This is a genomic window from Paracoccus endophyticus, assembly GCF_003286075.1.
Classification (GTDB): domain Bacteria; phylum Pseudomonadota; class Alphaproteobacteria; order Rhodobacterales; family Rhodobacteraceae; genus Paracoccus; species Paracoccus endophyticus.
Genome location: NZ_QLUV01000002.1, coordinates 222,466 through 277,782, shown reverse-complemented (window position 1 = coordinate 277,782; position 55,317 = coordinate 222,466). Strand labels below are relative to the sequence as shown.

The window sequence follows — 55,317 nt, the reverse complement described above, 5'->3', positions numbered from 1 at the left end:
CATCCAGCCGCATCGTGACCCCCGTCTCGTCCACCCGCATGAGGCGATAGCCCGACACCTGCGGAAATTCGGCGGCGATGAATGCCTCCAGCGCCCCTGCATCCATGACGATCATGCTTTCCACTCCTTGCCGCCGCGGCCTAGACTTGGGCCGGCAGAACGGAGAGATGCAAGATGGACGGTCTTTTGCGGCGCGAAAACGAAGGCGCGGTGGCGCGGCTGGTGATGACCAGCCCCGGCAACTTCAACGCCCTGTCGCGCGAGATGATTGCGGCCCTGCGCGCAACCCTCGACGACATCGCGGGCGACGCCTCGGTCCGCGCCGTCGTCATCGCGGGCGAGGGGCGCGCGTTCTGCGCGGGGCACGACCTGCGCCAGATGCAGGCCGCGCGGTCCGACCCGGACGGGGGGCGGGCCGCCTATCAGGCGCTGTTTGACGATTGCGCCGCGCTGATGCAGGCGCTTCCCGCCCTGCCCCAGCCTGTGATCGCCCAAGTCCACGGCATCGCCACGGCCGCCGGCTGCCAGATGGTCGCGGCCTGCGACATGGCGGTCGCGGCCCATGGGACGCGCTTTGGCGTCAACGGCGTGAACATCGGCCTGTTCTGCACGACGCCGATGGTCGCGCTGACCCGCGCGGTCCCGCCCAAGGCGGCCTTCGAAATGCTGACCACGGGCGAGTTCATCGACGCCGACCGCGCCCGCGAGCTGGGGCTGGTGAACCGGGTCGTCCCGCCGGACGAGCTGGCGGACGCGGCGATGGCGCTGGCGCAGACGGTCGCGTCCAAGCTGCCGGCAGCCGTGCGGCTGGGCAAGCGGGCGTTCCATGCCCAGCGCGGCCTGGCGCTGGCCGACGCCTATGCGGCGGCGGGGCCGGTGATGTGCGACAACATGATGCTGCCCGACACGGACGAGGGGATCGCCGCATTCCTCGACAAGCGCCCGCCCGCCTGGCCGGGCTGACCGGCGCTCAGCCGATCGCACCCAGCGCCGGAAAGGCCTCGAGCAGCCAATAGCTGATCGCCGACAGCCAGCCCGTCAGCAGCATGACGCCCACGGCGATCAGCAGGATGCCCGACACCCGCTCGATCAGGCCCATGTGCCGCTTGATGCGGTTCATCAGGCCCATGGCCCGCTCGATGAAGATCGCGGCCAGCAGGAACGGGATTCCCAAGCCCAGCGCATACACCCCCAGCAGTCCGGTCCCCCGGCCGGGGTCGGTGGCGGCCAGCGTCAGGATCATGCTCAGCTGCGGGCCGATGCAGGGCGTCCAGCCGAACGCGAAGGCCAGCCCGAGCAGATAGGCGCCCAACGCGGACCCGCCCTTGTCGCCGGTGTCCAGCCGCGCCTCGCGCTCCAGCAGCGGGATGCGGAAGACATGCAGGAAATGCAGGCCCAGCAGGATGACAAAGACGCCCGAAACCTTGACCAGCAGCGGCTGGTACTGCAGGAACGCCCGCCCGAACGCCGATGCGGCATACCCCATCAGCAGGAACACCGTGGACAGCCCCAGCACAAAGAACAGCGCCGGCAGCACCGCGCTGCGTTCCCGCGTGGTCAGCCCGCTGACCTTCACCCCCGTCATATAGGCCAGGTACGGCGGCACGATCGGCAGCACGCAGGGCGACAGGAAGGAGAGGATGCCTGCCAGCAGCGCGACCAGCGCGGCAGGCAGGAAGGCGGCAGAGGCGATTTCGATCCCAAGCATGGCGGCACCCTGTCAAAAAGCGACGGGCCGGGAAACCCCGGCCCGCGCGTCATGCTGTCACGGCTGCGTCAGTCAGCCGCCAAAGGACCACCATCCGCGCCGCTTGGGTGCCTCTGCCTGATCGGCCGCGGCCTCGGCCTCGGCAGCCTCGGGCTGCGTTGCGGGCGCGGACGGCTCGGCCCCTGCGTCCGCAGGCGGCGTCATGTCGCCCGCCGGGGCCTCGGGCTGCGAGACGGGGGCCGACGGCTCCGCCTCTGCGTCGTTCTGGGCGGGCGGCTCCATGTCAGCCGCCGGGGCCTCGGGCTGCGACACGGGCGCCGGCTGCCCTGCCCCTGCGCCTTCAGGCGGCGTCATGTCGGCCGGCGGCGCTTCGGGTTGCGACACGGGCGGGACGTCCTCGTGGCCTGCGCGATCGGACGCGGGCGGCTCCATGTCGGTCGCCGGGGCCTCGGCCTGCGACACCGGGGCCGTCTCGGTTGTCCCGCTGGCATCCGTCGTCGCGGGCGCGTCGCTGGGCCATGGCGCGTCGCCGTCCGGGCTGTCATCGGCCGGGGCGACATCCGGCGACGAACCGTCGTCGCCCGCGCTCTTGCCCGCCAGGTCCTGCCCGGCCTCGTCGGCACGGTCCGCCCCGGCATCCGCGTGCGCGGCCCCTGCGGCGGTGTCATCGCCTGCATCAGCCGCCGCGACGGTCTCGGCCCGCGGCTTGCGCGTGCGGGTGCGGCTGCGGGTCCGGCGCGGCCTGTCCCCGGTGGCGGGCTGGCCCTCGGTGGCGGGCTGGACCTCGGCGGCCTCATCGGTCGCAGCCGCAGCGTCGGATGCAGCAACGCCGGCCGCATCGGACACGGCGTCCTCGCCCGGCTGGTCGCGGTCCGCGCTCAGGACCTCGTCGCCGCTGTCACTGCCCTCGTCGCCGCGGCCACCCCGCTTGCGGCGGCGGCGCCGGCGGCGCGAGCGGCCGTCGCCGTTTTCGTCCGCATCCGCGTCGGCCGCCTCGGACCGGGCGCCTTCCGCCCGTGCGGGCCGCTCGTCGCGCGCGGCCGCCTCGGCCTCGGGCTCCTCCTCCTCGGGCTCGTCCACAAGATCCTCGTCGTCGTCGATCTGCGCCATCAGGCCCGGATCGACCGACAGGACCGCCGACGTTCCCGCCTCGGGGACGTTGCGGGTCGCGGTGCGGAACTTCTCCAGCGCATAATCGGGCGAGATCAGCGCCGGATCGGCCTCGACCCGCACCGCCATGCCATAGCGCGCCTCGATCATGCCGATGTGCTCGCGCTTGGCGTTCATGATGAAGTTCGCGACCGCGATCGGGGCCTTGACCAGCACCTCGCGCGACCGCTTGCGCGTGCCCTCTTCCTCGATGGCGCGCAGGATGGTCAGCGCCATGCTGTCGTCGGACCGGATCAGCCCCGTGCCGTGGCAATGCGCGCAGGGCTGCGTGGTCGATTCCAGCATCCCCGGCCGCAGCCGCTGGCGGCTCATCTCCATCAGGCCAAAGCCGGAGATGCGGCCGACCTGGATGCGGGCGCGGTCGGTCTTCAGCCGCTCCTTGAAGCGTTTTTCGACAGCGGCGTTGTTCTTGCGCTCGTCCATGTCGATGAAGTCGATGACGATCAGCCCGGCCAGGTCGCGCAGGCGCAGCTGGCGCGCGATCTCGTCGGCGGCCTCGCAGTTGGTCTTGAACGCCGTGTCCTCGATCGAGCCTTCCTTGGTCGCCCGGCCCGAGTTCACGTCGATGGCGACCAGCGCCTCGGTCACGCCAATGACGATGTAGCCGCCCGATTTCAGCTGCACGGTCGGGTTGAACATCCCGGCCAGATAGCCCTCGACCTGATGGCGCGCGAACAGCGGCATCGGGTCGGTATAGCGTTTCACGTTGCGGGCATGGGACGGCATGATCATCGTCATGAAGTCCTTGGCGGTGCGATAGCCGCGCTCGCCCTCGACCAGGACCTCGTCGATGTCCTTGCTGTAGAGGTCGCGGATCGTCCGCTTGATCAGGTCGCCTTCCTCGTAGATGGGGGCAGGCGCGATGGACCTGAACGTCACCTCGCGGATCTGCTCCCACAGGCGCATCAGGTACTCATAGTCGCGCTTGATCTCGGTCCGGGTGCGCTGGCTGCCGGCGGTGCGGATGATCAGCCCCGCGCCCTGCGGCACCTCCAGCTCGGACGCGATGTCCTTCAGCTTCTTGCGGTCGACGGCGTTGGTGATCTTGCGGCTGATGCCGCCGCCGCGCGCGGTGTTGGGCATCAGCACGCAATAGCGGCCGGCCAGCGACAGATAGGTCGTCAGCGCCGCGCCCTTGTTGCCGCGTTCCTCCTTGACCACCTGGACCAGCATGATCTGGCGGACCTTGATGACCTCCTGGATCTTGTAGCGGCGGGCGCGCGGCTTCTTGGACGGGCGGATCTCCTCGGCCACGTCCTCCTCGGCGACCGATTCGATCTCGTCGTCGCGGTCGGCGGGGCTGGAGGGCTCTGCCTCGCCGTCCGCCTCGGGCGCGTCCTGCGGCGCGGGTTCGGGGCGATCAGCATCGCCCCCCTGCCCCGCGACGGTCGGGTCCACCATGTCGCCGCCCGCTGCGGCAAAGCCCGACTCGAGGGCCGCGTCCTCCTCGGACGCGTCCTCGCCGGACAGGTCGGCGATCTGCATGCCCGGAACGTCGTCCGACCGGGTGACCGCGTCACCGCCAGAGGCGCGTTCCGCGCGTTCGCCGCGCGGCCCGCGGCTGCGGGGGCCGCGCTTGTCGCGGGCGGTCTCCTCGGCCTCGGCGGCCTCGGCGGCGGCGCGCTCCTCCTCGATCAGGGCGCGGCGGTCGGCTGCGGGGATCTGATAATAATCCGGGTGGATTTCCGCGAAGGCCAGGAATCCGTGCCGGTTCCCGCCATAGTCGATGAACGCCGCCTGCAGCGACGGTTCGACCCGCGTGACCTTGGCCAGGTAGATGTTGCCTGCAAGCTGGCGCTTGTTCAGGGTCTCAAAGTCGAACTCCTCGACCTTGGTTCCGTCCACCACGACGATGCGCGTTTCCTCGGCATGGGTGGCGTCGATCAGCATTTTCTTCATGAGCATGTCTTTCACGCAGCCCGACCGGCCCGTCCGTGGACGGGGAAAGGGTCGGGGCGGCGCATGATGCGGACGCGGGCCGCGCAGCGGGGCGAGCGGCGGGCGAAACGACCGCAGGGACGGACCGGGCCATCGCCCGCCGTCCCCCTGCGTCACTGTCCGCCGCGCGATCCATCGCGTCTGTTACCTCTTGCCCCGACCCACCCGAACGGGCCATCGGGGCGGCGAATGTTCCGGCCCGCGCGCGCCAGGCGGCACGGGCCATTCTTTCCCGCGCGACACCCCGGCCCGAACGGACCCGGCACTGCGCCGCGCTGCGAAAAACTGCAGGTGCGGACAACCACGCGTTGTGGCAACCGACCGTGCCCCGACCATAGGGCCGGAAACCTCGGCAATACAATGGCAAACTGTCGGGGCCGGCCACCCGCTCCGGGCCCTGGCCCCTACAGGTAATCGCCCCGCGACAGCCCGTACTTGGCCATCTTCTCGTTCAGCGTGCGGCGCGGCAGGCACAGTTCGTCCATCACCGCGCTGATCGAGCCCTTGTGGCGCCGCATGGTGTTGTCGAGCAGCATCTTCTCGAAGCTTTCGACATATTCCTTCAGCGGCTTGCCCTCGGTCGTCGTGGCCTGCGGCGTCTCGTCCCCGTCCGCCATCAGCAGCGAGGCGATGGACCCGGTGCCGCGGCGGTTCTGCAGGACCGCGCGCTCGGCCACGTTGATCAACTGGCGCACGTTGCCCGGCCAGGGGGCCTGCAGCAGCTGCGCGGCCTCCTGCGCGGTGACCTGCGGCGGCTCGCAGCCGTATTCCTCGGCGAACTGCTCGGTCATGCGGGTGAACAGCGACAGGATGTCCTCGCCGCGCTGGCGCAGCGCGGGCACGGTGATCTTCAGCGCCGACAGGCGATAGAACAGGTCGGGACGCAGACTGTCCTCGGCCCGCCGCCCCTCGCCGCGGGCGTTCGAGATGGCGATGATCCGCGTCTCGGCCGGCGCGCCCTGGTCGGCGATGAAGGCCAGCAGCCGCGCCTGAAGGGGATCGCTCAGCGCCTCGACGTCCTCGAGGCACAGCGTGCCGCCGCGCGCCTCCTCGACCGCGGGCAGGCCGTCCTCGACCGGGCCGAACAGCCGCGCCGACAGGACCTCGTCGGTATAGGCGGCGCAGGAAATCTGCACGAAGCGCCGCGACGCCCGTGGGCCGACAGCGTGCAGCGCGTGGGCCACCAGCGTCTTGCCGGTGCCCGTCTCGCCGTCGATCAGGACATGGCCGTCGGCCTGCCCCAGGTCCAGGATGTCCTCGCGCAGGCGGTCCATCGCCGGGCTGGCGCCAACCAGCTTGGACATGACCTGCTGGCCCTCGGACAGGTCGCGGCGCAGCGCGCGGTTGTCCAGCGTGATCCGGCGGGCCTGCGTGGCCTTTTTTGCCAGCTCGGTCATGCGGTCGGGGTTGAAGGGCTTTTCCATGAAGTCCATGGCCCCCAGCCGCATCGCCTCGACCGCCATCGGCACGTCGCCGTGCCCGGTGATCATGATGACGGGCAGGCCGCTGTCCTGCCCCATCAGCCGCTTGAGGAACGCCATCCCGTCCATGCCGGGCATGCGGATGTCGGTGATGACAACGCCCGGCCAGTCCGGGCCGATGATCTTCAGCGCCTCCTCGGCGCTGGCAAAGCTCTCGGTGCGGAATCCCGACAGAGCCAGCCACTGGCTGATCGATTCGCGCATGTCCGGCTCATCGTCCACGATGGCCACAGTCATGGTCTGCGTCATCCGCCTTGTCCTTTCATCACTCGGCCGCCTGCGGATACATCCGCGCGGCCTGCGGTTCCCACAACGGCAGCTCGACGTCGAACACCGCACCCCCGGCCTCGCCGTTGTGCGCCGTCAGCCTGCCGCCGAAATCGGCCACGATGCCTGAAGAGATCGCGAGGCCCAGCCCAGTCCCCTCGCCGGGCTTCTTGGTGGTCCAGAAGGGTTCAAACAGCTTTTCCAAGTCGGTGACACCCGGCCCGTTGTCGCGCACCGACAAATGCGCGTGAGACAACTGGTCCACGACCAGTTCGATGGACGGGTCGCGCACCGACTTGGTGGCGTCCATGGCGTTGCGGATCAGGTTCACGATCACCTGCTCCAGCCGGATCCGATCGCAGAACACCAGCACGGGATCGCGCGGCAGGCTGCGCTGCAGCCGGACCCGGCGGTTGCGAAGCTGCGGCTCCATCATGGTCAGCGCGCCCGACAGGGCGACGCGCAGGTCCACCGGCTCGAACGCCTCGCCGCCCTTGCGGGCATAGGATTTCAACTGCCGGGTGATCGCCCCCATCCGGTCCAGCAGGTCGTCGATGCGGTGGAACGAGGACAGCGCCTCCTCGCCCCGGCCCCGCTCCAGCAGCAGGCGCGCCCCGGCCATATAGGTTTTCATGGCGGCCAGCGGCTGGTTCAGCTCGTGGCTGACGCCCGCCGACATCTCGCCCAGCGCCGCCAGCTTGGACGCCTGCTGCACGGTCTGCTCGGCCACGCGCAGTTCGCGCTGCATGCGCTCGCGCTCGGCGATCTCGCGCGTCAGGCGGGCGTTCAGCGCCCGCAGGTCCGCGGATTCGCGCATGTATTGCGCCGATTGCACGCGGGCGCGGCGGGACAGCACGTAAAAGCCCGCCGCCAGCAGGATGGCAAAGGCCATGATCTCCAGCGCCAGAAAGGCGTTCACCCGCTCGCGGATGGACTCGTAGGTGGTGAACAGCGTCATGCGCCAGCCGCGGAAGGGCACGCGCACCTCGGACTGCATCACCGCCTTGCCCTTGACATAGGCGTCCGCCGACCGGCTGGACCAGTCCGCCGTGACCTGGAACGCCCGCTCGATGGCCGTGGGGGCGGACCGCAGCTTCAGCGCCTCGTCAAAGGGCAGGCCGCGCCAGCGCGGCTCGGTCGTCAGGATGATCCGCCCCTCGCTGTCGCTGACCGCCACGGCATCCGAGATGCCCGCCCATGACCGCTCCAGCCGCACCAGGTCGGCCCCCACGACGATCACGCCCAGCGACCGCCCGTCCGAGACGACCGCGCGGGAATAGGTGAAGTCGAATCCCCCGGTGCTGGACGGAGAGACCGTGAATACCGTGTCGTTGGTCCGCAGCGCCTCGACATAGAACGGCGCCAGCACATGGTTCGTGCCCAGCAGCTTGCGGTCCGTGGCCCCCACGACCCGCCCCGAACTGTCCAGCAACAGGATCGAGGCCGCGCCGATGTCCTTTTGCGCCGTGATCAGGCGCGCCGAGATGGTGGCGTAATCCTTGCCCGACAGCGACCCGATCAGCGCGGGATCACGCGCCAGCAGCAGCGGCACGACCGCCGTGCGTTGCAGTTCGGACAGCAGGTTGCCCGTGTACAGCGCCAGCCGCAGCTCGGCCCGCACGCGCGTATTTTCCGAGAACCGGGCCGTCAGCCAGGCGTTGGTGTACCAGATCGCCCCCACGGCCCCGACCAGCAGCAGCACCACCGACAACCGCTGCCACAGCCGGGCGCGGCCCGCGGCAGGGGCTGCGCGGCGCGGCCGCGGGGTCGCATGGTCGTCAGGCTCGGTCATGCCGGCTCGCTGTGGAAGGGCGGAAACTGCATCGAAAAACAGGATTGGCGGCCCGACTGGGCTGCGCGCCAATCTAGGCCTGGTTGCCCCGCCGCTCAAGCGTCCAGCGCGGCAGCCGCCCGGCGGGCCGCGGCCGGGGCCGCGGGACAGGGCCGCGATGACGGGCTGGCGGGGGGCCGACCGCGGCGGAACGGGTCAGGCCGCGACGGCCGCGTCGATCAGCCCGCGGAACAGGCGCGCCCCGTCGGACCCGCCGTGAGCGGGCTCGGCGGCCCGCTCGGGGTGGGGCATCAGCCCCAGCACGCGCCGGTTCTCGGACAGCACCCCGGCGATGTCGGCCACCGATCCGTTGCAGCCGCCGCGATAGGTCAGCGCGATGCGCCCCTGCCCCTGCAGGCGGGCCAGCCCCTCGGCGTCGATCTGATAGTTGCCGTCATGGTGCGCGACCGGCAGGCTCAGCTCCTCGCCCGGTGCAAACGCGGCAAGGAAGGGGTTGTCGGCCGCCTCGATCCGCAGGTCCACGTCGCGGCACAGGAACGTCAGCCCGGCGTTGCGCATCAGCGCGCCGGGCAGCAGGCCCAGTTCGGTCAGCACCTGAAAGCCGTTGCAGATCCCCAGCACCAGCCCGCCCCGCGCCGCGTGCGCCCGGATCGCGCCCGCGACGGGCGAGCGCGCGGCAATCGCGCCGCAGCGCAGATAGTCGCCATAGGAAAACCCCCCCGGCAGCGCGACCAGGTCCGTGCCCTGCGGCAGCGCATCGTCCTTGTGCCAGACGCGGGTGACCTGCGCGCCGGCCTGGGCCAGGGCGACCGCCAGATCACGGTCGCAGTTCGATCCGGGAAAGGTGACGACGGCGGCTTTCATGGCAATGCTCCGGTCAGGGGATGGTTGGCAGATAATCCCTTGTGCCCGTCAGGAAAAGGGCCGGCGCGCGGGGTCCCGCGTCTCAGTCGTCCACCACCGACAGCAGCGCGGGCACCGCCGGGCAGGGCAGCAGCGCGTCGCGGGCGACATCCGCCAGCGTCGTGTTGTGCAGGAACACATAGACATGCGCCGACAGCGATTCCCACAGCCGGTTCGACATCGCCTGCGCCGGCGTGCCCGACTGCCCGCCCGAGGCGCCGGCGCCGACGTGCAGCGCGCTGACCGTCTCGTCCACGGCGCCCAGGATCTCGGCCGCGCGGATCTGCTCGGGCAGCCGCGCCAGCCGATAGCCGCCGCCCGGGCCGCGCACGCTGTCCACCAGCCCCGCCCGGCGCAGCCGCACGAACAGCTGCTCCAGATAGGGCAGCGAGATGTCCTGGCGCTTCGAGATGTCCGCCAGCGTGGTCAGATTGCCGGGGCTGGTCGCCAGATCGACCAGCGCGACCATGGCATAGCGTCCCTTGGTGGACAGTTTCATGGCGATTCCTCCGGGGTCGTCCCCCCTTGCCGCAGACGGGCGCGATTGACGGGGTCTTGCGCGCTGCGCTAAGCCCCGACTGCCCGTTTCTTGCGAAAATCGATCGCCCGTCCCAGATAGCCGTCTAAGGTCGCCCGCGGCCAGCGTCAAGAAACCGATCCGCCCCGTCGATCCGCCCGCCGCGGCCTGCCCGTCAAGGAGAGCCATGCCCGAACTGATTTTTCCAGGCCCCGAAGGCCGACTGGAGGGCCGTTATCACCCCCAGGCCAAGCCCGACGCCCCCATCGCCATCGTGCTGCACCCCCATCCCCAGTACGGCGGCACGATGAACAACCGCGTCGTCTATAACCTGCACTATGCGTTCCACCGCATGGGCTTTACCGTGCTGCGGTTCAACTTTCGCGGCGTCGGCCGCAGCCAGGGCGAATTCGACCAGGGGATCGGCGAGCTGTCGGACGCCGCATCCGCGCTGGACTATCTGCAGGCGATGAACCCCAACAGCAAGCACTGCTGGGTCGCGGGCTTCAGCTTCGGCGCGTGGATCGGGATGCAGCTGCTGATGCGCCGCCCCGAGATCACCGGCTTTGTCAGCGTGTCGCCCCCCGCGAACATGTATGATTTCAGCTTCCTCGCGCCCTGCCCGTCCAGCGGCCTGATCATCAACGGCACCGCCGACCGCGTGGCCCCGCCCAAGGACACCAACGCCCTGGTCGCCAAGCTGCGCGAGCAGAAGGGGATCACCGTCACCCACGAGGAGATCGAGGGCGCGGACCATTTCTTCCGCGACGATGAGCTTCACATGAAGCCGATGATCGACACCGTGCAGGCCTATGTCCGCCGCAGGCTGACCGAGACCACGCGGTGAACGGCCCCGCGGGCGGCGGTGCGGTGCCGCCGCAGGCGGACCAGTCGCCGCCGGCGGACCAGTCGCAGGCGGACGACCGGCTGGACCGCCAGATAGCGTTTCTGGTCGAGGCAGACCGCCTCAAGCATGTCCTGCGCGCCACCCCGGTCGTGGACGGCTCGCGTCCCGAAAACAGCGGCGAGCACAGCTGGCATCTTGCGCTTTATGCGATGGTGCTGGCCGACCAGGCCCCGCCCGGGGTCAGCATCGACCGCGTCATCCGCATGCTGCTGATCCACGACCTGGTCGAGATCGACGCGGGTGATGCGCCGATCCACGGGGATTACGATCCTGTCGCGCTGGCTCTGGCCGAGGAAGCCGCCGCCGACCGCATCTTCGGCCTGCTGCCCGCCGATCAGGCCACGGCGTTCCGCGCGCTGTGGGCCGAGTTCGAGGCGGTGCAGACCCCCGACGCGATCTTCGCCAAGGCCCTCGACCGCAGCCAGCCGGTCGTCCACATCCTGGAAAACGGCGGCTCGGGCTGGCGCGACTATGGGGTGCAGCGCGACGGCTTCCTGCGGCTGGTCGGCGCACGCGTCGAACGCGGGGCGCCGGCGCTGTGGCGCTGGCTGTGGGCGCGGGCGGAACAGTATTTCATGTGACGCTGCGGTCCGGCCGCGCGCCGGGCAACCCGCCGCCCCGCAGCGATTCGCAGCGCGGTCTGGATGAGGCGCCCGTTCGCCGCCGTGCTGCCGGCCGCCTTGCCCATCCGACACAAGACCCCTGTCCCGCGCCCGACGGAACCGTGACGGCACCGCTCGCCCATCATCGGCACGGCGACACCTGGTCGGTATGCCATTGCATACCGGCCTTCCCTTCGGTCGCGTTTGCCGCTATGACGCCCGCGACCGAATCCTGAACCCGAGGGGCGCCCCATGACCAAGATCAAGGTAGACAACCCCGTCGTCGAGCTTGACGGCGACGAGATGACCCGGATCATCTGGGACTTCATCAAGAAAAAGCTGATCCTGCCCTATCTGGACGTCGACCTTAAATATTACGACCTGGGCATCGAGCACCGCGATGCGACCGAGGATCAGGTCACCATCGATGCGGCAAACGCCATCAAGCAGTACGGCGTCGGCGTCAAATGCGCGACCATCACGCCGGACGAGGCGCGGGTCGAGGAATTCGGCCTCAAGAAGATGTGGAAGTCGCCCAACGGCACCATCCGCAACATCCTGGGCGGCGTGATCTTCCGCGAGCCGATCATCGCGCGCAACGTGCCGCGCCTTGTGCCCCACTGGACCCAGCCTGTGATCGTCGGCCGCCATGCCTTTGGCGACCAGTACAAGGCCACCGACTTCCGCTTTCCCGGCAAGGGCAGGCTGACGATCCGCTTCGTGGGCGACGATGGCGAGACGATCGAGCACGAGGTCTTCCAGGCTCCGTCCTCGGGCGTGGCGATGGCCATGTACAACCTGGACGATTCGATCCGCGACTTTGCCCGCGCGTCGATGAACTATGGCCTGAACCGCGGCTATCCGGTCTATCTGTCCACCAAAAACACGATCCTGAAAGCCTATGACGGGCGCTTCAAGGACCTGTTCCAGGAGGTCTATGACGCCGAGTTCGCCGACAAGTTCAAGGCCGCCGGCATCACCTATGAACACCGCCTGATCGACGACATGGTGGCGTCCAACCTGAAATGGTCGGGCGGCTATGTGTGGGCGTGCAAGAACTACGACGGCGACGTGCAGTCCGACACGGTGGCGCAGGGCTTCGGCAGCCTCGGGCTGATGACCTCGGTCCTGATGACGCCCGACGGGCAGACCGTCGAGGCCGAGGCGGCGCATGGCACCGTCACCCGCCACTATCGCGAGCATCAGAAGGGCAAGGAGACCTCGACCAACTCGATCGCGTCGATCTTTGCCTGGACGGGCGGGCTGAAGCATCGCGCCAAGCTGGACGGCAACGAGCCGCTTCAGCGCTTTGCCGAGACGCTGGAGCGGGTCACCGTGCAGGCGGTCGAGGACGGCCACATGACCAAGGACCTGGCGCTGCTGGTCGGGCCGGACCAGAAATGGCTGTCCACGATGGGCTATCTGGAAAAGGTGGACGAGTATCTGAACAGGGCGCTGGCGGTCTGACCGCTGCCGCGACCGGATCGGGGCCCCCGCTTGGGGGCCCCGTTTCGTTTCGGCCGGCACGCGGCGCCGGCCTGTCGCGGCACCGGGGCCACAGTGCCCCCTCCTCACGGAAACTTCGGTTTGCCCGCGCACTCGCCCTTGGGTAATCCGCAGAAAAATACGGATCAGGGACAACCGACGATGACCAGGACTACATTCGTTGCCATGGCGGCGCTGCTGGCGCTGGCGGCCTGTGCCGCCCCGCCGCCGCAGCTTGGGCCCGACGGGCAGCCGCTGCCCGTGGCCTATCAGATCACCGCGCGCGAGCAGGCCGAGATCCCGAACCGCCTCCTGGCGCAGGTCAACAGCCTGCGGGCCGGCTCGGCGCTGGGTCCGCTCGTCCTCAGCCCGCAGCTGATGGCGGCGGCGACGGCGCATTCCCGCGACATGGCGGCGCAGAACCGGGCGTGGCACTTCGGATCGGACGGCTCCTCGCCGCTGGATCGCGTGGGGCGGCAGGGCTATTACGGGCGCCTGATCGGAGAGAACATCTCGGAGACTTACGAGAACGAGATCTCGACGCTGGCGGCCTGGATGCAGGTCCGCGACACCCGCGACGTGATCATGGACCCGAACGCCCGCGAACTGGGCATCGGCTGGTATCAGGAACCGACCAGCAAGATCTGGTGGACGCTGCTGGTGGGCGGCTGAGGCAAGGCGCGCGGCCGAAGCGCCCCGCGCACCCTTCCGCTTGGGCGCCAGTCACAAGCGCCGCACAGGGAAAGCCCCGCCAAGGCGGGGCTTCTCGTCCGGCCTTGTCAGGCCCCTGTCAAGGATAGATCACGATCGGCACGCCCGGCCGGACCATGGCGAAGATCTCCTCGATCTCCTCGTCGGACACCGCGATGCAGCCCGCGGTCCAGTCGCGGTTGCGCTGCTTGGCCCCGTACGCGCCGCGGCCGTGGATCATGATGTCGCCGCCGGGCTGCTGGCCCAGCATCATGGCGCGGGCGTAATCCTCGGTATCGGGATAAGAGATGCCCAGCGACAGGTGATAGCGGCTGTTCGGGTTCTGGTGGCTGATGAAATACATCCCCTCGGGCGTGCGTCCGTCGCCCTCGAACAGCTTGTGGCCCTGCGGCTGATAGCCAAGCCCGATGCCATAGGATTTCAGCACCGTTCGGCCGCTGAGAAGATGCATCGTCCGCTCACCCTTGTTCACCACGATCTGGGTGACGGGTGGGCCGTCATAGCTCTTGAACTTGCTCTTGGGCGCCCCGCATGAGGCCAGCGCCACAAGCAAGGTCAGCGCCAGGATCGTGCGCACTAGTCGAATCATGTCTGCCCCATCAGTGTCCGCGATTCCGCGTTGTTTGATCTGGTGCTAACACAACCGGCGGATTCCTGCCAACGCGGGACGCGGAGCATCCTAACAATCGGAGCGGCCCTGTCGCCGGAATACCGCAGCCGTCTCGACGTGCGGGGACCAGCGGAACTGGTCGATGACGCGCAGCCGGTCCAGCAGATAGCCGCCGTCTGCCATGATGCGGGCGTCGCGCGCAAACGTCACCGGATCGCAGCTGATCCAGGCCACCACAGGCCCGCCCGCACCGGCCAGCGCCTGCGCCTGTGCCGCGGCCCCGGCGCGCGGCGGGTCGATGACAACGGCGTCGAACCGCGCCAGCTCGTCGGCCAGCAGGGGGCGGCGGGCAAGGTCGCGAACCTCGGTCGTGACCCGGCGAAGGCCGCCCGCCTCGCGCCAGGCCGCGTCCAGCGCCGCCAGCGGTGCGGCCAGCCCCTCGACCGCGTGGACCTCGGCCGCCTCGGCCAGCGGCAGGGTGAAGGTGCCGACCCCGGCGAACAGATCGGCGATGCGCGCCGCGTCCCCCACCGCCCCGCGCACGGCGGCCAACAGGGCGGCCTCGCCCTCGGCCGTTGCCTGCAGGAACGCGCCGGGCGGCGGCACCACCCGCGCGCGCGCCATCCCCAGCGCCGGTCGGCGGCGGGTCAGCGTCTCGCCGGCCCAGTCAAGCCGCGCCCAGTCCGCCGCCTCGGCCAGTTCGGCCAGCGCGGCGAACAGCGCGGGCGTCAGGGGCTTGCCGCCGGTCGCCGCCACGTCCAGCCCGGCAGGCGTGTCGGTCACCGCCAGCGACAGCTCGGCCGAGCGCGAGCCGCCCAGCGCCACCAGCCGGCGCAGATCGGGCAGCGCCGACAGGATCGCCGGCGTCACCACAAGACATTCCGTGACATCCACGACCACGTCCGACCCGCGGGCGTGAAACCCGACCAGCGCGCCCTTTTTCGTCCGCCGTCCCGACAGAACCGCCCGCCTGCGTGACCGCGCGGGCGAGGTCGCAACACCCTCGGCCGTCGCCTCGATGCCCTGCGCCCCCAGCGCGCGGACGACGACCGCGGCCTTCCACCCGGCCACGAACCCGTCGCTGGCGTGCATCAGCGAACAGCCCCCGCAGGCGCGGTAATGCGGGCACGGCGCGCGCACCCGGTCGGCCGAGGGCGTGACGATGCGCGGCGCGGCGATGCGGCCGTCCTGCACCTCGCCCTCAATGGCCTCGCCGGGCAGCACCAGCGGCGCCAGAGCACGCACGCCATTCCCCGACACCGCCACGCCGTCGCCGCGCCGGCCCAGCCGTTCCACCGTCCACAGGGTCATTCCGCGGCCTCGGCCCCCTTCTCGGCCCCCTCCTCGGCATTGTCGTCGGTGCCCAGGAACCCGCCCGACTGCCGGTTCCAATAGCGGGCGTACAGCCCGCCGCGCGCCAGCAGCTCGGCGTGCCGGCCCTGCTCGACGATGCGGCCGTCGTCCATCACGACGATGCGGTCCATCTCGGCGATGGTCGACAGCCGGTGGGCGATGGCCAGCACCGTCTTGCCCTGCATGACGCGCAGCAGCGCGTCCTGGACCAGCGCCTCGACCTCGCTGTCCAGCGCGCTCGTCGCCTCGTCCATGACAAGGATCGGGGCATCCTTCAGGAAGGCGCGGGCCAGGGCGATGCGCTGGCGCTGCCCGCCCGACAGCTTAACCCCGCGCTCGCCCAGATGCGCGTCATAGCCGGTGCGCCCGGCAAAGTCGCGCAGGTTCAGGATGAACTCATGCGCCTCGGCGGCCTGTGCCGCGGCGATCATCTCGGCCTCGGTCGCGTCGGGGCGGCCGTACAGGATATTGTCGCGCGCGCTGCGGTTGAACATCGCGGTTTCCTGCGTGACCGTGCCGATGTTGCGCCGCAGGCTTTCCTGGGTCACGGCGCGCACGTCATGGCCATCGACCCGCACGGCGCCCTTTTCCACGTCGTAAAGCCGCAGCAGCAGCGCCACCAGCGTCGACTTGCCGGCCCCCGAGGCCCCGACGATGCCGATCCGCTCGCCGGGCGCGACCGTCAGGGACAGGCCCTCGATCCCGCCCGCGCCACGGCCATAGGCAAAGCCCACGCGGTCAAAGGCGATCTCTCCGCGGACGCGGCCCAGCGACAGGGCACCCGGCGCGTCGGTCAGGGCATGGGGGGGCGACAGCGTGGCCATGCCGTCCTCGACCTCGCCGATCGACCCCCAGATCGACATCAGCGCCATGCTGACCCAGCCGGTCATCTGCGCCAGCCGCAGCGCGATGGCGCCCGACGCGGCGACGTCGCCGGTGGTCGCCGCGCCGCGGCTCCACATCAGGATCGCGCCGCCGACCAGGATGACCGGCAGGATGCCGGCGACCAGCGTCAGCGACAGGCGGAACCAGGTGTTCAGCCGCCCGAAATCCAGCGCGCGGTCGCGGAACGTCTCCATCGCGCCCAGGGCGGCGCTGTCCTCGTGCGCGGCGCTGGCGAACAGCTTGACGGTCTTGATGTTGGTGATCGTGTCCACGACCTGCCCCGACACCATGGCGCGGGCGGACGCGCGCCCCGCCGACAGCAGCCGCACCCGCGGCAGGAAGAACCGGATCAGCGCGACATAGGCGGCGAGCCACACCAGCAGCGCCAGCGCCCCCCAGCCATCGACCGAGGCGAGATAGACCGCCGACCCCAGCACGGCGGACAGGGCGAAGGCGGCGGTGTTGACCATCTCGGACGCGACATCGGTGACGGCGCGCGCGGTCTGCATCTGCTTTTGCGCGATGCGGCCGGCGAAGTCGTTGTCAAAGAACGTGACGGCCTGCCCCAGCGTCCAGCGGTGCAGCCGCGACAGCACCAGGGGCAGGACGTTCGGCCCGATGATGACGTTGGCCGTGGCGGTGGACAGGCCCATGATCGCGGGCCGCACGATCAGGAAGAACGCGACGAAGGCCGCGATCAGCGCGCCATGCCCCGCCAGGTCGCCCCCCTGCGCCACTGCGTCCACCACCGCCCCCAGCAGCATGGCCGAGGCGACCTCGGCCGCGCCCGACAGGGCCGAGGTCAGCGCCGCGATCGACAGCCCGCCCCACGCGCCCGACAGGCACCAGCGAAAGAACGCCAGCAGCGTGCGGGGCGGCGGCCCCTCGGCGGGGCGGAACGCGTCGATCATGCGGGCAAACAGCGCGTGCATCAGTCGTCCGCCGCCAGCAGGGCGATGTCGATCAGGGCGGGCGCAGGCATCGCAAAGCCGCTGTCGATCCACGCCGCCTCGGCGGCGCGCAGGCCGCGGCCCACGGCGGGACCGTGCAGCGCGGGCATCAGGTCGGCCGCCGTGATCGGCAGGCGCTGGCCCGCGGCATGGTCGATCCGGTCGCGCCAGTCCGCGCGCAGGGCCTCGCCCCGCGCGGCGCGCAGCAGCGCAAGCTGGGCCGCCCGCCCGGCGCCCAGCCGATACGCCGCCTCGGCCAGCGGGCCGCCAAAGCGCAGCTCGTCCTGGACCCGCGCCTCGGTCCGCGACAGCCGCAGGGCCGAGGCATCGCCCCCCAGCGCGGCCAGCCGCAACGGCCAGCGCAGCCCCCTGGCCGTGCCACCTGGGGGCTCGGGAAGCCTCCCCGGCTCGGCCGCGACCAGCGCCGCCAGCCGCGCGGGATCGGCACCGGGCAGCACCTGCTCCAGCACGGCGGCCTCGGCCATCAGGGCCACGGCCGGGGCGGGATCGGGCGCGTCCAGCAGCTTGCAAAGCTCGGCCGTCACCCGCTCGCGCGAGATGCGGGCCAGCCCGCCGGCGTGCCGGGCGCAGGCGTCCAGCGCGGACGGGTCGGCGGCGCCGGGCTGTCCGTACCAGGCGTGAAAGCGGAAGAAGCGCAGGATGCGCAGATAATCCTCGGTGATGCGGGCGTCGGCGTCGCCGACAAAGCGCAGCCGGCGCGCGGCCAGGTCGTCCAGCCCGCCGACCGGATCGATCACCCGTCCCTGCGCGTCGGCGTAAAGCGCGTTGATGGTGAAATCGCGGCGCGCGGCGTCGTCCTCGATCCGGTCCGAGAACGCCACCACGGCGCGGCGGCCGTCGGTCGCCACGTCCCGGCGAAACGTCGTGACCTCGAACCCCCGCCCGCCCGCGACGACGGTGATGGTCCCATGATCGATCCCGGTCGGAACCGGGCGCAGCCCGGCGGCACGGGCCAGCGCGACCACGCGGTCGGGGCGCGCGTCGGTGGCGATGTCGATGTCGTCCACGGGCGCGCCGATCAGCCCGTTGCGCACCGCGCCGCCGACGATCAGCGCCCGGTGCGGGGCCAGCGCCGCCAACACCCGGCGCAGCGCCGGATCGGCGGTGATCGCGGCAGGCAGGCGGTCGGGCAGCGGGCTTGCGGGCGGACCGGGGCGAGAATCGGCCCCGTGTGGGGCCACCGCATCGGCCACGGGATCAGGCGCGGCCGTCATGCCGTCAGCCTGCGGGCCAGCGCGAACAGCACCCGCGCCGTGGCCCCCCAGATGTAATAGGGCCCATAGGGCGCGACGTGATAGGACCGCCAGTCGCCGCGCCAGCGCCGGCGTTCCAGCCGGTACCGGGCGGGATCGACGACATGGGCAAAGGGCACGGTGAACACCTCGTCCACCTCGCCCGCCTCGGGGACGGCGGCGAAGGGGCCGCGCACAAGGGCCACGACGGGCGTCATCGCGAATCCCGTCACCGTGCGGTGCGGGGGCAGCGTGCCCAGCACCTCGACGCGGGCGGGGTCCAGCCCCACCTCCTCCTGCGCCTCGCGCAGGGCGGCGGCGGTCTCGTCGGCGTCGCCCGGATCGACCTTGCCGCCGGGCAGCGCGATCTGGCCGGGGTGGTGGCGCAGCCCGCTGGCGCGCTTGGTCAGGATCAGGTCGCCCCCCGGCAGGAAGGCGACCAGCACCCCGGCCGGGCGCGCGTCCAGGTCCGCGGGCGCACGGCCGTTCAGGTCGAAATCCGACGTGGGCAACGTGGGCACATCCAGCGCCGCCACCAGCCGCGCCCGCAGCCCGTGATCACCGTCCCGCAGGGCGGTCTGCGGGACGGCAGGACGGGGGGCGGCGGCCCCAGTCACTCTGCGGCCTTTTCCAGCGGCCGGCCGTCCGCGTCCAGCGTGGCCTCGAACCCCAGGCTTGCGGGGTCGAAGTCATAGTGCGCGCCGCAGAACTGGCAATCCGCCGTCACCCGCCCCTCGGGGGTGGTCATGTGGGCGATGTCCTTGGCCGAATAGATCGACAGCGTGCCCCGCACGCGGTCGGCCGAGCAGGAACAGCCGAACTCGACCCGCTGGGGATCGAAGACGCGCGGCGTCTCCTCGTGAAACAGCCGCAGCAGCAGGTCGGTCGGTGCGACCGAGGGGCCGACCAGCTCCAGCGTCTCGACCGTGTCGAGCAGGTGGTTGGCGCGGTTCCAGTTCTCGGACTCGGCGCCCTGCAGGATGTCGGCGGCCGCGATCAGCCCGCCCTCGCCGCTGCCGCCCTCGGACCCCGCCGCCATGGGCTGGGCGGGAAGGGTCTGCAGCATGATCCCGCCCGCGCGCCACTGTTCCGCCCGCCCCGACAGGATCGACCGGCCCTGCGCCAGGGCAAAGCGCGTGGGCAGCTGTTCGGACTGGGCGAAATAGGTCTGCGCGCAATCCGACAGCGACATGCCTGCCAGCGGCGTGATCCCCTGATAGGGCAGGCTGCCCGCCCCCTGGTCGATCAGGATGGCGAAGTATCCCTCGCCGATCTGCTGGAACGGCGGGCGGCGGTCCAGCCGCTCGGGATCAAAGCTGGCCCAGGCGCGCACGCGCGCAGGACCGCCCTCGTTCGCAGGCGCGAAGAAGTCCGCCGCCAGCGTGCGGATCGCGCCGTTGCCGCGCACCTGCAACGACAGCTTCCACCGCAGCTTGACGGTGGGCCCGATCAGCGCCGTCAGCAGCGCCAGTTCCGCCACGGCCGCCGCGACCGGCTCGGGATAGTCGTGGCGCGACAGGATGTGATCCAGCACGCCGTCCAGACGGACGACGCGCCCGCGCACCCCCGAACGGTCGAGCTGGAACGGCAGGACGGTATCGTCCCACGCGATCTGGTTGATATCGGTCATCTTGGCCTTTCGGAAATCAGGGTGCGCGCCCGCAGGCGCCGCGTCGGCGTTCAATATAGAGCGTGGGGCGCAAAACCCAAACCGTGCCGGGCGGACGGCCTCAGATCCAGCCGCCCAGGTTGTCGGCCACCAGATCGGTCAGCACCGCGATATGCGCGTCGTCGTCGTTCAGGCAGGGCACATAGGTGAACGACTGCCCGCCCGCATGTTCGAACGCCTCGCGGATCTCGCCGTTGATCTCCTCCAGCGTCTCGATGCAGTCGGTGGCGAACGCGGGCGAGATCACCGCGATGTCGGTGATGCCGCGCCGCGCGAGGTCCGCCACATGCTCGACCGTATAGGGCTTCAGCCATTCCTCGGACCCGAACACCGACTGGAACGACGTGTCGATGGCGTCCGCGTCCCAGCCCAGCCGCTCGCGCAGCAGGCGCGAGGTCTTCTGGCACTGGCAGTGATAGGGGTCGCCCTGCATCAGATAGCGCCTGGGCATCCCGTGATAGCTGGCGACCAGCTTCTGCGGCCGCCGGCCGGCCAGCGTGCGCTCGACCGACTGCGCCAGCGCGTCGATATAGTCGGGCCGGTCGAAATAGGCCGCGACCGTGCGGACCGCGGGCTGCCACTTCTGCTTCATCAGGGCGCGGAACAACTCGTCGTTGGCCGTGGCCGTCGTCGCACCCGCGTATTGCGGATAAAGCGGCAGGAACACGATCCGGTCGCACCCGGCGCGCACCATCCGGTCCAGCACCGACCGGGTCGAGGGGTTGCCGTAGCGCATGCAGAACTCGACCATGACCCCTTCGCCCCAGCGGGCCCGGCAGGCGTCGCGCAGCTTGGCGACCTGCTGCTTGGTCAGGGTCATCAGCGGGCTTTCGTTCGCCTCGTGGTTCCAGATCGACTTGTAGTTCGCGCCCGAGGTGAAGGGCCGCTTGGTCAGGATGATCCCCTGCAGCAGCGGCTGCCACTTCCAGTCGGGGATGTCGATCACCCGCTTGTCGGACAGGAACTCGTTCAGATAGCGCCGCATCGAGCGGTAATCATAGCCGTCCGGCGTGCCGAGGTTGGCGACCAGCACGCCGACCCTGGGGCGGGGCAGCGCGGGGTGGCCCTGGGGCGCATGGGCGGGAACGGCGGCGGGGTCGGCGGGGCGGTGTGCGGTCATGGCGTCCTCGGGCTGAGCGCCGCGGCCAGCGACATCGTGGCCGAACCGGGGCGCAATGGCTTGGGCTGGCTGTCCGCCGGCGCCCAGCCGGTCAGGAACACCAGGTCGAAACCGACGCGGATGCGCCCCGGTTCCTGCGGGTCGGGGGCGATCTCGTCCAGGATCGCGGCCGCGCGCAGCAGCACCGCGCGGCGGGTGGGATGGCGCAGGCGGCGGGCCAGGGCATTGCCCTCGCCCATCGCCCGCAGGTCGCGCGCCAGCGGCAGCAGCCCGGCATAGCTGACGTTCTGGGTGAACTGGTCGGCCACCGGCAGCGCCAGCCCGGCCCGCGCCAACAGCGCGCCCAGATCGCGGATTTCGCCGAATGGCACGACGCGGGGCGACAGCCCGCCCGTGACCTCGATTTCCGCCTGCGCCAGCGCGTCGCGCAGGGGCGCCAGCGTGCGCCCGCCGGGCAGCACGGCGATGAACAGCCCGTCGGGCACCAGCGCACGCGCCGCCTGCGCGATCTGGCCCACGGGATCGTCGGCCCAGTGCAGCGCCAGCGCGTGGATCACAAGATCATGCGCGCCCGCCGCCAGGTCCAGCACCGGATCGTCGGCCACGATCCGCGCGTCCGGGAACGCCGCAGCCCACGGGCCGGGCAGGCCGGTGACCACGGCGGGCGCCGTAAACCGTCTGTTAACCTCTGCGAGCCTATCCTGGACCTCGGCCAGCACCAGCTGGTGCAGCCAGTCCTGCGCCCCGGCGCGGGCCGCGCGGGCGCGATTGCGCGCAAGCGCCGTCCGGTCGGCCAGCCGCGGGGCGCCGGCGCCGGGTGCGACGGGATGGGGGCCGGGAGGGGGCGGGGCGGACTGGGGCGGGACATGATCGGACATGGGCTTGATACTTAGGGGGTTGGCCGCCGCGATGAAAGGCGCGCTGGGGGCAGTATTTCCGCCCCAGTGCCTGTCCTGCGGCGAGGGCGTGGCCGCCGACGGCGCGCTGTGCCCGGCCTGCTGGCGCGAGGCCGAGTTCATCGGCGCCAGCGCCTGCGCCCGCTGCGGCGTGCCCGTCCCGGGCGACGCGCCGCAGTCCGAGGACGAGGCCGCGGCGCTGGTCTGCGACGACTGTCTGATGCGCGACCGGCCGTGGCGGCACGGGCGAGCGGCGCTGGTCTATGGCGGCACCGGGCGCGCGCTGGTGCTGGCGCTCAAGCACGGGGACCGGCCGGACCTTGCGCCACCGCTGGGGCGCTGGCTGGCGGCGGCGGCCGCGCCGTTGGTGCGGCCGGGGATGCTGGTCGTGCCCGTGCCGCTGCACCCCCGCCGGATGCTGCGGCGCAAGTACAACCAAGCCGCCCTGCTGGCCGCGCAGGTCGCGCGTACCCACGGTCTGACGCATCGCCCTGCCCTGCTGCAGCGCACCCGCCACACCGAGATGCAGGATCACCGCGGGGTCGCCGACAGGTTCGCCAACGTGGCCGGCGCGCTGCGCGTGGCCCCGCGCCACACGGCGGCCGTCCTGGGCCGCGCGGTCCTGCTGGTCGATGACGTGATGGCCTCGGGCGCCACCGCCGCCGCCGCGGCCGAGGCGCTGATCGCGGCGGGCAGCGGGCCGGTCAGCGTGGCGGTGCTGGCCCGCGCGCAGCGCAAGGACAGGCCGTCAGCCGGGGACGACCCGGAATGACCCCCGACCCCACGAGGGCGCGGGATGGCGCGAGCGGCAGGCAGGCGGGGGCCGGGCCGCCCGTCGATGAGGCCCCCGCGCACCTGTTCACAAACATTCATCGTCCGTGTCTTTCAATACGGCCTTTCAGGCTGCATCTAGTGGGGATGCTGCAGATCACCGATGACCTCTCGATTGCCGACTGGGAACTGTCCGAGACGTTCACCCGGGCGCAGGGGCCGGGCGGACAGAACGTGAACAAGGTCTCGACCGCCGTCGAACTGCGGTTCGAGGCGGCGCGCTCTCCGCACCTGCCCGATCCGGTCAAGGCCCGTCTTCGCCGGCTGGCGGGGCGGCGCTGGACCACCGAGGGCGCGGTGCTGATCGCCGTTCAGGACACCCGCAGCCAGGCCCGCAACCGCGAGATCGCGCGCGAGCGGCTGGCCGAACTGATCCGCCAGGCGCTGGTCGCGCCGCGCAAGCGCATCGCCACGCGCCCCACGCTGGGCAGCCAGCGCCGCCGTCTGGTCGCCAAGGCCGTCCGCGGCACGGTCAAGTCGCTGCGCGGCCGCGTGGCGGGGGACCCGGAATGACCCTGTCGGTCCGCGACCGGCTGGGCCGGCTGCTGGGCGGGCGGGTGCCCGCGCTGCAGGTGGGCGCGCTCTGCCGCGATCCGGGCACCGGCCGGGTGCTGCTGATCACCAGCCGCGGCACCGGCCGCTGGATCATCCCCAAGGGCTGGCCCATGCCGGGCCGCAGCCTGGCCGGCGCCGCCCTGTGCGAGGCATGGGAGGAAGCCGGCGTCCGCGCCGACACCGCGACCGAGGTGGGCCGCTATCACTATGGCAAGATGCAGCCGCGCGGCTTTGCCATCCCGGTCGAGGTCCGCGTCTTCGGCATCACGGTCCTGGACCTGGGCGACGACTACCCCGAGGCCGCGCAGCGCACGCGGCGCTGGTTCGACCCGGCCGAGGCGGCGCGCCTGGTGGACGAACCCGGTCTGTCGCGGCTGATCCTGGGCCGGGCGTCCGGCGCACCGGCCGCCGACACGGCAGGGTGACGACCCGGATTGAACTTCGCCCCTGCGGCGGGGTTGTAGGACATGCAGCGCCCCGGCGCCTGGCTTGGGCAGGGTGATGCCGGACTTCAGGATACTCGACAAGGATCTGGACCGGCTGTCCAACGCGCAAAGCGCCTGGGTGCAGGCGGCGGGACCGCTGGTGCGGCTTGGCATCGCGGTGATCTTCGTGGCGCTGGCGGCGCTGGCGCTGTCGGGGGGCGGGCCGCCCGGCCCCACCGCCCCCGGCGTGCTGATCGCGGCGGCGGCCGCCGCGGGCGCGTTCCTGGCGCTGTCCATCGGGGCCAACGACGTGGCGAACGCGCTGGGACCGGCGGTCGGCGCCGGGGCCATGCCGATCGGCGCGGGCCTTGCCGCCGTCGCCCTGATGGAGGTCGCGGGCGCGGTCCTGGCCGGATCGCCGGTCAGCCACACCCTGACGGAGGGCATCCTGCCGGCCGAGCGGATGATGACCGGGACGCAGCCGGGCATCGTGATGCTGGCCGCGATGCTGGCGGCGGCCTGCTGGATCACGCTGGCCACCTGGGCGGGGGCCCCGGTCAGCACCACCCATGCCATCGTGGGCGGGATCGCCGGGGCGGGGCTTGCGCTCTTCGGACCCGGCGCGCTCAACTGGCCGGGAATCGCGCGCATCGCGCTGGGGTGGGTCGGCACGCCCATCGTCTCGGCGGTGCTGGCGGCGTCCGTGCTGGCGCTGCTGCGCGCCAAGGTCTATCGCGCCGCAGACCCCAGGGCAGCGGCGCTTCGCTGGATGCCCGGGGTCGTCGCGGCGACGACGGGGCTGTTGCTGCTCTATGCCCTCAGCGTCCTGCCGCTGCCGGACTGGGCGGTGCTGGCCTTGGGGGCCGGGGGGATGGGCATCGCGCTGTGGGACACGCGCCGGCGGCTGGCCGCCCCGCCCGACGACGGGCTCAGCAACGCAAAGCAGCTGTATCGCCTGTTCAACCCGGCCCTGGCCGTCAGCGCCCTGCTGATGGGCTTTGCCCACGGCGCCAACGATTCCGCCAACATCGCGGGGCCGCTGTCCATCGTGGCGCAGGCCGGCGCGCTGGGCAGCGCGGGGGCGCTGTCGCCGTGGCTGCTGCTGCTGGCGGGCCTTGGGATCGCGCTGGGCGCGGCGCTGTTCGGGCGGCGGCTGGTGCACATGGTGGGCAGCCGCATCACCCGCCTGTCGCCGGTGCGGGCGCTGTGCGTGTCGCTGGCGACCGGGGTGACGGTGCTGACCGCCTCGCATCTCGGCATGCCGGTCTCGACGACGCATATCGCGGTGGGCGGGGTGTTCGGCGTCGGCTTTTACCGCGAGTGGGAGGAACGCCGCCACCATCAGGCCCGGCTGGCCCCCCTTCCCGCCGAGGAGCGCCGCCGCCGCAGGCTGGTCCGCCGCGGCCATGTCGTGCGGACGCTGGCGGCGTGGGTGGTCACCGTGCCCATCGTGGCACCGCTGGCGGCCCTGATCGCGCGGCTGATCGGCTGACGGGGCGGCGGTCAGGGCGGCGGTCAGAACGCCTTGAAGGTCATCGTCGTCAGTGTGCGGCAGATGCCGGGGATGTCGAACAGGCGGTCGGACAGAAACCGGCCGACGTCCTCGTCCTCGGGGATATAGACCTTGGCCAGCAGGTCGAAATCGCCCGAGGTGGAATAAAGCTCGCTGACCACCTCGCGTTCATAGATGGCGTCAGCGACCTCGTAGGTCTTGCCGGGGGTGCAGCGGAACTGGACAAAGACGGCGCGCATCGGAACCTCGGTCAGGGGGCGGCAGGCGGGGCCCGGGCGGGGCCGGTGCCGGTTGCGGCGGCAGGTTAGCCCCGCCGACCGCGCCTGACCAGAGGCGGCCGCGCCCGAGCCCCCGCCCCTCTCCTCAGGCCGGGGTCGTGCCCGGGCGCAAGCGCCCGCGGCCCCAGAACCGCGCCATCAGCGCCGCCGCCGCACAGCTCAGCCCGGCCAGCAGTCCCAGCCAGATCCCCGCCGGCCCCATCCCCAGCGGGAACGCCAGCAGCCATGCCGCCGGCAGCCCGACCAGCCAATAGCTGACGATCGCCAGCACCATCGGCCTGCGCGTGTCCTGCACCCCGCGCAGCAGGCCCAGGGCGATGACCTGCATCGCATCCATCACCTGGAAAAGGGCGGCATACAGCATCAGCCCCGCGGCCAGCGCCACGATCGCGGGGGCCTGCGGATCGGCCGGGTTCAGGTAAAGGCCGGTCAGCAGCCGGGGCATCGCCAGGAACGCGGTCACCGCGATCAGCGCAAAGCCCGCCGACAGGATGATCGCCGCGGCCGCGGCCCCCCGCATCCCGCCCGCATCCCCCGCTCCATGCGCGCCGCCGATCCGGATCGTGGCCGCGTTCGACAGGCCCAGGTGGACCATGAACGTCACCGCCGTGATCTGCAGCGCAATGCCATGCGCGGCCAGGGGCACGGCACCGAACCAGCCCATCATCACGTTGGCGCCGGTGAACATGCCGCTTTCCGCGACCAGCGTCAGGCTGATCGGCAGGCCCAGCCACAGCACGGCGCGGAACGCCACCCAGTCGGCCCGCCACAGGCGCTGGAACAGTTGATAAGGCCGTGCCGCCGCCATCAGCCCCGCGCAGGCCGCCAGCGCGGCCATCTGCGCCCACATCGCGGCCAGGCTCGCCAGCGCCGCGCCGGTGACGCCCAGCGCCGGAAAGCCCGCGTGGCCGAAGATCAGCGCCCAGTTCAGCGCCGCGTTCAGCGGGATGGCCGCGACCGTGATCGCCAGCACCACCTTGGCCCGCCCCAGCGCGGCCAGAAAGCTGTTCAGCACCATTCCGCCCAGCGTGGCGGGCATCGCCCAGACCATGACGCGCAGGTAATCCTGCCCCAGCGCGGCGATTTGCGGCTGCTGGCCCAGCGCGGTCAGAATCGCGCCCGACCACCACAGCACCGGCGCGACCGCCAGCGCGTGCAGGCCGCTCAGCCACAGCGCCATGCGCGTGGCGCGGCGCACCTCGGCCTCGTCGCCGCGGGCGCGGGCGGCGGCGATCAGCCCCAGCACGCCCAGGCCATAGCCCGCCCCCAGCATCGTCAGGATGAAGAAATACGAGTTCGCCAGCACCAGCGCCGCCAGCGGCTCGGCCCCTGCGCGGCCCACCATCAGCGTGTCCGTGACGCCGATCATCATCCGCGCCAGATGGCTGCCCACCAGCGGCAGGCCGACGGCGGCGGTGGCGACCAGTTCGGGGCGAAGACGGGACAGCGCGGGCATCTGCGCCTGATAGCCGCGGGGGCCCGGCGCGGAAAGGGGGCGTGCGGACGGCCGCGGTGCGGGGCCCTTGGGCGCGCGCGCCCCAACCCTCAGTCCAGCTGCGGCGGCAGGTCCATGCCGCGCAGCAGCTCGGCCGCGGACATCACGCGCTTGCCGGGGCGCTGCGCCTCCAGCACCTCGACCGCGCCCTCGCCGCAGGCCACGGTGAAGCCGCCCAGCACCTGCCCCGCCGGACCCGCGCCGGGCACGACGCGCGAACGCAGCAGCTTGACCCGCTCGTCCCCGATCCGGCACCACGCGCCGGGAAAGGGCGAGAGGCCGCGGATCAGGCGGTCCACCTGGACGGCGGGGCGGGTCCAGTCGATCCGCGCCTCGGCCTTGTCGATCTTGGCGGCATAGGTCACGCCTTCCTGCGGCTGCGGCGCGCCCGGCAGCGGCAGGCGGTCCAGCACGTCCAGGATCAGGTCCGACCCCAGCGCCGCCAGCCGGTCGTGCAGGTCGCCCGTCGTGTCGGTCGCGCCGATGGGGGTGCGCGCCTCGGCCAGGACCGGGCCGGTGTCCAGGCCTGCGTCCATCTGCATGATCGAGACGCCGGTGTCCGCGTCCCCCGCCAGGACCGCGCGATGGATCGGCGCGGCCCCCCGCCAGCGCGGCAGGATCGAGGCGTGGATGTTCACGCAGCCCAGGCGGGGCGCATCCAGCACCGGCCGCGGCAGGATCAGGCCGTAGGCCACGACCACCGTCACGTCCGCACCCAGCGCGGCGAAGTCGGCCTGATCGGCGGCATCCTTCAGCCGCTCGGGCGTCCGCACCACCAGCCCCAGCGCGTGCGCCGCGGCATGAACCGGGGTCGGCCGCGCCTGCTGGCCCCGCCCGGCCGCGCGCGGCGGCTGCGAATAGACGGCCGCAACATCGTGGCGCGCGGCGATCGCCTGCAACGCCGGCACCGAAAATTCGGGCGTTCCCATGAAGACGACGCGCATGGATTCTCCTTGGTCAACGGCGTCACGGCGGGTCCGCAGGCCCGGCGCCCGGCCGGAATGGCTAGCGCCGCGCCAGCTTGGCCGATTTCGCCACCAGCATCTTGCGCCGCAGGGGCGTCAGGTGGTCCACATACAGCCGCCCGTCCAGATGGTCGATCTGGTGCTGGACGCTGGTCGCCCACAGGCCGACGAAGTCGCGGTCCTCGATCTGGCCGTCGGCGTTCAGGAACCGCACGGTGACGGCGCGGGGGCGCTCGATGCGGGCCGACACGCCGGGCAGGTTCGGGCTCGCCTCCTCGTGCGCGCGCAACTGGACCGACGCGTGCAGGATTTCGGGGTTGGCCATCCGCACCGCCTGGCCGCGCCGGGTCGAGGCATCGACGACCGCCAGCCGCAGCATGATCCCGATCTGGGGCGCGGCAAGGCCCACGCCGGGCATCGCCTCCATGGTGTCGATCATGTCGTCCCAGATCATCCGCACGGCTTCCGTGACCCCTTCGACCGGGGCGGCAGGACCGTGCAGGCGACGGTCGGCATAGGGCAGGACCGGGCGGACGCTCACGCCATGGGCCCGGGCGCGGCCCCGCCGAATGCCCCCTTGCCGGACCCCCCATTGCCGGACCCCCCCTTGCCGGACCCCCCCTTGCCGGACCCGTCGGGCTGTCCGGCGCCCGGTGCGTCGATGATCAGCCGTCCGTCGAGGTGGTCCATCTCGTGCAGCGCGATGCGCGCCTCGGCCCCCGACAGGTCGGCCGTGCAGGGCTGCCCGTCCAGGTCCACATGGCCGACCCGGATCGCCAGCGGGCGCGTCACGCTGACGGGCCGGTCGGGGATCGACAGGCACCGCTCGACGTCGCAGGCCTGCTCGGGCGACTGCCACAGCAGGACGGGGTCGATCAGGGCGCGGGGGCAGGACGCCCCGGTCTTCCAGCCGGCATCCATGACGAAGACGCGCCGCGTCTCGCCGACCTGGGGCGCGGCGAGGCCCCTGCCCTGTGCGGCGTAGACCGTGGCGAACAGGTCGGCCACCAGCGTCCGCAGCGCAGGGGGCGCCATCCCGGCGGCGGGGCGGCAGGACTGGCGCAGGATCGGGTCGGGATGGATCAGGACGGGCCGGACACGCCCCTGCGGCAGGCCCGGCAGGGGGCCGCCCGGCCGCCCATGGGCCATCCCCGGATCGTCGCCCGCGGCGTCGCCGCGGTCGCCCGGCTGCGCCGCCGCGCGTGCAAGGGTGTCGTCAGGCACGGGCCAGCTCTCGCTTCATCTTGGTCATTCGCCGGGTGATCAGCTGCCGTTTCATCGGGCCGACGTGGTCGATGAACAGCTTGCCGTTAAGGTGGTCCAGCTCGTGCTGGGCACAGGTCGCCCACAGCCCCTGAAAGTCGCGGCTGTGGGTGGCACCGTCAAGCCCCGTCCAGCGCATCGTGACCTCGGCCGGGCGCGTCACCTCGGCGTACTGGTCGGGGAAGGACAGGCATCCCTCCTCGTAGACGTTCAGCGCCTCGGATGTCGCCTCAAGCTGGGGGTCGATCATCACGATGGGGGCGCGCGGCGCATCCGGGTCCTTGGTGCAGTCCATCACGAACAGCCGCAGCAGCACGCCGACCTGCGGCGCAGCCAGTCCCACGCCAGGCGCGGCATACATCGCGGCCAGCATGTCCGCGGCCAGCGTCTCGATCTCGGGCGTGATGCGGCCGATCGGGGCGCAGGCCTTTTTCAGGCGGGGGTCGGGAAACAACAGGATGGGGCGGCTCATGGCCCCCAGATATTGCGCCGACCCCGAGAAGGGCAAGGGTTTAAGCCGCGGGCCAAGCCGCTATGGTGTCGCCGACAGCGCAGGAACCCCGCGAAAGGACCGCCATGAGCCCCGACTTCGACGAGATCATCGACCGCCGCGGCACGCTGTGCAACAAATGGGACGACATGGACGCGGTGTTCGGGGGCGTGCCGGACGACACGCTGGCGATGTGGGTCGCCGACATGGATTTCCGCGCCCCCCCGTCCGTGCAGGCGGCGCTGCAGCAGGTGGTGGCGGGCGGCATCTACGGCTATCCCGGCGCGAACCCGCCCTATCTGGACGCGATCCGCTGGTGGATGGACCAGCGCCACGGCTGGAGGGTCGCGGGCGACGAGATCCTGTCCGTCCACGGGCTGGTCAACGGCACCGCGCTTGCGGTCGAGGCCTACACCCGGCCAGGCGACGCCGTGATCCTGATGACGCCGGTCTATCACGCCTTTGCCCGCGTGGTGAAGGCCGCGGGCCGCACGGTGACGGAACTGCCGCTGGCGGTAGAGGGGGGCCTGCTTGCGCTGGATTGGGACGACTGGCAGGGCCGCCTGACCGGGCGCGAACGGATGCTGATCCTGTGCTCGCCCCACAATCCGGGCGGCCGGGTCTGGTCGGCCGACGAGCTGCGCCAGATCGCCGCGTTCTGCCGCGACCGCGACCTGGTGCTGGTCAGCGACGAGATCCACCACGATCTTGTCCTGCCCGGCAGTCCGCGCCACAGCGTCACCGCCCTGGCCACGCCCGAGGCCATGGACCGGCTGGTCACGCTGACGGCGGCGACCAAATCCTTCAACATCGCGGGGGCGCACCTGGGCAACGCGATCATCCCCGACCCGGCGCTGCGCGAGCGGTATGCGGCGCGCATGGCGGCGCAGGGAATCTCGCCGGGGCTGTTCGGTCTGCCGATGGTGACGGCGGCCTATTCGCCGGCGGGGGCGCAATGGCTGGACGCGCTGACGGCGTATCTGGCGGGCAACGCGGCGCTGTTTGACGCGGGCGTGAACGCCATTCCCGGCGCGCGGTCGATGCCGCTGCAGGCGACCTACCTGGCCTGGGTCGATTTCACCGGCACCGGCCTCTCGGCGGACGAACTGCACGCGCGCATCCTGCGGGGCGCGGGCATCGCCGCGAACCGCGGCGAAAGCTTCGGACTGGGCGGCGAGGGGCATGTCCGGTTCAACCTTGCCACGCCGCGGGCCCGGGTGGCGCAGGCGGTGGACCGCCTGCAACGGGCCTTCGCCGACCTGCAATGAGGGCGTGGCGCTGGCTGGTCCTTGCCGCGCTGGCGCTGGCTGCGGCGATGATCTGGACGGGCGGGCGCTGGCCCCTGGGGCCGGTGCCGACCGCGCCCGCGCCAGACCTGCCGGGGTTGCCGCCGGTCCAGCGGCCGCTGCCGCGCCCCACCGGCATCCCGCCGCTGCCCCCTTTGGCGCCGCAGATCACCAGCCCGGTCGAACGCATCCTGATCGAAAAGGCCGCCCGGCGGATGACCGTGTGGCAGCGCGACGGCCACCCGCGGGTCTTCGACATCGCGCTGGGGTTCGCGCCGGTCGGCGACAAGGCCCGCCAGGGCGACGGCCGCACGCCCGAGGGTGTCTTCAGCGTGGACCGCCGGAACGACCGCAGCCGCTTTACCCTGTCGCTGGGGCTGGATTATCCCCGCCCGCAGGACCGCGACCGCGCGCGCCGCGCGGGCGTCGATCCGGGCGGCGACATCATGATCCACGGCCAGCCCAATCAGGTCGCGGACGGCCTGCGCGTCAGGGGCGACTGGACGGCAGGCTGCATCGCCCTGGCCAATGCCCAGATCCGCGAGCTGTTCGCCCACACCGCCCTTGGCACCCCGGTCGAGATCCGGCCCTGAGCCGCGTCGCCTGCGCCCGGCCCCCTGCCCGCGTCCCGCTTGCCCGGCGATCCCGCGGCCCCGTGCAGCGCGGCGGCGCCGCATCCCCGCGCCCTGCGCCCCGCGTCACGTCCCGCGCGGCTTGGCGCGCAGCGTGGGGTCGGCGGCGGTCGGGTCCTCGGGCCAGGGATGGCGGGGATAGCGGCCGCGCATGTCGCGGCGCACATCGCCGTAACCGCCCGCCCAGAACCCCGGCAGGTCGGTTGTCACCGCCACCGGCTTGCCTCCCGGCGACAGCAGCACGATCCGCAGCGGGCGCGACCCGGCGATCGGGTGGCGGGTGACGCCGAACAGTTCCTGCAGGCGCGCCTCGATCGTCGGCGTCTCGGCGTCATAGTCGATGGGGATGCGGCGCCCCAGCGGCGAGGTGAAGGCCGCGGGCGCGGCCTGGTCCAGCAGCCGCTGCCCGTCCCAGCCGATCAGCGCCTTCAGCGGCTCGGTCAGGTCCAGCGCGCGCAGCGCCCCCGCCGTGCGCGCGGTCTCCAGCCAGGGCAGCAGCCACGCAGGCTGGTCCAGCAGGGCCGCGTCCGAGACGTCGGGCAGGCCGGGCACCAGCGCAATGCGCGCGCGCAGCCGCCGCGCGGCGGGCGTCCAGGGCAGCCCCAGGTCGCGCAGCCCCTGCCACGCCGCACGCGCCACGGCCTGCGGGTCGGGATCGTCCAGCGGCTGGTCCGCCAGCACCAGCGCCCCCAGCCGGTCCTGCCGCCGCGCCAGCACCCGCCCCTCGCGGCGCGACCAGTCCACCCTGTCCACCCGCTCGATCCGGTCGCCGTAAAGCGCCCGCAGGTCGGCCTCGTCCAGCGTCGCGCCCATGCGGACCCGCGCCTCGCGCAGGTCGCCGTTCAGATCGGTCGCCACGATCAGGCGGGCCGCCCCCAGCGGGTCGCCCTCGGCCACGACCGCGCCCTTGCCGCCCGACAGCACAAAGCGCGGCGCCTCGCCCCGCCGGCGCAGGCCGATGCGGTCGGGATAGGCCAGCGCGGCGCTCGCAGCGGGGGCAAGCGGCGCCTGCGCGGCGGGGCGCGCGGCGGCATCGGGGGCTGCGGCGGGGCGATCGGGCACCAGGCGGCGCAGGCGGCGGCTTTCGGCGCGGATGCGCTCGATCGTCGCGCGGTCGGCGGGCCAGGGGTGGCGGTCGGCAAAGCCGCGGGGGTCGCGGATGGCAGCCAGCCGCAGCGCCAGGTCGGCGGGCGCGCCGCGGATCGGATCGCGCTCGGCCAGCAGCGCCGCAAGGTCGGCCGCGTCGCGCCCGGCGACCAGCAGCATGTGCGCCAGCCGCGGATGCAGCGGCAGCGCAGCCATGGCGCGCCCGTGCCCGGTGATCCGCCCGTCCGCATCCAGCGCCCCCAGCCCCGCCAGCAACGCCCGCGCCTCGGCCAGCGCGGCGGCGGGCGGCGGGGTCAGGAACACCAGCCCCTCGGCCGATCCCCAGGCCGCCAGTTCCAGCGCGAGGCCGGTCAGGTCGGCCGTCGCCATCTCGGGCGGGGCAAAGGCGGACAGGCCCCCTTCCTCGGCGCGCGCCCACATCCGATAGCACAGGCCCGGCGCGACGCGGCCCGCGCGACCCCGGCGCTGTTCGGCCTCGGCCCGGCTGACGCGTTCCGTGACCAGCCGGCTCATCCCCGATCCCGGGTCGAACCGCGCCCGGCGCGCGCGGCCCGCGTCCACCACCACGCGCACGCCCGGAATGGTCAGCGAGGTTTCCGCGATGGCCGTCGCCAGCACGATGCGCCGCCGTTCGCCGGGCGGGGCAAGGGCGGCGCGCTGGGCGGCAAAGTCCATCGCACCGAACAGGGGCACGACCTCGGCGTCCAGGTCCAGCATGGCGGCCACGCGGCGGATCTCGCCCTCGCCCGGCAGAAAGACCAGGATCGTGCCGCCGGGATTCGCGCGCGTCTCGGCCTCGGCCCGGGCGACAAGGCGCGCGGCCTCGGGCACGAGGCGGTGGCCTGCGGGCAGCGGCCGGTCCAGCCAGCGGGTGTCCACCGGAAAGGCGCGGCCCAGCGAGCGGACCACCGGCGCATCGTCCAGCAGCGCCGCGACGGGTTCGGCGTCCAGCGTGGCCGACATCACCAGCACGGCCAGATCAGGGCGCAGCACGGCGCGCGATTCCCACGCCAGCGCCAGTCCCAGGTCGGCGTTCAGGCTGCGCTCGTGGAACTCGTCGAAGATCACGCAGCCCGTGCCGGTCAGCGCGGGGTCGGACTGGACCATGCGCGTCAGGATGCCCTCGGTCACGACCTCGATCCGCGCGCCCGGCACCGAATCGCCGCGCACGCGATAGCCGACATCGCCGCCGACCGGCTGGCCCAGCGTGGCGGCCATGCGCTCGGCCGCCGCGCGTGCGGCCAGTCGGCGCGGTTCCAGCATCAGGATGCGGCCGGGAATCATGTCCATCAGCGCCAGCGGCACGCGCGTCGTCTTGCCCGCGCCGGGCGGCGCGACCAGCACGGCGCGGCCGTGGGCGGACAGCGCCGCGCGCAGGGCGGGGATCGCCTCGTCGATGGGCAGGGGGGGCGGGGTCGGATCGGCGCTCATGGGGGAACGCTTGGCCGAAAATCGGCGGCGCGACCAGCGGCATGGCCGCCATGCGCCCGGCTTGCGCGCTGAACCCAACCCCGTCAGTGTTCGTTGACCGCCCGGCTGCCTGCCTGACAGCTTAATGATTTCAAGGGGGCCCCAATGGGTTTGACCGACACTGCCGACAGCCTGATGCGCGGGCTGGGACTGTCCGATCCGGTGATCCGGCTGGGCGTCACCGGGCTTAGCCGCGCGGGCAAGACGGTGTTCATCACCTCGCTGGTGGCCAACCTGCTGGACCGCGGCCGGATGCCCGCGCTGCGCGCCGCTGCCGACGGCGCCATTCGCGCCGCCTGGTTGCAGCCGCAGCCCGACGACACCGTGCCGCGCTTTGACTTTGAACGCCACCTGGCGGCGCTGACCGGCCCTGACCCGCACTGGCCCGAGGGGACGCGCACCGTCAGCCAGTTGCGCCTGTCCCTGAGGGTGCAGCCGCGCGGGCTGCTGGGCGGCCTGCGCCGGATGCAGACGCTGCACGTGGACATCGTGGACTATCCCGGCGAATGGCTGCTGGACCTGCGGATGATGGACCTGAGCTTCGCGGAGTGGTCGGCGCAGGTGCTGGACCGCATGGCGGGCCGGCCCGGCGCGCAGCCGTTCCTGGACGCGCTGGCGCGGCTTGACCCGCAGGCGGGGTTCGACGAGCCGTCGGCCCAGCGGCTGGCCGCATCCTATACGGCGCATCTGAACGCGGCGCGCGACGCAGGCCATTCCGACACGACGCCCGGCCGGTTCCTGCTGCCGGGCGAGCTGGAGGGGTCGCCCGCGCTGACCTTTGCCCCGCTGCCCGCGCCGGACCGCCGCCCCTCGGCCCTGTACCGGGAATTCGGGCGGCGCTTCGACGCCTACAAGTCGCGCGTGGTGCGGCCGTTCTTCCGCGACCATTTCGCGCGCATCGACCGGCAGGTGGTGCTGGTCGATGTGCTGGGCGCGATCCATGCCGGCCCGCCGGCGGTCCAGGACATGCGCCGCGCGATGGCCGACATCCTGTCGGCCTTTCGCCCCGGCCGGGCGGGCTGGCTGGCGCAGTTGCTGGGCACGCGGCGGGTGGAACGCATCCTGTTCGCGGCGACCAAGGCCGACCATCTGCACCATCTGCAGCACCCCCGGCTGGCCGCGATCCTGACGGCCATGCTGCGCGAGGCGCGCGACCGCGCCGATTTCCAGGGCGCCCGGACCGAGGCGCTGGCCATCGCCGCCCTGCGCACCACCACCGAGGAGATGATCCACCAGGACGGCGAGGACCTGCCCGCCGTGCGCGGCACGCTGATAGACGGGCGGCAGGCGGCGTTCTATCCGGGCGAGCTGCCGGAAAACCCCGCCGCCCTGCTGGCCCCCGCGGCCGATGGCGCGGCCCGCTGGCTGGACGGGGACTATGCCGCGATGACCTTTGCCCCCGCGCCCGATACGCTGCGTCCCGGCGACGGCCCCCCCCACATCCGCATGGACCGCGCGGCCGAGTTCCTGATCGGGGACCGGCTGTGACCGCCGCGCGCCCCCTGTCCGCCCCGCCCCCCTTGTCCGAAAGGCGCCACCATGGCTGAGGCCCCGAAGCCCCCCCGCCGCGGCCCGGTTCTGGTCGAATACGGCCCCGCGGCGTCCGTGCCGCAGGACGATGCCGCCCCGCCGGCCGACGCCGCCGCGCCGCCCGCGGACAGGCCGGGCGACGGCCGCGATGCCCGGCCGCCCCGCGCGCGCCCGTCGGCCGGGGGCAACGCCGCCCCCTCGCCCGCCGACGCGCCGCCCATCGACGACGGGTTGCCCGGCGCCCTGCCCCAGCCGCGCACCATGCAGATGGTCATGCGGCTGGCCGGGCGGGGACCGTCGCGGGTGACGCGGTTCTTCATCAACTCGCTGGTGGCGCTGCTGACCTTCCTGCTGTCGATGGCGGCGCTGCGGTTCTTCGAGGATCTGATGGCGCGCTATCCGCTGCTGGGCTGGCTGGGCATCGCGCTGTTCGCCGCCTTCACGGTCGCGACGCTGGCCATGGCGGTGCGCGAATATGCCGCCTGGGCGCGGTTCGGGCGCATCGACGCGATCCACCGCAGCGCGGGGGCGGCGCTGGCGGCGGCCGATCTGGCGCAGGCGCGGCAGGTGGCCGACCAGCTTGACGGCCTGTATGCCCACCGGCCGGACCTGGCCTGGGCGCGCCGCAACCTGGCCGCGCGGCGCGGCGACGCCTTCGACGCCCACACGCTGCTGTCGCTGGCCGAGGGCGAGCTGCTCGCCCCCCTCGACCAGCAGGCCCGGCGCGAGATCGAGGCCGCCGCCCGCACCGTCGCCGCCGCGACCGCCCTGATCCCGCTGGCGATGGCCGACGTGCTGGCGGCGCTGGCCGCGAACCTGCGGATGATCCGCCGCATGGCCGAGATCTATGGCGGGCGCGCCGGCGCGGTGGGGGGCTGGCGACTGGCCCGGACCGTCATCACGCATCTGGTGGCCACCGGGGCGGTCGCCGCGGGCGACGACCTGATCCACACCGTCGCGGGCGGGGGCATCCTGGCCAAGGTCAGCCGCCGCTTTGGCGAGGGGGTCGTGAACGGCGCCCTGACCGCCCGCGTCGGCATCGCCGCGATGGAAGTGTGCCGTCCGCTGCCCTTCATCCAGCAGCCGCGCCCCAGCGTCGGCAACCTGGTCGCACGCGGCCTCAAGGGGCTGTTCGGCACCGACGACGCGCGCTGACCCGCCGCACGCGGGCTTTCCGGCCGGCCGCGCCGCATCCTGTGCCCCGTTCCCCGCGCCTTGCCGGCGCGCAGCGCTTAGGAATGGCGCCCGACCGGCCACGGGGCGCCCCACGACGGCCGCGCAACGACGCCCCTAGGGTGCGCGCCCGGCCTGGGCTGTCGCCCCTTCCCCCGGCCCGCGTAACCCTCTAGCCTGCGCGGCATGAGGTGGAACCTGCCCAACATCCTAACCATGCTGCGCCTGTTCGCGGCGCCCGGCGTGCCGCTGATGTTTCTGTATTTCAGCCGTCCCTTCGCGGATTTCGCGGCGCTGGCGCTGTTCGTCCTGGCGGCCGTGACGGACTGGTTCGACGGTCAGATCGCGCGCGCCTGGAAACAGGAAAGCCGCTTCGGCGCGGCGATGGACCCGATCGCCGACAAGGCGATGGTGGTGATCGCGCTGGTCGTCATCACCGGCTATTCGGGGATGAACCCCTGGCTGATCCTGCCCGCCACCGTGATCCTGTTCCGCGAGGTCTTCGTCAGCGGCCTGCGCGAGTTCCTCGGCGCGGATTCCGGCAAGCTGAAGGTGACCAGGGTGGCCAAGTGGAAGACCACGGCGCAGATGGCCGCGATCGCGATGATGTTCCTGGGCACGGGACTGGCCTATTACGAACAGGGCCACCCGCCGCTGGTGGGCGAAACGCGCCTGCCGTGGTCCGACAGCTGGTCCGACCTGGCCACCCAGGTCGGCCTGGCGCTGATCTGGATCGCCGCCATCCTGACGGCGGTCACGGGCTGGGATTACTTCGACAAGGCGCGGCCCTGGCTGCGGGACACGCGATGACGCTGGACGTGCTGTATTTCGCCTGGCTGCGCGAACGCATCGGCGCGCCCCGCGAACGGGTCGAGACGAATGCGGCGACCGTGGGCGCGCTGGTGGCCGAACTGGCCGCGCGCGACGACCGGCACGCCGCGGCGCTGTCGGACCTGTCGGCGGTGCGCGTCGCGGTGGATCAGGACCTGGCCGACTGGGACACGCCCCTGGCCGGCGCGCGCGAGATCGCGTTCTTTCCCCCGATGACGGGCGGCTGATGCGCGTGCTGGTCCAGCCCCAGCCGTTCGACGCGGGCGCACTGCTGGACGGGTTCGGCGCGGGCGCAGGCGCGGTCGTGACCTTCACCGGGCTGGTGCGCGGCGACGGCGGGCTGGTCGCGCTGGACATCGAACATTACCCCGGCATGACCGAGCGCGCGCTGGCGGCGCACGCGCAGGCGGCGGCCGACCGCTTTGGCCTGGACGACGTGCTGGTCGTCCACCGCCACGGGCATCTGCCGGTGGGCGAGCCGATCATGATGGTCGCCACCGCCGCCCGCCACCGCCGCGCCGCCTTCGATGCGGCCGATTTCCTGATGGACTGGCTGAAATCCCGCGCCCCCTTCTGGAAGCGCGAGATCGGACCCGACGGGCCGCGCGGCTGGGTCGAGGCCAAGGCCGATGACGAGGCCGCGCTGGACCGGTGGTAGGCCCGCGCGGGCCCTCGCCCGCGTTGCAATCCCGCGGCCTGCGCCCCATAACGCATCCGACCAGCGAAAGGCCCAGCCATGACCTATCTGGAATTCGAAAAGCCGCTTTCCGACCTGGAAGGCAAGGCCGAGGAGTTGCGGGCGCTGGCCCGGCGGGGCGAGGGCGTGGACCTTGAGAAGGAGGCCGCGGCGCTGGACCGCAAGGCCGCCGACATGCTGCGCGACCTCTACAAGTCGCTTGACCCGTGGCGAAAGACGCTGGTGGCCCGCCACCCCGACCGGCCCCACTGCATCGACTATATCGACGCGCTGTTCTCGGAATGGACGCCGCTGGCCGGCGACCGCGGCTTTGCCGACGACCATGCGGTCATGGGCGGCCTTGCGCGGTTTCGCGACCAGCCCGTCGTGGTGATCGGCCACGAGAAGGGCAACGACACCCGCTCGCGCATCCACCGCAACTTCGGCATGACCCGCCCCGAGGGGTACCGCAAGGCCATCCGCCTGATGGAACTGGCCGACCGCTTCGGCCTGCCGGTCATCACGCTGGTGGACACCCCCGGCGCCTATCCCGGCAAGGGGGCCGAGGAACGCGGCCAGTCTGAGGCGATCGCCCGCTCGACCGAGAAATGCCTGCAGATCGGCGTGCCGCTGGTGTCGGTCATCATCGGCGAGGGCGGGTCCGGCGGCGCCGTGGCCTTTGCCACCGCCGACCGGGTGGCGATGCTGGAACACTCGATCTATTCGGTGATCTCGCCCGAGGGTTGCGCCTCGATCCTGTGGAAGGACGCCGACAAGATGCGCGAGGCGGCCGAGGCGCTGAAGCTGACCGCGCAGGACCTGAAAAAACTGGGCGTGATCGACTGCATCATCAGCGAGCCCGTGGGCGGCGCCCAGCGCGCCCCCGCCGAGGCCATCGCCGAGGTCGGCCGCGAGATCGGCACGCTGCTCGACCAGCTCAAGGGGGTCAAGCCGGCCGAGCTGGTCCGGGCGCGGCGGCAGAAATACCTGGACATGGGGTCGCGCGGGCTGGCCGCCTGACCATCGGCGGTGCGCCTTGGGCGCCCCCCCCGGACCACCCTTTGGGCGGTGCCGCGCCTGGCGAAGGGAACCGTCCCGACTCGGGACACAGGGGGCTGTCTGCCCCCTCTGGCCCCCGTGCGTGCCACTTCCGTGGCCTTCCTCGCTGGAAGCAGTCCACCGGACTGGTTCGCGGGCGCACGGGAAGCCCGAGGATACGTGCCGCCCGAGACCCGCAGGCCCCCGCCAACACGGACGGGGGCCGCTTCGGTCGGCACGGTCATCGGCGTCCCCGCCTGTCCCGCGCAGGTCTTTTCGCATGAGGGTGCGAAGAGTCGGTTAACGCGCCTCGGGCGGCGGCAAATATCCTCGGGGGGTCCGGGGGGCAGACAGCCCCCCGGCGCGGCCGGGCCGCCTCAGGCCTCCTGCGCGCCCGCCATCAGCTCGCCGTCCTGCGGGGCCTTGTGGCGGCCGGGTCCGCGGGCGGCGCGGATCGACGCCTCCAGGATGTCCAGCGCCTCGTCGAAGACGGCGTCCGGCACCGTCAGGGGCGGCAGGAACCGGATGACGTTGCCGTAGACGCCGCAGGTCAGCAGGATCAGGCCGCGCGACAGCGCCTCCTCGCGCACCTTGTTGGTGAACTCGGGGCTGGGCCGGGACCCGACGTTGAACTCGACCGCGTTCATCAGGCCGGGGCCGCGGATGTCCACGATCTCGGGCACGTCGTCGCGCAGGGATGCGAGGCGCTGCTTGAGCCGCTGGCCCAGCCGCTCGGCGCGCTCGGACAGGCCCTCGTCCTCGATCACGTCCAGCACGGCGTGGGCCGCGGCGACGCCCAGCGGGTTGCCCGCATAGGTGCCGCCCAGGCCGCCGGGGTGGGGCGCGTCCATCACCTCGGCCCGGCCGGTCACAGCGGAAATCGGCAGACCCCCACCCAGGCCCTTGGCCATGCAGGTGAGGTCGGCCGCGACGCCGTGCAGCTCCATCGCGAACAGCCGGCCGGTGCGGGCAAAGCCGGTCTGCACCTCGTCGGCGATCAGCAGCATCCCGTGGTCGTCGCACAGCTGGCGCAGCGTTCGCATGAAGCCAGACGGAACGGGATAGAAGCCGCCCTCGCCCTGCACGGGTTCCACGATGATCGCGGCCACGCGGGCGGGATCGATGTCGGCCTTGAACAGCTTGTCCAGCGCGGCCAGCGCGTCGGCCTGCGTCACGCCATGCAGCTCGTTCGGGAACGGCAGGTGCCAGACATCGGGCATCATCCCCCCGAACCCCGCCTTGTAGGGCTGGACCTTGCCGGTCAGCGTCATGCCCATGAAGGTGCGGCCGTGGAACGCGCCGGTGAACGCCACGATGCCCGACCGCCCGGTGGCATAGCGGGCGATCTTGACGGCGTTCTCGACGGCCTCGGCGCCGGTGGTGGCGAAGATGGTCTTCTTGGCGAAGTTGCCGGGCACCAGGCGGTTGAGCCGCTCGGCCAGGGTCACATAGTTTTCATAGGGCACGACCTGGTGGCAGGTGTGGGTGAACCGGTCCAGCTGGTCGCGCACCGCCTGCATCACCCGGGGATGGCGATGCCCCGTGTTCACCACCGCGATGCCGGCGGCGAAGTCGATGTAGCGGTTGCCGTCCTTGTCCCAGATCTCGGCGTTCTCGGCGCGGTCGGCATAGATCTGCGTGGTCATCCCCACGCCGCGCGAAATGGCGGCGTTCTTGCGGTCGGTCATCGTGGTCATTGGCGCATCCCCTGTCGCGCGGCCCGCGTCCGGGCCTGTCCTGCGCCCATCTAGCGCCCCGCCCCCGCGGGACACAATCGCGCGCGGCCGAATCGTCCGGCGCCACGCAACCCCCTGTCGCGCCGTGCGTTGGCCGACACACGCCCCTGCCGGAAGGCCCCATGTTCCCGATCCGCGACCACAATCCGTCTGAGCGGACGCCCTATGTCACCATCGCGCTGATGCTGGCGAACGTCGCGATGTTCCTGCTGACCGCCCCCTGGGCCGGGGGCATGACCGGCCTGTGGGAAGACCTGGCCCTGTATCCGGTCGCGGTCCTGAATGGTTCGCAGGTCTGGGGCGTGCTGACGCACATGTTCCTGCACGCGGGACTGCTGCATCTGGGCGGCAACATGCTGTTTCTGTGGATCTTCGGCGACAACCTCGAGGATCAGATGGGCCATGGCGGCTTTCTGGTATTCTATCTTGCCTGCGGTTTCGCGGCCGCGGGCGCGCAGATGGCGGCAAACCCCGCCGACGGCATCCCCATGGTCGGCGCGTCGGGGGCGATCGCCGGGGTGATGGGGGGCTATCTGCTGATGTTTCCGCGCGCCAAGGTGGACGTGGTCGCGATCATCATCATCCTGATCAAAATGTTCACCATTCCCGCCTGGGTGATGCTGGCGGTCTGGTTCGCGATTCAGCTGGTGTCGGGCTATGCGATGCACGGCGGCGAGGCCGGCGTCGCCTACTGGGCGCATGCGGGGGGGTTCGTCGCGGGCCTGGTGCTGGCGCTGCCGGTGTTCCTGCGCCGGGGCGGGCCGCAGTTCTGGGCGCGCACCCACGGCCACCCGCCGCACCGGCCGGTCGTCTATGCCCCCACCCGCATCCCGCCGGTGCGCCGCTAGCGCCGGACCCCGCGGCTCATGTGACGCTTGCCGGCAAAGCCGGGCGCGCGGGTGACGTCGAACCCCGCCGCGGCCAGCGCGCGCCGCACATGGCCCGCGGCGGTATAGGTGGCAAAGCTGCCGCCCGGCGCGGCATGGGCGCCGACCGCCGCCATCAGCGCATCGGACCACAACTCGGGGTTTCGCGCGGGGGAGAACCCGTCCAGGAACCAGGCATCCGCGCGGCCGTCCCAGGCGGGCAGCGTCTGGCGCGCGTCCCCCGCCACGATCCGGGCGGTCACATGGCCCACCGTCAGCGTCTCGCCGCCCCAGCCTGCGCGCAGCTGCGCCGACAATGCCGCCAGATCGGGGAAGGCCGCATGGGCGCGGGCCAGCTCTGCCAGGCTCAGGGGATAGGCCTCGAAGCTGGTGAAGCGCACGGGCACCGTCGCCACCTGCGCCAGCGCCAGCAGGTTCAGCCCGGTGCCAAAGCCGGTTTCGGCCACGCAAAAGCCCGGGACCAGCCGTGCGGGCAGGTCGTTGCCGGCCAGAAAGACGTGGCGCGTCTCGTCCAGCCCGCCCGCCAGGCTGAAATAGGGGTCGTCGAAGCGCCGCGACACCGGCACGCTGCCGCGCCAGTCCAGCCTGCTCTGGTCGTCAGCCGTCATCCGCGCTACCTCCGGCGCCGGCAATGGCGGGGGCGCGCGGCGATGGCAAGGGCGGTGACGGTGATCGGCGCGGGGATCATGGGCCTTGCCTGCGGCTGGGAACTGGCGCGGCGCGGGGCCGCCGTCACCGTGATCGAGGCGGCGCGCATCGGCGCAGGGTCCAGCGGCGGCACGGTGGGCGCGCTGGCGCCCCACGCGCCGGAGAACTGGAACGCCAAGAAACAGGTGCAACTGGACGCGCTGGTCGCGGCCGAGGGCTGGTGGGCCGCGGTCAGGGCGGCGGGGGGCGTCGATCCCGGCTATGCGCGCACGGGCCGGGTGCAGCCGGTCGAGGCCGCGGCGCTGGAGCGCATCCACGCCCGCATCGCTGCGGCGGCGGCGGTGTGGCCGGCGCCGTTCCGCATGGCGCTGACCGACGCGCCGGCGGGGCCGCTGGTGCCCGACAGCCCGTCCGGTCTGTGGCTGACCGACAGCCTGACCGCGCGCCTGTCCCCGCGCGCCGCGGGCCGCGCGCTGGCCGCGGCGATCCGTGCAACCGGCGGCGCGGTGATCGAGGGCGCGGGTCCCCAGCACCCCGACGCGCTGGCGGGGCCCGTCGTCTGGGCGACCGGCGCGCCGGGACTGGCCGCACTGTCGGCGGATCTGGGGCGGCCGGTGGGGTCCGGGGTCAAGGGCCAGTCGGCGCTGCTGGACCTGTCCGCCCCTCAGGCCGCGCAGGTCTTTGCGGACGGCGTCCACATCGTCCCCCATGCCGACGGCACCACCGCGGTCGGATCGACCAGCGAGCCGGAGGCCACCGACGGGGCCACCGATGCGGGGCTCGAGGCGCTGGTCGCGCGCGCCTGCGCCCTGTGCCCGGCGCTGGCAGGCCGCGCCGTGCTGGACCGCTGGGCCGGCATCCGCCCCCGCGCCGCCAGCCGCGCGCCGCTGATCGGGGTCTGGCCAGGCCGCCCGGGCCATCTGGTCGCCAACGGCGGGTTCAAGATCGGCTTCGGCATGGCCCCGGCGGTGGCGGCGATCGTGGCCGACCTGGTGCTGGACGGCACCGACCGCATCCCCGAGGGGTTCCGGCTTTAGGGCCGAGGGCCTGCTCAGCCCCGGCGCGAATGCCGGCGCGCGTCCTGCGCGATGGCGCGTTTCAGTTCCAGCAGTCCGATCTGGCGCTGCACCGCGCGGCGCTCGGCGGGGTCCTCGATCTGCTCAAGGACCGCGCGCCGGGCCTCGATCTCGCGCGCCAGCGAAACCTCGGCCGGGACGACGCCCGCGTCCGCCATCATCCGGTGCAGCACGTCCTCGGCGCTTTCGCGCAGCCGCTCGGGGTCCAGCGGCTTGCCCTCTCCGGCCAGCCCGCTGAGCTCGCCCCGCGCCGCGGCGGCGTCGATCCGGCGCAGGGCGATGCGCTCGAACCAGTGCATCACATCGCAGCCAGCTGGGCCAGCGCGGCGTTCAGGCGGGCGATCTCCTCGTCCAGGTCGGCCAGCTTGGCGCGGGTGTCCTCGATGACCTCGGGGTCGGCGCTTTCGACGAAGCGCGCGTTGCCCAGCCGCCCGCGCAGGCCGGCGGCGTCGCGGGCGCCCTTGTCGGCGGCCTTCTTCAGCCGCGCGCTTTCCGCCGCCACGTCGATCACGTCACCGATCGGCAGGGCGAAGGACGCGCCCGGCACGGCGACCGCGATGGTGCCGGCGGCGGCCGCGCCGCTGACCGGCGGGGTGACGCGCGCCAGCCGCTCGATCAGCGCGCCGTTCGCCGCCAGCGCCGCGCGGGCGGCGTCGTCGGCCTCGGTCACGATCAGGTCCAGCCGCGCCCCGGCAGGCACGCCCATCTGGGCGCGGGCGGACCGCACCGCCTCGATCAGCCCGATGACCCAGTTCATCTGCCGGTCGGCGTCGGCGTCGATCAGCTCGGCGCCATAGGCGGGCCAGTCGCCGTGGACCAGCATCCGGGCGCGCTGGCCGGTCAGGGCCCAGATCTCCTCGGTGACAAAGGGCATGATCGGGTGCAGCAGCGTCACCGATTGCTCGATGACCCAGCGCATCGTCTGGCGCGTCTCGTCGGCGTGCGCGCCGTCGAACAGGGGCTTGGCAAACTCGACATACCAGTCGCAGACCTTGCCCCAGACGAACCCATACAGCACCGCCGCCGCCTCGTTGAAGCGATAGGCGCCCAGCGCCTCGTCCACCGCCAGGCGCGCGCGCGCGACCTCGCCCATGATCCAGCGGTTGACCGTGTGCGTCGGTGCGGGCTGGGCGGCGGGCTGGGCGGCGGGCTGGCCTGCGGGCGCGGCGAAGACGCCGTTCATCTCGGCAAAGCGGGTCGCGTTCCAGATCTTGGTGACGAAGTTGCGGTTCGCCTCGACGTGCTTGGGCCCCAGCTTGGGGTCGCGCCCCATCGCGGCCATGCTGGTCAGGGTGAACCGCAGAGGGTCCGCGCCATAGGCGTCGATCAGGTCCAGCGGGTCGATGACGTTGCCCTTGGACTTGGACATCTTGGCGCCCTTTTCGTCGCGCACCAGCCCGTGGACATAGACGGTGCGGAACGGCACGTCCCCCACGACGGCAAGCTGCATCATCATCATCCGGGCGACCCAGAAGAAGATGATGTCGAACCCCGTCACCAGCGTCGAGGTCGGAAAATATTTCCGCAGCTCGGGGGTGTCCTCGGGCCAGCCCAGCGTGCCGATGGGCCACAGGCCGGAACTGAACCATGTGTCCAGCACGTCGGGGTCGCGCCAGACGGGATAGACCAGATGGGTGGGGTCCTGCGTCAGCGTGTAATCGGCCAGCGAGGCCGCCAGCGCGTCCACCGCCGCCGCGCGGTCGGCCACCTCGACGATGCGCGAGATTTCCAGCGGTTGCGGCAGGCCCGCAATGTCGTCGCGGAACGCCTCGGCCACGTCGGCGAAATGCGCCGCGGCATGGTGGCGTTCGCCGGCATCGACCAGCCCCTCGGCCAGCAGGGCAAACAGCTCCACGGCGTCCAGCGCGCCGTCGCCCTCGTCGTCGGCAAAGCCCGGCGGCGAATGCAGGTCCAGCCCGTACCAGACGGGGATCTGGTGGCCCCACCACAGCTGGCGGCTGATCGTCCACGGCTCGATGTTCTCCAGCCAGTGGAAATAGACCTTTTCATGCTGCTCGGGCAGGATGCGGGTGCGCCCGTCACGCACCGCGTCGATGGCGGGCTGCACGATGCGGGCGGTGTCCACGAACCACTGGTCGGTCAGCATCGGCTCGATCACCACGCCCGATCGGTCGCCGAACGGCTGCATGATCTTTTTCGCCTCGACCAGGGGTCGGTTTTCCAGATGCTCGGCGCCGGTCTCGGGTTCGATCTCGCGGTGCAGGACGGTGACGGCCAGCCCCTCGGCGGTGATCGCCTCGACCACGCGGCGGCGGGCGTCCAGACGGTCAAGGCCGCGCAGGTCCTCGGGGACCAGGTTCACGGCCGACACGTCGCCCACGTCCTCACCCCGCGCGGCGCGGGTGGCGATGGCGGCGCTTTCGGCATAGCTCAGGCCGTCCTCGCGCATCCGGGCGCGGCCGTCCATCAGCGCATACAGCGGGATGCCGTTGCGCATCGCCACGCCATAGTCGTTGAAGTCATGCGCCCCGGTGATCTTGACCGCGCCCGACCCGAAGCCGGGGTCCGGGTACTCGTCGATGATGATCGGGATCAGGCGGCGCTGGTCGCACGGCCCCACCGGAATCTCGCACAGCTGGCCCACGATCGGGGCATAGCGCGCGTCCGACGGATGCACCGCCACCGCGCCGTCGCCCAGCATGGTTTCGGGCCGGGTGGTGGCAATGCTGATGTAGTCGCGCGTCTCGCGCAGGGTGATGCGGCCGTCCGCGTCGCGCTCGACATACTCATAGGTGGCGCCCCCGGCCAGCGGGTACTTGAAGTGCCACATATGGCCGTCGACCTCGCGGTTCTCGACCTCAAGATCGCTGATCGCGGTCTCGAACCGCGGGTCCCAGTTCACCAGCCGCTTGCCGCGATAGATCAGGCCCTTGTCGTACAAATCGACAAAGACCCGGATCACCGCGTCGTGGAAGTTGCCCTCCTCGCCGGCCGGCGCACCCGGCGCGCCCGACATGGTGAAGGCGTTGCGCGACCAGTCGCAGCTGGCGCCCAGACGCTTGAGCTGCTCGGTGATGGTGCCGCCCGACTCGGCCTTCCATGTCCAGATCTCGTCGGTGAACGCCTTGCGGTCCCAGTCCTTGCGGGCAGGCTTTCCCTCGGCCGCAAGCTTGCGTTCCACGACCATCTGCGTGGCGATGCCCGCGTGGTCCTGGCCGGGTTGCCACAGCGTGTCAAAGCCGCGCATCCGGTGCCAGCGCACCAGGATGTCCTGCAGCGTGTTGTTCAGCGCGTGGCCGATGTGCAGGCTGCCGGTGACGTTGGGCGGCGGGATCAGCACGGAAAACGCGGGCGCCCCCGGTTTCGCGTTGGCGCCGGCGGCAAAGGCGTCCGAGGCCTCCCACGCGGCGGCGATGCGGGCCTCGGCGGCGGCGGCGTCGAAAGTCTTGTCCATCGGCATGGCGGTCATCCCTCTGCTTGCCTGCGGGTCTAGCGAAGCCGGTCCGAAAGGCCAAGAGAGGCCGCCCGCCGCCGGGGAACCGCCCGTGCGCGCATCGGGTATCGCGGGAACCGCACGGGCTCGCGCGAGACCGCGCTAGACCGCGCGGTCGAACTTGGTGGACAGATGCACCAGGCTTTCGGACGACCGCACCCCCGTCAGGTTGCCGATCTGGTCCAGCACCTCGTCCAGCTCGGCCGTGGACGAACAGGCCAGTTGCAGCAGCAGATCGACGCGTCCGGACGTCGAATGGACGCGCTCGACCGCCGGCAGCGCCCGCAGGCGCGCCAGGATCGCCGCCTGCGCCCGCGGCTCGATCGTCAGAAGGCAGGTCGCGCGGATGCGCGACAGGCGCGCGGCCTCACCCAGGCGTAAGGTATAGCCGGCGATGGCGCCGGTGGTTTCCAGCCGCTCAAGCCGGGCCTGCACGGTCGATCGCGCCACCTTCAGGCGCCGGGCCAGCACGGCCACCGACATCCGCGCATCCTGCGACAGCTGCGCGACGATGGCGCGGTCCAGTTCGTCCATGGGCGGGGTCCTGTCATTCTGCCGACGCAACCGGCAGATTAACGTGACCCGTGCGCGTTTCCACCCTTTTCAACGCTGCAACGGGACCGCATAGGCGCGAACCTGCAGGGGGCGGGCGAGCCGCCGTCAGAAAGGACTGGGGATGGGACTGACCGAAGGCCACCTGGCCAAGACCGTATGGGACAATCCGGCCGAGATCATCCGCGCGATGCGGCCGGAAAACCCGGTGATGGTGTTCGCGCCCACCGTTCTGCAGGACCGGGCGCGGCGCTTTCTGGCGGGCTTTCCCGGCCTTGTGACCTATGCGGTCAAGTCGAACCCCGACGAGGCCGTGATCCAGAACCTGGTGGCGGCGGGCATCCGCGGCTTCGACGTGGCCTCGCCGTTCGAGATCGACCTGATCGGCCGCCTCGCGCCGCTGGCCGCGCGCCACTATCACAACCCGGTCCGCTCGCAGGCCGAGATCGCGCACGCCGTCCACGCGGGGATCAAGGCCTGGTCGGTGGACAGCCGGTCGGAGCTGGAGAAGCTGTTCGCGCAGGTGCCGCCCGAGGGGTGCGAGATCTCGCCCCGCTTCAAGCTGCCGGTGGCGGGGGCGGCCTATGACTTCGGCTCCAAGTTCGGGGCGTCGCCGGAACTGGCGGCCGAGTTGCTGCGCGCCGTGGCCGACCGCGGCTATGTCGCCTCGCTGACCTTTCACCCCGGCACCCAGTGCGTCGATCCCGCCGCATGGGAGACGTATATCCGCACCGCCGGCGACATCGCCGACATGGCGGGCCTGCGCCCCGCCCGGCTGAACGTGGGCGGCGGGTTCCCGTCCTGGCGGGTCCACGGGGTCGACCCGGACCTGAATGCGATCTTCGCCCGCATCGGCGAGACCACCGCCGAGGTGTTCGGCGCTAAGGCGCCCGCGCTGGTCTGCGAACCCGGGCGCGGCCTGTGCGCGGATGCGTTCTCGCTGATCACGCGGGTCAAGGCGGTGCGCGACGGGACCAGCGTGTTCCTGAACGACGGCGTCTATGGCGGGCTGACCGAGCTGCCGATCATCGGCAACCTGGACCGCATCGAGGTGTTCCGCGCCGACGGCACGCCGCGCGGCGAGAACGGCCACGGCCGCGTGGTGTTCGGCCCCACCTGCGATTCGGTGGACCGCCTGCCGGGCGAACTGTCGCTGCCCGACGACATCGCCGAGGGGGATTTCGCGGTCTTCCACGGCGCCGGGGCCTATTCGGTCGTCACCAACACCCGCTTCAACGGGTTCGGAGAGATGCGCCACGTCACGGCCCTGTCCCTGGACTGACGCGGCGGTCCCCGGCACGACGGGGACCGCCGCCGCGGTCCCGAGGGCGGGCCACCTGCCGGCCCGCCCGCCGGGCCGGCGAAACCCGTCAACCGAATCGTAACCTTGGGCGTTGAGGGTCTGACCATGACCCAGCCTCGGCGCCCGATCCCCCACGTCATCCTGATGGACGGCACGCTCGCCACCACAAGCGGCCCCCGTGCGACCCACATCGGCACGATTCGCCGGCTGGTGCGCCGCGCGGGTCCGGTGCGGATGCACTATGCGCGCGGGCTTTCCTGGGACGACTGGCGCGGCATCAGCGCGGTCGCCACCGGCCGCGGGGTCGAGGACCGCATCGAAGCCGCCTATGGCTGGCTGGCCAGCAGCTGGCGGCCGGGCGACCCGATCTTCATCTTCGGCTATTCGCGGGGCGCCTTTGCCGCGCGGTCGCTGGCGGGGATGATCGGGCGCGTGGGCCTGCTGACCCCGCAGGCCGCGACCGAACGCAACATCCGGCTGGCGTGGCGGTTCTATCACCGCGGCGGGTCGGCGGCGGCGATGGCGGCGTTCCGCCGCCGCTGCAACCCGGACGTGACCATCGACATGGTGGGGGTCTTCGACACGGTGATGGCGCTGGGGGTGCGGCTGCCGCTGCTGTGGATGCTGACCGAGGCGCGGCACCGCTTTCACGACCAGCGGCTGGGCAGCCATATCCGCTTTGGCGCGCAGGCGCTGGCCCTGGACGAGACGCGCGCGGCCTTCCAGCCGATCCTGTGGGAGGCGGACGCCGCCCAACGCATCGAACAGGTCTGGTTCCGCGGCAGCCATGCCGACATCGGCGGCCAGCTCGACGGGTTCGAGGCGGCACGCCCGCTGGCCAACATCCCGCTGGTCTGGATGCTGGGCCGGGCCGCCGCGCAGGGCCTGCCGCTGCCGGCGGGCTGGCGGGCCGGCCTGCCCTGCGACCCCGACGCGCCCTCGGTCGGATCGTGGCGCGGCTGGGGGCGGGCCTTCCTGCTGCGGGCGCCGCGCACGGTCGGCACGACCGGGACGGATGTGCCGGATGCCTCGGCCCTGCCCTATGACGGGCCGGCGCTGATCGGGGCCGCCCGGCGGCCGCGCTGGCGCACGCTGCGCAAGCCGCTGGGCAAGCTGCGCCCGGTCGCGGGCAGGCTGGGCCCGCGCATGCGACGGATGCGCCTGTCGCGCCGGGCCGCCGCCGCGACCCCGCCCGAGACGGACCCCTCGCAACAGCCGCCTCCCGCGGCGCTGTGACCGCGAGCCTTGCGCGGTCGCAGCGGCGTCGCCGGGGGCGCGGCCGCCCAAGGCTCGGCCCGGTGCCGGCGGTCGTCCCGCGACGACAACGCCACCGCGATGCAAGGCCCGGTCATGGCGCCCGCGGCAAAGACGAAGATCAGCGGCCCCGGCGCGCCGGCCGGGGCGGTGCAGGCCGGGGCATGCGGGCCTCAGGCGGCGACCGCCTCGCGCGCGGTGACGCCCAGCGCGGCGCAGACCTCGGCGGTCAGCTCGGGGCGGTTCAGCGTATAGAAATGCAGCCCGTCCACCCCGCCGGCGATCAGGTCCTGGCACAGCGTGATCGCCAGGTCGCGGGCCAGCGCGCGTTCCCCCTGGGGACCGGCGGCGGCGAACGCCGCCTCGGCCCAGCCGGGCACGCTGGTGCCGCAGCGCGCGGCGAATCGCTTGGCGCCCGCCCAGCCCTGGATCGGCAGGATGCCGGGCCGGATGGGCGCTGTGATGCCCGCCGCCGCGCAGGCGTCGCGAAAGCGAAAGAACGTGTCGGCGTCGAAGAAGAACTGGGTGATCGCCCCGCTTGCCCCGGCATCGACCTTGCGCTTGAGCCAGGTCACGTCGGCGTGACCGTCGGGGCTGTCGGGGTGCGGCTCGGGATAGGCTCCGCAGCGGATGGTGAACCCGCCGCGCGCCGCGATGGCCGCGATCAGCTCGACCGAGCTGGCAAAGCCCTGCGGATGCGCCTCGAAGCGGTCGGCCCCCTGCGGGGCGTCGCCGCGCAGGGCCACGATCTCGGTCACGCCGGCGTCCGCATAGGCCTCCACGATGGCCATCGTCTCGTCGCGGGTCGCGTCCACGCAGGTCAGGTGGGCGGCGACGTTCAGCCCGTAATGGCCCGCCAGCGCCGTCACCGCCTCGTGCGTCAGTTGCCGGGTGGTGCCGCCCGCGCCATAGGTCACGGACACGAAGTCCGGCCCCAGCGGGGCCAGCGCGCGCGCCGTTTCCCACAGCCGGAACGACTGGTCCAGCGTCTTGGGCGGAAAGAACTCGAAGCTGACGGCAGGTGCGGACATGGAAGGTTCCTTTCGCAGGCCTTGTGCCACGAGGGCGAGCGTGAAACAAATTCATCTTGTTCAACTAGACCATGAGCGCGGCTCATCATGCATCTGGAACTGCGCCATCTGCGGACCATCCGCGCCATCCATGACATGGGCGGTCTGGCCCGCGCGGCCGAGGTGCTGAACATCACCCAGTCGGCCCTGTCCCACCAGGTCCGCGCGCTGGAGGATCAGGCCGGCACCGCGCTGTTTCTGCGCCAGACCAAGCCGATGCGCCTGTCCCCCGCCGGGCTGCGCCTGCTGGCGCTGGCCCGCCAGGTGCTGCCGCTGGTCGAGGCGGCGGAATCCGAGATGCGCGGCGTGACCCAGGGGCGCGTCGGACGGATGCACATCGCCATGGAATGCCACGCCTGCTTCAACTGGCTGCTGCCGGCGCTGGACGCGTTCCGCCATGTCTGGCCGCAGGTCGACATCGACGTGCGCGCGGGCCTGGCCTTTACCGCCCTGCCCGCGCTGATGCGGGGCGAGGCCGATCTGGTCGTCTCGTCCGACCCCGAGGACCTGGCGGGCATCGCGTTCGAGCCGCTGTTCGATTATCACCCGCTGCTGGTGGTGCCGTCCTCTCATCCCCTGGCGGGCCGCGATTTCGCCGAGCCCGCCGACCTCGCGACCGAGACGCTGATCACCTATCCGATGGACCGGGCGCGGCTTGACGTGTTCTCGCATTTCCTGGGACCCGCCGGGGTGCGCCCCGCCGTGGTGCGCGAGATCGAGCTGACAGACGTGATCCTGCTGCTGGTCGCCTCGGGCCGCGGGGTGTCGGTGCTGCCCGACTGGGTGCTGGCGCGCGAGGCGGGCAACCCCGATCTGGTGACGCGGCCTCTGGGGCGCAGCGGCGTGACCCGACGCCTCTACGCCGCGCTGCGCGAGGAAGACCGCGGCCTGCCCTTCATGCAGGACATGCTGCGGCTGGCGCGCGAGGCGCGATGACCGGACGCGGCGGCGCGATTTGGGGAACCGGACCGCCGGGCCGGGGCGTTCCCGTCCCGAACCGTCAGGGGAAACACACCATGCTCGCCTCGTTCCTCATGGGCCTTGTCGGCGGCCAGCGATCCATGACGCCGCTGGCGGCGGTCGCGGTCGCCGCCGCGCGGGGCGACCTGCCGCGCGACTGCGCCGCGCCCGGCATCCTGCGGCACCCGGCCGTCGCGACAGGCACCGTGGCGCTGGCGCTGGCCGAGATGGCCGGCGACAAGATGAAGACCGCGCCCGACCGGATCGTCCCCTTGGGGCTGGCCGCGCGGTTCATCGTGGCGGGGCTTGCGGGCGGTGCGCTGGCCCCGCGCGGGCAGTTCTGGAACGGCGCGGCGGTCGGGGGGATCACGGCGGTCGCGGCGTCCTATCCCGGCTGGCGGGCGCGGATGGCCGCGATGCAGGATCACGGCCAGACGCCCACAGGCCTGGCCGAGGACGCGCTGGCCCTCGCGGGCGCCGTGGCGATCGTGGCGGGGCTGCGGGCCGCCCGGGACTGAGGGGGCGGCGGCGCGCAAGGCCCTTGGCCGCGCAGCCGCTTCACTTTCGGCGGCGACCGGCCTAAACGGGCCTGCCCCGACAAAGGACACCCACCATGGCCAGCGCCAATCTGAACGTGATGATCAAGGCGGCGCGCAAGGCGGGCCGCAGCCTGGTCAAGGACTTCCGCGAAGTCGAGAACCTGCAGGTTTCCGTCAAGGGGGCCGGCGATTTCGTCACCCGCGCCGACCGCGAGGCCGAGCGCATCATCAAGGAAGAGCTGCGCGGCGCGCGCCCGACCTATGGCTGGTGCGGCGAGGAAACCGGCACCCAGGCCGGCGAGGACCCGACCCGGCGCTGGATCGTCGATCCGCTGGACGGCACGACCAACTATCTGCACGGGCTGCCGCACTGGGCGGTCAGCATCGCGCTGGAGCACAAGGGCGACATCGTCGCCGCCGTCGTCTTCGACCCCGCCAAGGACGAGCTGTTCTTCGCCGAGCGCGGCGAGGGCGCCTTCATGAACGACCGCCGCCTGCGGGTGTCGGGCCGGCGCGACCTGTCGGCGTCGATCTTTGCCACCGGCGTCCCCTTCGGCGGGCGCGGCACGCTGCCCGCGACGCTGAAGGACCTGGCGCGGCTGATGCCGGTGACGGCCGGGGTGCGGCGCTGGGGCGCCGCGTCGCTGGACCTGGCCTATGTCGCGGCGGGGCGGTTCGACGGATACTGGGAACGCGGCATCCAGGCCTGGGACGTGGCCGCGGGCATCCTGCTGGTCAAGGAGGCCGGCGGCTTTGTCGAGCCGCTGCGCGCCGGTCATGACGGGCCGGTGGCCGACGCCTCGGAACTGGTCGCCGCGAACGCCGTGCTGTTCGACGCCTTCGCCGGGATCGTGCGCACCCGCGACTGACGCGTGGGGCAGCATCCGCGGAACGCTGGTCCCGCAAAGCCGCCGTTGAGGCGCGGGCGCGAGGCGCGTCGCGGCGTTGCGGGCGCGAGGCGCGTCCGCGCCGGGGCCTAGGGCGTGGCGGCGGGCGGCTGCGGCAGGGCATAGCCGCCCGGACCCAGCCGCAGGATCGGCGCGGCGGGCCACGGTCCCGCATCCAGCCCACCATCGGCCAGCGCCCTTGGATCGGGGGCTTTCCTGCCCCCCTCATCGGCCTGGACCGCGGCGGTCCGTCCGGCCGGCCGTGGGTCCGCCGGCGCGATTGCGGCATCGCCGGAGCCGGGCAGGCGGGCCGCATCGGGCAGGACCGCGGCCGCGCCCGGCACGCCCGGCCGCGGGTCAGCGCCGGGGTCGCCGGCCTGACGCACGCCCGCTGCGGGCGGCGCAAGGGTCGCGCTTGCGGCGGCGGCCGCGGCCCCGCGCTTAAGCCTCGCCTCCTCCTCGGCCTTGATGGCCGCGGCGCGGGCGACCAGCCAGGCGGGCGTCGCGCGGGGCCGGTCCGACAGCGCCAGCACCAGAGGCGAGATGCGGGGCGGCGGCATCAGGCCGCCCCCGCGCAGATCCCAGCTGGGCACGACGGGCACCGGGTGCCCCGCGATCCGCGCCCGGTACATCGGCAGTGATTCCGCCACCCGCATCACATAGGTCCGGGTCTCGTCGAACGGGATCATCTCGACCCAGTCCACCGGATCGGCCGCGCCCTGCCCGGTGCGCCGCAGGTCGCCGAAATCGCGCAGCCAGCGCGCCGGACGTCCGGGACCGGCGTTGTATCCGGCCGCGACCAGGGCGACCGAAGGGCCGAACCGCGCCCGCAGCCCGTCCAGATAGGCCGCCCCCAGCCGCGCGTTATAGGCGGCGTCGGTCGTCAGCCGGGCAAGGTCAAAGGGCTCGCCCAGCTGGCGGGCCATCTGCCGGGCGGTGTCGGGCATCACCTGCATCAGCCCCAGGGCGCCGGCCGGGCTGCCGACGGTGTGGTTGAACTCGCTTTCCCGGCGCGCGATCGACAGCACCAGCTCGGGCGGCAGACGCAGGTCCGCGTCCTCGAGCCCGGTCAGCGGGAAATAGGCGGCGGGATAGATGCCGCCCTTGGCCGCCGCGGCCTTGGCCAGACGCAGCGCGTCCCAGGGGCGGTGCAGCTCCAGCATCAGCCGCGCCATG

53 protein-coding genes (2 of these 53 cut by a window edge) are annotated in these 55,317 nt (G+C 72.3%); 24 read left to right on the top strand and 29 right to left on the bottom strand.

All coding sequences use genetic code 11. The annotated features are described in order from the left end of the window. On the bottom strand, window positions 1–115 hold the beginning of the coding sequence (locus tag DPQ23_RS04915) for a PaaI family thioesterase (protein ID WP_112873555.1). 302 nt of this gene lie to the left of the window's left edge; only the first 115 of its 417 coding nucleotides appear in the window; its start codon is at window positions 113–115; its stop codon lies off the left edge, out of view. Between the two features lie 59 nt (window positions 116–174). Here DPQ23_RS04915 and DPQ23_RS04910 point away from each other — a divergent pair, with 59 nt between their 5' ends. Next, window positions 175–963, top strand: a complete 789-nt coding sequence (locus tag DPQ23_RS04910) for an enoyl-CoA hydratase (RefSeq protein ID WP_112873554.1) — start codon at window positions 175–177, stop codon at window positions 961–963. A gap of 7 nt (window positions 964–970) precedes the next feature. Here DPQ23_RS04910 and DPQ23_RS04905 read toward each other — a convergent pair whose 3' ends face one another. From DPQ23_RS04905 to iscR, 6 genes are all read right to left on the bottom strand, one after another. Further along, complete coding sequence (locus DPQ23_RS04905) at window positions 971–1,708, bottom strand: cytochrome c biogenesis CcdA family protein (protein WP_112873553.1); 738 nt, start codon at window positions 1,706–1,708, stop codon at window positions 971–973. Window positions 1,709–1,780: 72 nt separating this feature from the next. Then, window positions 1,781–4,783: a ribonuclease E/G gene (locus DPQ23_RS04900; RefSeq protein ID WP_240602418.1), complete on the bottom strand. Its 3,003-nt coding sequence runs from the start codon at window positions 4,781–4,783 to the stop codon at window positions 1,781–1,783. A gap of 437 nt (window positions 4,784–5,220) precedes the next feature. After that, window positions 5,221–6,546, bottom strand: a complete 1,326-nt coding sequence (locus DPQ23_RS04895; RefSeq protein ID WP_112873552.1) for a sigma-54-dependent transcriptional regulator — start codon at window positions 6,544–6,546, stop codon at window positions 5,221–5,223. Window positions 6,547–6,562: 16 nt separating this feature from the next. Then, the gene (locus tag DPQ23_RS04890; RefSeq protein ID WP_112873551.1) at window positions 6,563–8,356 is read right to left on the bottom strand and encodes a sensor histidine kinase; all 1,794 of its coding nucleotides are present in this window, start codon (window positions 8,354–8,356) and stop codon (window positions 6,563–6,565) included. 195 nt (window positions 8,357–8,551) lie between these two features. Continuing rightward, window positions 8,552–9,220 (bottom strand): phosphoribosylformylglycinamidine synthase subunit PurQ, encoded by a 669-nt coding sequence (purQ, locus tag DPQ23_RS04885; RefSeq protein ID WP_112873550.1) that lies wholly within the window; start codon window positions 9,218–9,220, stop codon window positions 8,552–8,554. Window positions 9,221–9,302: 82 nt separating this feature from the next. Then, entirely contained in the window at window positions 9,303–9,758 is a 456-nt protein-coding gene (gene iscR / locus DPQ23_RS04880; RefSeq protein WP_112873549.1) for a Fe-S cluster assembly transcriptional regulator IscR, read from the bottom strand. A gap of 205 nt (window positions 9,759–9,963) precedes the next feature. Between iscR and DPQ23_RS04875 the strand changes: the two genes are divergently transcribed. The 4 genes from DPQ23_RS04875 (at window position 9,964) to dalA (ending at window position 13,442) form a co-directional block, all read left to right on the top strand. Next, window positions 9,964–10,623 carry an alpha/beta hydrolase gene (locus tag DPQ23_RS04875; RefSeq protein ID WP_112873548.1) on the top strand — a complete coding sequence of 220 codons (660 nt, stop codon included), beginning with the start codon at window positions 9,964–9,966 and terminating at the stop codon, window positions 10,621–10,623. 23 nt (window positions 10,624–10,646) lie between these two features. Further along, window positions 10,647–11,264: an HD domain-containing protein gene (locus DPQ23_RS04870; protein WP_112873593.1), complete on the top strand. Its 618-nt coding sequence runs from the start codon at window positions 10,647–10,649 to the stop codon at window positions 11,262–11,264. Window positions 11,265–11,537: 273 nt separating this feature from the next. After that, complete coding sequence (locus DPQ23_RS04865; RefSeq protein ID WP_112873547.1) at window positions 11,538–12,752, top strand: NADP-dependent isocitrate dehydrogenase; 1,215 nt, start codon at window positions 11,538–11,540, stop codon at window positions 12,750–12,752. Window positions 12,753–12,932: 180 nt separating this feature from the next. Then, window positions 12,933–13,442 (top strand): divisome-associated lipoprotein DalA, encoded by a 510-nt coding sequence (gene dalA, locus DPQ23_RS04860; protein ID WP_112873546.1) that lies wholly within the window; start codon window positions 12,933–12,935, stop codon window positions 13,440–13,442. Between the two features lie 118 nt (window positions 13,443–13,560). Here the strand turns inward: dalA and DPQ23_RS04855 are convergent, their stop codons facing one another. The 8 genes from DPQ23_RS04855 to DPQ23_RS04820 all read right to left on the bottom strand — a co-directional run bounded on the left by DPQ23_RS04855 (window position 13,561) and on the right by DPQ23_RS04820 (window position 22,199). Then, window positions 13,561–14,070: a L,D-transpeptidase family protein gene (locus DPQ23_RS04855; protein ID WP_112873545.1), complete on the bottom strand. Its 510-nt coding sequence runs from the start codon at window positions 14,068–14,070 to the stop codon at window positions 13,561–13,563. A 90-nt stretch (window positions 14,071–14,160) separates the two neighbouring features. Next, window positions 14,161–15,402, bottom strand: a complete 1,242-nt coding sequence (locus tag DPQ23_RS04850) for a class I SAM-dependent RNA methyltransferase (RefSeq protein WP_112873544.1) — start codon at window positions 15,400–15,402, stop codon at window positions 14,161–14,163. After that, on the bottom strand, window positions 15,399–17,261 hold the full coding sequence (locus DPQ23_RS04845) for an ABC transporter ATP-binding protein (protein ID WP_112873543.1): 1,863 nt from the start codon (window positions 17,259–17,261) through the stop codon (window positions 15,399–15,401). Before DPQ23_RS04845 ends, DPQ23_RS04850 begins: the two co-directional genes overlap by 4 nt. Then, the gene (locus tag DPQ23_RS04840; protein WP_112873542.1) at window positions 17,261–18,514 is read right to left on the bottom strand and encodes a CCA tRNA nucleotidyltransferase; all 1,254 of its coding nucleotides are present in this window, start codon (window positions 18,512–18,514) and stop codon (window positions 17,261–17,263) included. The genes DPQ23_RS04845 and DPQ23_RS04840 overlap by 1 nt, the downstream gene beginning before the upstream one ends. Further along, entirely contained in the window at window positions 18,511–19,083 is a 573-nt protein-coding gene (locus DPQ23_RS04835; protein WP_112873592.1) for a CoA pyrophosphatase, read from the bottom strand. The genes DPQ23_RS04840 and DPQ23_RS04835 overlap by 4 nt, the downstream gene beginning before the upstream one ends. Window positions 19,084–19,145: 62 nt before the next feature. Further along, window positions 19,146–20,162, bottom strand: coding sequence for an Hsp33 family molecular chaperone HslO (hslO, locus tag DPQ23_RS04830; RefSeq protein WP_112873541.1), 1,017 nt, complete (start codon window positions 20,160–20,162; stop codon window positions 19,146–19,148). Between the two features lie 100 nt (window positions 20,163–20,262). Beyond that, a complete protein-coding gene (gene hemH / locus DPQ23_RS04825; RefSeq protein WP_112873540.1) occupies window positions 20,263–21,321 on the bottom strand; it encodes a ferrochelatase in 1,059 nt (352 codons plus the stop codon). Then, a complete protein-coding gene (locus DPQ23_RS04820; RefSeq protein ID WP_240602416.1) occupies window positions 21,318–22,199 on the bottom strand; it encodes a class I SAM-dependent methyltransferase in 882 nt (293 codons plus the stop codon). Before DPQ23_RS04820 ends, hemH begins: the two co-directional genes overlap by 4 nt. Here DPQ23_RS04820 and DPQ23_RS04815 point away from each other — a divergent pair. The 4 genes from DPQ23_RS04815 (at window position 22,198) to DPQ23_RS04800 (ending at window position 25,520) form a co-directional block, all read left to right on the top strand. Beyond that, window positions 22,198–22,989 (top strand): double zinc ribbon domain-containing protein, encoded by a 792-nt coding sequence (locus DPQ23_RS04815; protein WP_240602414.1) that lies wholly within the window; start codon window positions 22,198–22,200, stop codon window positions 22,987–22,989. The two genes, DPQ23_RS04820 and DPQ23_RS04815, sit on opposite strands and share 2 nt — an antisense overlap. Window positions 22,990–23,135: 146 nt before the next feature. Next, entirely contained in the window at window positions 23,136–23,561 is a 426-nt protein-coding gene (gene arfB, locus DPQ23_RS04810) for an alternative ribosome rescue aminoacyl-tRNA hydrolase ArfB (protein WP_112873539.1), read from the top strand. Then, complete coding sequence (locus tag DPQ23_RS04805) at window positions 23,558–24,028, top strand: NUDIX hydrolase (RefSeq protein WP_112873538.1); 471 nt, start codon at window positions 23,558–23,560, stop codon at window positions 24,026–24,028. Before arfB ends, DPQ23_RS04805 begins: the two co-directional genes overlap by 4 nt. A gap of 76 nt (window positions 24,029–24,104) precedes the next feature. Beyond that, entirely contained in the window at window positions 24,105–25,520 is a 1,416-nt protein-coding gene (locus DPQ23_RS04800) for an inorganic phosphate transporter (protein ID WP_112873537.1), read from the top strand. A 23-nt stretch (window positions 25,521–25,543) separates the two neighbouring features. On the opposite strand, the gene DPQ23_RS04795 is transcribed toward DPQ23_RS04800, so the two are convergent. The 6 genes from DPQ23_RS04795 to def (DPQ23_RS04770) all read right to left on the bottom strand — a co-directional run bounded on the left by DPQ23_RS04795 (window position 25,544) and on the right by def (DPQ23_RS04770) (window position 30,014). Then, window positions 25,544–25,780, bottom strand: coding sequence for an Lrp/AsnC ligand binding domain-containing protein (locus DPQ23_RS04795; RefSeq protein ID WP_112873536.1), 237 nt, complete (start codon window positions 25,778–25,780; stop codon window positions 25,544–25,546). 124 nt (window positions 25,781–25,904) lie between these two features. Then, complete coding sequence (locus tag DPQ23_RS04790; protein ID WP_112873535.1) at window positions 25,905–27,275, bottom strand: MATE family efflux transporter; 1,371 nt, start codon at window positions 27,273–27,275, stop codon at window positions 25,905–25,907. Window positions 27,276–27,364: 89 nt separating this feature from the next. After that, window positions 27,365–28,258 (bottom strand): methionyl-tRNA formyltransferase, encoded by an 894-nt coding sequence (gene fmt / locus DPQ23_RS04785; RefSeq protein WP_112873534.1) that lies wholly within the window; start codon window positions 28,256–28,258, stop codon window positions 27,365–27,367. A 61-nt stretch (window positions 28,259–28,319) separates the two neighbouring features. Continuing rightward, window positions 28,320–28,820 carry a peptide deformylase gene (gene def, locus DPQ23_RS04780; protein ID WP_112873533.1) on the bottom strand — a complete coding sequence of 167 codons (501 nt, stop codon included), beginning with the start codon at window positions 28,818–28,820 and terminating at the stop codon, window positions 28,320–28,322. Then, window positions 28,817–29,503 carry a peptide deformylase gene (locus DPQ23_RS04775; RefSeq protein ID WP_240602412.1) on the bottom strand — a complete coding sequence of 229 codons (687 nt, stop codon included), beginning with the start codon at window positions 29,501–29,503 and terminating at the stop codon, window positions 28,817–28,819. The genes def (DPQ23_RS04780) and DPQ23_RS04775 overlap by 4 nt, the downstream gene beginning before the upstream one ends. Beyond that, entirely contained in the window at window positions 29,496–30,014 is a 519-nt protein-coding gene (def, locus tag DPQ23_RS04770) for a peptide deformylase (RefSeq protein ID WP_170310758.1), read from the bottom strand. The genes DPQ23_RS04775 and def (DPQ23_RS04770) overlap by 8 nt, the downstream gene beginning before the upstream one ends. 104 nt (window positions 30,015–30,118) lie before the next feature. Here def (DPQ23_RS04770) and DPQ23_RS04765 point away from each other — a divergent pair, with 104 nt between their 5' ends. Beyond that, a complete protein-coding gene (locus DPQ23_RS04765) occupies window positions 30,119–31,300 on the top strand; it encodes a MalY/PatB family protein (RefSeq protein ID WP_112873532.1) in 1,182 nt (393 codons plus the stop codon). After that, window positions 31,297–31,911, top strand: a complete 615-nt coding sequence (locus tag DPQ23_RS04760; protein WP_112873531.1) for a L,D-transpeptidase family protein — start codon at window positions 31,297–31,299, stop codon at window positions 31,909–31,911. The genes DPQ23_RS04765 and DPQ23_RS04760 overlap by 4 nt, the downstream gene beginning before the upstream one ends. A gap of 105 nt (window positions 31,912–32,016) precedes the next feature. Here the strand turns inward: DPQ23_RS04760 and hrpB are convergent, their stop codons facing one another. Further along, window positions 32,017–34,488: an ATP-dependent helicase HrpB gene (hrpB, locus tag DPQ23_RS04755; RefSeq protein ID WP_112873530.1), complete on the bottom strand. Its 2,472-nt coding sequence runs from the start codon at window positions 34,486–34,488 to the stop codon at window positions 32,017–32,019. 144 nt (window positions 34,489–34,632) lie between these two features. Here hrpB and DPQ23_RS04750 point away from each other — a divergent pair, with 144 nt between their 5' ends. The 6 genes from DPQ23_RS04750 to DPQ23_RS04725 all read left to right on the top strand — a co-directional run bounded on the left by DPQ23_RS04750 (window position 34,633) and on the right by DPQ23_RS04725 (window position 39,757). After that, complete coding sequence (locus DPQ23_RS04750; RefSeq protein WP_112873529.1) at window positions 34,633–36,015, top strand: YcjX family GTP-binding protein; 1,383 nt, start codon at window positions 34,633–34,635, stop codon at window positions 36,013–36,015. Window positions 36,016–36,066: 51 nt separating this feature from the next. Then, window positions 36,067–37,212 carry a YcjF family protein gene (locus DPQ23_RS04745; RefSeq protein WP_112873528.1) on the top strand — a complete coding sequence of 382 codons (1,146 nt, stop codon included), beginning with the start codon at window positions 36,067–36,069 and terminating at the stop codon, window positions 37,210–37,212. Window positions 37,213–37,416: 204 nt separating this feature from the next. Next, the gene (gene pgsA, locus DPQ23_RS04740; protein WP_112873527.1) at window positions 37,417–38,040 is read left to right on the top strand and encodes a CDP-diacylglycerol--glycerol-3-phosphate 3-phosphatidyltransferase; all 624 of its coding nucleotides are present in this window, start codon (window positions 37,417–37,419) and stop codon (window positions 38,038–38,040) included. A 2-nt stretch (window positions 38,041–38,042) separates the two neighbouring features. Then, a complete protein-coding gene (gene moaD / locus DPQ23_RS04735) occupies window positions 38,043–38,288 on the top strand; it encodes a molybdopterin converting factor subunit 1 (protein WP_112873587.1) in 246 nt (81 codons plus the stop codon). Beyond that, entirely contained in the window at window positions 38,288–38,719 is a 432-nt protein-coding gene (locus tag DPQ23_RS04730; RefSeq protein ID WP_112873526.1) for a molybdenum cofactor biosynthesis protein MoaE, read from the top strand. Before moaD ends, DPQ23_RS04730 begins: the two co-directional genes overlap by 1 nt. Before the next feature lie 78 nt (window positions 38,720–38,797). After that, window positions 38,798–39,757 (top strand): acetyl-CoA carboxylase carboxyltransferase subunit alpha, encoded by a 960-nt coding sequence (locus DPQ23_RS04725; RefSeq protein WP_112873525.1) that lies wholly within the window; start codon window positions 38,798–38,800, stop codon window positions 39,755–39,757. Window positions 39,758–40,152: 395 nt separating this feature from the next. Here the strand turns inward: DPQ23_RS04725 and DPQ23_RS04720 are convergent, their stop codons facing one another. Then, window positions 40,153–41,472 (bottom strand): 4-aminobutyrate--2-oxoglutarate transaminase, encoded by a 1,320-nt coding sequence (locus tag DPQ23_RS04720; RefSeq protein WP_112873524.1) that lies wholly within the window; start codon window positions 41,470–41,472, stop codon window positions 40,153–40,155. 161 nt (window positions 41,473–41,633) lie between these two features. Between DPQ23_RS04720 and DPQ23_RS04715 the strand changes: the two genes are divergently transcribed. Then, the gene (locus DPQ23_RS04715) at window positions 41,634–42,359 is read left to right on the top strand and encodes a rhomboid family intramembrane serine protease (RefSeq protein WP_112873523.1); all 726 of its coding nucleotides are present in this window, start codon (window positions 41,634–41,636) and stop codon (window positions 42,357–42,359) included. Here DPQ23_RS04715 and mnmC2 read toward each other — a convergent pair. Then, window positions 42,356–43,006, bottom strand: a complete 651-nt coding sequence (gene mnmC2, locus DPQ23_RS04710; RefSeq protein WP_112873522.1) for a tRNA (5-methylaminomethyl-2-thiouridine)(34)-methyltransferase MnmC2 — start codon at window positions 43,004–43,006, stop codon at window positions 42,356–42,358. The genes DPQ23_RS04715 and mnmC2 overlap by 4 nt on opposite strands. A 42-nt stretch (window positions 43,007–43,048) precedes the next feature. Here mnmC2 and DPQ23_RS04705 point away from each other — a divergent pair, with 42 nt between their 5' ends. Continuing rightward, window positions 43,049–44,083 (top strand): NAD(P)/FAD-dependent oxidoreductase, encoded by a 1,035-nt coding sequence (locus DPQ23_RS04705; RefSeq protein ID WP_112873521.1) that lies wholly within the window; start codon window positions 43,049–43,051, stop codon window positions 44,081–44,083. A 14-nt stretch (window positions 44,084–44,097) separates the two neighbouring features. Here DPQ23_RS04705 and DPQ23_RS04700 read toward each other — a convergent pair whose 3' ends face one another. From DPQ23_RS04700 to DPQ23_RS04690, 3 genes are all read right to left on the bottom strand, one after another. Next, window positions 44,098–44,421 carry a DnaJ family domain-containing protein gene (locus DPQ23_RS04700; RefSeq protein WP_112873520.1) on the bottom strand — a complete coding sequence of 108 codons (324 nt, stop codon included), beginning with the start codon at window positions 44,419–44,421 and terminating at the stop codon, window positions 44,098–44,100. Beyond that, entirely contained in the window at window positions 44,421–47,543 is a 3,123-nt protein-coding gene (locus tag DPQ23_RS04695; RefSeq protein ID WP_112873586.1) for a valine--tRNA ligase, read from the bottom strand. The genes DPQ23_RS04700 and DPQ23_RS04695 overlap by 1 nt, the downstream gene beginning before the upstream one ends. A gap of 135 nt (window positions 47,544–47,678) precedes the next feature. Then, on the bottom strand, window positions 47,679–48,110 hold the full coding sequence (locus DPQ23_RS04690) for an Lrp/AsnC family transcriptional regulator (RefSeq protein ID WP_112873519.1): 432 nt from the start codon (window positions 48,108–48,110) through the stop codon (window positions 47,679–47,681). A 142-nt stretch (window positions 48,111–48,252) separates the two neighbouring features. Here DPQ23_RS04690 and DPQ23_RS04685 point away from each other — a divergent pair, with 142 nt between their 5' ends. Both DPQ23_RS04685 and DPQ23_RS04680 read left to right on the top strand, forming a co-directional pair. Beyond that, window positions 48,253–49,410, top strand: coding sequence for a type III PLP-dependent enzyme (locus DPQ23_RS04685; protein ID WP_112873518.1), 1,158 nt, complete (start codon window positions 48,253–48,255; stop codon window positions 49,408–49,410). Window positions 49,411–49,536: 126 nt separating this feature from the next. Then, entirely contained in the window at window positions 49,537–50,667 is a 1,131-nt protein-coding gene (locus DPQ23_RS04680; RefSeq protein WP_240602410.1) for a DUF2235 domain-containing protein, read from the top strand. A 191-nt stretch (window positions 50,668–50,858) separates the two neighbouring features. Here the strand turns inward: DPQ23_RS04680 and metF are convergent, their stop codons facing one another. Continuing rightward, complete coding sequence (metF, locus tag DPQ23_RS04675; RefSeq protein ID WP_112873517.1) at window positions 50,859–51,716, bottom strand: methylenetetrahydrofolate reductase [NAD(P)H]; 858 nt, start codon at window positions 51,714–51,716, stop codon at window positions 50,859–50,861. A gap of 87 nt (window positions 51,717–51,803) precedes the next feature. Here metF and DPQ23_RS04670 point away from each other — a divergent pair, with 87 nt between their 5' ends. From DPQ23_RS04670 to DPQ23_RS04660, 3 genes are all read left to right on the top strand, one after another. Then, window positions 51,804–52,691 (top strand): LysR family transcriptional regulator, encoded by an 888-nt coding sequence (locus DPQ23_RS04670; protein WP_112873516.1) that lies wholly within the window; start codon window positions 51,804–51,806, stop codon window positions 52,689–52,691. 80 nt (window positions 52,692–52,771) lie between these two features. Beyond that, window positions 52,772–53,233 (top strand): DUF4126 domain-containing protein, encoded by a 462-nt coding sequence (locus tag DPQ23_RS04665; protein ID WP_112873515.1) that lies wholly within the window; start codon window positions 52,772–52,774, stop codon window positions 53,231–53,233. A gap of 95 nt (window positions 53,234–53,328) precedes the next feature. Further along, window positions 53,329–54,123 carry an inositol monophosphatase family protein gene (locus DPQ23_RS04660; RefSeq protein ID WP_112873514.1) on the top strand — a complete coding sequence of 265 codons (795 nt, stop codon included), beginning with the start codon at window positions 53,329–53,331 and terminating at the stop codon, window positions 54,121–54,123. Between the two features lie 107 nt (window positions 54,124–54,230). On the opposite strand, the gene DPQ23_RS04655 is transcribed toward DPQ23_RS04660, so the two are convergent. Beyond that, window positions 54,231–55,317 carry the 3' portion of a lytic transglycosylase domain-containing protein gene (locus DPQ23_RS04655; RefSeq protein ID WP_205961413.1) on the bottom strand. The gene runs 1,340 nt beyond the window's last position, so 1,087 of the gene's 2,427 nt are visible here — the last part of the coding sequence; the start codon falls outside the window, past its right edge; its stop codon occupies window positions 54,231–54,233.

Coding starts and splice junctions, on each gene's coding strand:
- arfB (WP_112873539.1), top strand. CDS start 23,136: ATGCTGCAGATCACCGATGACCTCTCGATTGCCGACTGGGAACTGTCC.
- pgsA (WP_112873527.1), top strand. CDS start 37,417: ATGAGGTGGAACCTGCCCAACATCCTAACCATGCTGCGCCTGTTCGCG.
- DPQ23_RS04840 (WP_112873542.1), bottom strand. CDS start 18,514: ATGACGGCCGCGCCTGATCCCGTGGCCGATGCGGTGGCCCCACACGGG.
- DPQ23_RS04720 (WP_112873524.1), bottom strand. CDS start 41,472: ATGACCACGATGACCGACCGCAAGAACGCCGCCATTTCGCGCGGCGTG.
- DPQ23_RS04690 (WP_112873519.1), bottom strand. CDS start 48,110: ATGGACGAACTGGACCGCGCCATCGTCGCGCAGCTGTCGCAGGATGCG.
- DPQ23_RS04815 (WP_240602414.1), top strand. CDS start 22,198: ATGGGCTTGATACTTAGGGGGTTGGCCGCCGCGATGAAAGGCGCGCTG.
- DPQ23_RS04805 (WP_112873538.1), top strand. CDS start 23,558: ATGACCCTGTCGGTCCGCGACCGGCTGGGCCGGCTGCTGGGCGGGCGG.
- iscR (WP_112873549.1), bottom strand. CDS start 9,758: ATGAAACTGTCCACCAAGGGACGCTATGCCATGGTCGCGCTGGTCGAT.
- DPQ23_RS04910 (WP_112873554.1), top strand. CDS start 175: ATGGACGGTCTTTTGCGGCGCGAAAACGAAGGCGCGGTGGCGCGGCTG.
- DPQ23_RS04730 (WP_112873526.1), top strand. CDS start 38,288: ATGCGCGTGCTGGTCCAGCCCCAGCCGTTCGACGCGGGCGCACTGCTG.
- DPQ23_RS04790 (WP_112873535.1), bottom strand. CDS start 27,275: ATGCCCGCGCTGTCCCGTCTTCGCCCCGAACTGGTCGCCACCGCCGCC.
- DPQ23_RS04660 (WP_112873514.1), top strand. CDS start 53,329: ATGGCCAGCGCCAATCTGAACGTGATGATCAAGGCGGCGCGCAAGGCG.
- DPQ23_RS04905 (WP_112873553.1), bottom strand. CDS start 1,708: ATGCTTGGGATCGAAATCGCCTCTGCCGCCTTCCTGCCTGCCGCGCTG.
- DPQ23_RS04705 (WP_112873521.1), top strand. CDS start 43,049: ATGGCAAGGGCGGTGACGGTGATCGGCGCGGGGATCATGGGCCTTGCC.
- DPQ23_RS04750 (WP_112873529.1), top strand. CDS start 34,633: ATGGGTTTGACCGACACTGCCGACAGCCTGATGCGCGGGCTGGGACTG.
- DPQ23_RS04665 (WP_112873515.1), top strand. CDS start 52,772: ATGCTCGCCTCGTTCCTCATGGGCCTTGTCGGCGGCCAGCGATCCATG.
- DPQ23_RS04715 (WP_112873523.1), top strand. CDS start 41,634: ATGTTCCCGATCCGCGACCACAATCCGTCTGAGCGGACGCCCTATGTC.
- DPQ23_RS04725 (WP_112873525.1), top strand. CDS start 38,798: ATGACCTATCTGGAATTCGAAAAGCCGCTTTCCGACCTGGAAGGCAAG.
- DPQ23_RS04895 (WP_112873552.1), bottom strand. CDS start 6,546: ATGACGCAGACCATGACTGTGGCCATCGTGGACGATGAGCCGGACATG.
- mnmC2 (WP_112873522.1), bottom strand. CDS start 43,006: ATGACGGCTGACGACCAGAGCAGGCTGGACTGGCGCGGCAGCGTGCCG.
- DPQ23_RS04845 (WP_112873543.1), bottom strand. CDS start 17,261: ATGCACGCGCTGTTTGCCCGCATGATCGACGCGTTCCGCCCCGCCGAG.
- DPQ23_RS04875 (WP_112873548.1), top strand. CDS start 9,964: ATGCCCGAACTGATTTTTCCAGGCCCCGAAGGCCGACTGGAGGGCCGT.
- DPQ23_RS04800 (WP_112873537.1), top strand. CDS start 24,105: ATGCCGGACTTCAGGATACTCGACAAGGATCTGGACCGGCTGTCCAAC.
- dalA (WP_112873546.1), top strand. CDS start 12,933: ATGACCAGGACTACATTCGTTGCCATGGCGGCGCTGCTGGCGCTGGCG.
- def (WP_170310758.1), bottom strand. CDS start 30,014: ATGAGCCGCCCCATCCTGTTGTTTCCCGACCCCCGCCTGAAAAAGGCC.
- DPQ23_RS04680 (WP_240602410.1), top strand. CDS start 49,537: ATGACCCAGCCTCGGCGCCCGATCCCCCACGTCATCCTGATGGACGGC.
- DPQ23_RS04745 (WP_112873528.1), top strand. CDS start 36,067: ATGGCTGAGGCCCCGAAGCCCCCCCGCCGCGGCCCGGTTCTGGTCGAA.
- DPQ23_RS04700 (WP_112873520.1), bottom strand. CDS start 44,421: ATGCACTGGTTCGAGCGCATCGCCCTGCGCCGGATCGACGCCGCCGCG.
- DPQ23_RS04850 (WP_112873544.1), bottom strand. CDS start 15,402: ATGACCCTGTGGACGGTGGAACGGCTGGGCCGGCGCGGCGACGGCGTG.
- DPQ23_RS04670 (WP_112873516.1), top strand. CDS start 51,804: ATGCATCTGGAACTGCGCCATCTGCGGACCATCCGCGCCATCCATGAC.
- DPQ23_RS04685 (WP_112873518.1), top strand. CDS start 48,253: ATGGGACTGACCGAAGGCCACCTGGCCAAGACCGTATGGGACAATCCG.
- hemH (WP_112873540.1), bottom strand. CDS start 21,321: ATGACCGCACACCGCCCCGCCGACCCCGCCGCCGTTCCCGCCCATGCG.
- DPQ23_RS04795 (WP_112873536.1), bottom strand. CDS start 25,780: ATGCGCGCCGTCTTTGTCCAGTTCCGCTGCACCCCCGGCAAGACCTAC.
- hrpB (WP_112873530.1), bottom strand. CDS start 34,488: ATGAGCGCCGATCCGACCCCGCCCCCCCTGCCCATCGACGAGGCGATC.
- fmt (WP_112873534.1), bottom strand. CDS start 28,258: ATGCGCGTCGTCTTCATGGGAACGCCCGAATTTTCGGTGCCGGCGTTG.
- DPQ23_RS04765 (WP_112873532.1), top strand. CDS start 30,119: ATGAGCCCCGACTTCGACGAGATCATCGACCGCCGCGGCACGCTGTGC.
- hslO (WP_112873541.1), bottom strand. CDS start 20,162: ATGACCGATATCAACCAGATCGCGTGGGACGATACCGTCCTGCCGTTC.
- metF (WP_112873517.1), bottom strand. CDS start 51,716: ATGTCCGCACCTGCCGTCAGCTTCGAGTTCTTTCCGCCCAAGACGCTG.
- DPQ23_RS04695 (WP_112873586.1), bottom strand. CDS start 47,543: ATGCCGATGGACAAGACTTTCGACGCCGCCGCCGCCGAGGCCCGCATC.
- DPQ23_RS04760 (WP_112873531.1), top strand. CDS start 31,297: ATGAGGGCGTGGCGCTGGCTGGTCCTTGCCGCGCTGGCGCTGGCTGCG.
- DPQ23_RS04900 (WP_240602418.1), bottom strand. CDS start 4,783: ATGCTCATGAAGAAAATGCTGATCGACGCCACCCATGCCGAGGAAACG.
- DPQ23_RS04865 (WP_112873547.1), top strand. CDS start 11,538: ATGACCAAGATCAAGGTAGACAACCCCGTCGTCGAGCTTGACGGCGAC.
- DPQ23_RS04820 (WP_240602416.1), bottom strand. CDS start 22,199: ATGTCCGATCATGTCCCGCCCCAGTCCGCCCCGCCCCCTCCCGGCCCC.
- DPQ23_RS04890 (WP_112873551.1), bottom strand. CDS start 8,356: ATGACCGAGCCTGACGACCATGCGACCCCGCGGCCGCGCCGCGCAGCC.
- purQ (WP_112873550.1), bottom strand. CDS start 9,220: ATGAAAGCCGCCGTCGTCACCTTTCCCGGATCGAACTGCGACCGTGAT.
- DPQ23_RS04855 (WP_112873545.1), bottom strand. CDS start 14,070: ATGATTCGACTAGTGCGCACGATCCTGGCGCTGACCTTGCTTGTGGCG.